We start from the raw sequence: 54,352 nt of genomic DNA, 5'->3' as shown, positions 1-54,352 counted from the left end.
AATTCAGCCGTTGCCAATTCCGGTTCAAACCCTGCCTTTGGTTTTCGGAACCAGCGGCGACGCTTGCAGGCCACCCAAAGCGCGTCAAACATTAGCGTACTGCCCGATCTGCCATTGCTGGCCACAATTATGCAGGGGTCATCTTTGCTGTTCAGGCCGAAAGTAAGTTTGGACATGTTGATAATCAGGGTTCCCACACGGGTTCGGGGTCTACCGGCACTAGATGTCTAACTTTCGGCAAAAGGTCCAGCGATTAGCCGAAGTCTCGTGCCGGCCTGTCAGTCCGCGTGTGACTTTAAAGCTGCTCGGAAACGCACCAAAGCGCCCTTAAGCCTGTCCGGTTTCGTGATCCAGCCTTTGCTGCGCGATCGCCTCGTTACGGAGGGCCTTCTGGTGGTCTTCCATACATTGCCGCACAAAGCTCAGGTGACGATGTACTGCTTCTCTGGCACCTTCCGGATCGCGGGCCTGAAGCGCGGCGTTGATGTCTCGGTGCTGATCTAGAATAGCCTCGCGCGTGGTGCGCTGGTTGAACATCATTTGGCGATTGTAGAAAACACCTTGCCGCAGCAAGTCAAACATGGATCGCATCATGTGCAGCATCACGACGTTATGGCTTGCGTCGATGATGGCCATATGAAACTGGGCGTCCAGATGCGCTTCGTCTTCCGGGGCATTGCGCGTGTGGGCGGCTTCCATTTTGTCAAAGATCGTCTGAACGACCTTCAAATCGCTTTCCGACCCCAGTCGCGCCGCGCGCTCGGCTGCCAACCCCTCCATATCCCGGCGGAAAGACAGATAGTCCGAAACCGCCTCATCATGGCTGCTGAACAGTCGGATCAGGGCGGGGGAAAAGGCCGATCCCAAAACCTCGGCCACATAGATGCCGGATCCGGCTTTTGCGGTCAGCAGGCCTTGGTCCTGCAGTTCGGATATTGCTTCGCGCAGGGATGGACGGGACACGCCCAGTCGTTCGGCCAGTTCACGCTCGGCCGGAAGGCGCTCGCCGGGGCGTAGGATGCCTCGCAGGATCAGCAATTCGATTTGCCGCACCACCGCTATTGAGAGCTTTTCGGTCTGAACTTTTTGAAAGGGCATGAGGATGTCGTTTTGAGAATTGGTCAAATCATATGACCACGGTTTGCGGGGCGGTTCAAGAAGAGCAGATCACAGGGTTCAAAACATTAGGTCAGCAATATTGACATTAATGTGTGAGTCACTAGTGTTCACCCATTCAAGAGCGGAGGAGGCTCATGACCAACCACGAGTTGTTTGCAACGCGGGCGTCGCGCATGAAGGCGTCGGAAATTCGCGAATTGCTGAAGCTGCTAGATCAGCCCGGAATCATTTCCTTTGCAGGCGGAATTCCGGACCCGGCCTTGTTTCCCGCAGACGCATTCTCGCAGGCTTTTCAGGTTGCGCTTGGTCCAGAAAAACAGGCGCAGGCCCTGCAGTATTCGGTCAGCGAAGGCTATGCCCCGTTACGTGAATGGCTTGTCGACCACATGCGCGAGATCGGCGTTGTCTGCGACATCGACAACATCCTGATCACATCCGGGTCACAGCAAGCGTTGGACTATTTGGGTAAGCTTTACCTGTCGCCCGGCGATACGGCGCTTGTTGGTTGGCCGACATATCTGGGCGCGCTGGCTGCGTTCAACGCCTATGAGCCAAGGTTCGACCGGCTAAACGTCAATGGCAACCGGGGTGTTGACGAATACGCCGCCGCTGCCGGGGCCGGCAGGGTCAAGTTTGCCTACCTGTCTCCGGATTTCGCCAACCCAACGGGCGAGACCATGGATTTGCGGGGCCGCGAGGCTTTGCTGGATCTTGCTGAGGACTTGACTTGCGCCGTGATCGAGGACGGGGCGTATCAGGCGCTGCGATACGAAGGGAAAGCGATCCCTCCTATTTTGGCACTGGAACTGGCGCGGAAAGGGTCGATCGAAGACTGTCGCACAATCTATTGCGGTAGTTTCTCCAAGACGCTGTCCCCGGGTCTTAGGGTCGGGTGGGTTGTTGCGGCCAAACCCGTGATCTCCCAACTGGTGCTGATGAAGCAGGCTGCTGATCTTCACTCGGCGACCATTAACCAAATGGCGATCGACCAAGCGGCTCGGGCGTGTTTCGACACGCATATCCCAATGCTGCGACAGACTTACGGCGCGCGTCGGGGAGCGATGCTGGATGCGTTGGAAGAATACATGCCGGATGGGGTGGAATGGACGAAGCCCGAAGGGGGGATGTTTGTCTGGCTGACGCTGCCTGTTGGTACTGATGGTGCCGCATTGCTGTCCCGCGCTTTGGAAATGGTCAAAGTGGCCTTTGTTCCGGGTCAGGCATTTTTCCCAGATGGCTCGGGTGCAAACACAATCCGTTTGAGCTTTTCAAATTCGGACGAGGCGACAATTCGTGAAGGTATACGTCGCTTGGGTGAGGTCTTGCAGGCCTGAATGCGCAATAAGGGTCTGTTAACCAATTCCGGCCATTGATCGGGGTATGAAACGGCTTCTGACTTTGCTGCTGATGTTGGCCGCTTGTTCGGCTGGCACACCGCAATTCCGCGATGTTCCGGCCACTCGTATTGCTGTCAACGGCAGCGTTTTTGACGTACGCGTGAGAGGAGAGTTGGCCGAGGCGGTGCGGATCAACACGCAATATGCCCCGCGCTTGGGCCCAATCCGCGATCGCGCAGCCCTTGCGATGGCACAGGTATCTGGCTGCCCGATTCTTGATGTTCTTGGCGATGCGGCTGTCACCGTCGGCGTTTTGGGGTGTGACCGTCAGGCTGGTGAACGCTTGTTATTGACCTCGATTTCGGTGCCAAACTACGAATGTATTGATTTTGGCACCTATGAAAGTTCAGGTGACGACGGTTATCAGGTTTTTGAGTGTACGCCCTATTGATACAGGCTGTGACCGGCGGAAATCAGCAAGATATTGTGGATAACTCATGCCGATATCCCATATCCTGCGCAACCTCGTTGACTCAGCCCCAATCTGTTGCGCAGACTTCCAGATATAGGAATCATGGGACCCGTCGCCTTTGCGCTTTAGCAAACTCAAACTCACCGGCTTCAAAAGCTTTGTTGATCCGACCGACCTGATCATCGCGGACGGGTTGACCGGAGTTGTGGGTCCAAATGGCTGCGGCAAGTCCAATCTCCTGGAAGCTTTGCGTTGGGTGATGGGGGAAAACCGCCCCAAATCCATGCGCGGTGGCGCGATGGAGGATGTGATTTTTGCGGGGGCGGCCACACGTCCCGCTCGCAACTTTGCCGAAGTTGTTTTGACCATGGACAACTCGGAACGACTGGCCCCGTCAGGGTTCAATGACACCGATCAGCTTGAGATCGTACGCCGTATCACCCGCGATGTGGGCAGCGCCTATAAGACCAATGGCAAGGACGTGCGGGCGCGTGATGTGCAGATGCTGTTCGCGGATGCCTCGACCGGCGCGCATTCACCCGCGCTTGTGGGTCAGAACCGCATCGCCGAATTGATCAACGCCAAACCTCGCGCGCGTCGGCGTATCCTGGAAGAGGCTGCGGGGATCTCCGGTCTGTACCAGCGTCGGCACGAGGCCGAGTTGAAGCTGAAAGGTACTGAATCCAATCTGACGCGCGTCGATGACGTGCTGGAACAGCTTGGAACGCAGCTTGCACAGTTGGCCCGACAAGCGCGCCAGGCTGCCCGGTATCGCGAGATTGGCGAACAGTTGCGGCAGGCCGAGGGGATGCTTCTGTATCGTCGCTGGAAAGAGGCTGACTTGGCCCGCCAGCAGGCAGAGGAAAAGCTGCGCGAGCGTATTACCGAGGCGTCCCGCGCCGAGGCCGAAGCGCGTGAAGCAGCGGCCAAGCGCGCCGAGATCGAGGAAACTCTGCCCCCTCTACGCGAGGAAGAGGCGATTGCCGCTGCCGTGTTGCAACGCCAGCAGGTGCAGCGCGATCAACTGGCCGACCAGGAAACACGCGCGCGGCAGACGATCGAAACCCTGACCAACCGCATTCAGCAGTTGGGTAACGATATTGAGCGTGAGGCCGGTCTGAACCGCGACGCAGGTCAGATGATCGAACGGTTGGAGTGGGAGGCGAGAGAGCTTGCCAAGGCCGCCGAAGGACATGACGAGAAAGTCGCCGAAGCCGCCGAGATTGCGCGCGAGGCGGCGTCTGTCCTGCAGGACCGCGAGGATCACCTCTCGCAGGAAACCGAGGATATGGCCCGTCTTGTCGCCCGGCACCAGTCGGCGCAGCGTTTGGTTGAGGACAGCCGCAAGACGCTGGCCCGGTCTGAGGGTGAAGAAGAAAAAGCCCGTGTCGCGGTGGACGAAGCCCGTGACGCACTAAGCCGCGCAACCGACGCGTTCGAGGCCGCTCATGAGAGTGAGGAAGAAGCCCGAGAATCTGCTGAGGCCGCCGAAGAAGCCCTGGCCGCTGCGGATGAGTTGCGCACCGAAACACAGGCCCGAGAGGCCGAGGCCCGTGCCCAACGGTCCGAAGCTGAAGGTGAGCTTGGCGCCATTCGCGCCGAAACCGCGGCCCTTGCGAAACTGGTCGAACGTGACACGGCCGAAGGCGGGCAGGTGCTTGACCTGCTGCGCGTGGCACCGGGTTACGAAAAGGCGCTGGGTGCGGCGCTGGCCGATGATCTGCGCGCGCCTCTAGTCGAAGGTGACGGACCGTCCGGCTGGGTTCAGGTTGCCGGATACGATGCCGATCAGCCCCTGCCAGACGGCGCAGAGCCGCTGGCGCTGCATGTCTCAGGGCCGGACCGTCTGAGCCGCCGGATTGCTCAGATCGGGTTGGTCGACGCAGAACAAGGTGCGCGGTTGCAGGCCTCGCTGCAACCAGGGCAACGTCTGGTGTCGCGCTCGGGCGATTTGTGGCGCTGGGACGGGTTCCGGGCCTGGGCCGAGGACGCGCCAAGCGCGGCTGCCCTTCGGTTGGAGCAACTGAACAAGCTGGAAGCGCTGAAACAGGAATTGGCCCGGACCGAAGCGCAAGCCGACGGTGCACGCGCGGCGCATGAGGCCCTGTCGCAGCAACTGGCCGATGTCACCGAAGCGGACCGCCGAGCGCGTGAAGCCCGCCGTGCTGCTGATCAGCGTATGGCGGAAACTGCTCGGCAACTCAGCCGGGCCGAGGCCGACCGCAATCTGGCACAGGGCAAGCTTGAGACTTTGACCCTTGCCGTCGACCGCCACAAGGAAGACGCCATGTCTGCCCGCGCCCAACTGCGCGAGGCCGAGGGTGCGCTGACCGGTTTGGGTGATCTGGACAGCGCCCGCGCGCAGGTTGAGGACATCAAACAGACAGTCGAGGCCGCGCGGATCACGATGCTGACCCACCGTTCGACCCATGATGAGCTGCGCCGCGAAGGAGAGGCCCGAACCCGGCGCACACAAGAGGTGACCAAAGACCTGAGCGGGTGGCGGCACCGTCTGGACAGTGCCGAGAAGCGAATTTCGGAACTGGCAGAGCGCAAGGAAAGCTCGGAAGACGAGCTGTCCGAAGCCATGGCCGCCCCCGGTGAAATTGCCGAGGCGCGCGAAGAACTCAACGAGTTGATTGAAACGGCCGAAGCGCGTCGGGCCGAGGCTTTGGATAAGCTGGCTCTGGCCGAAACCCAGCAGCGCGAAGTTGTCATGGCCGAGCGGGATGCAGAGCGCGTCGCGTCCGAAGCCCGCGAGACCCGAGCGGCTGCCGAGGCACGGTGTGATGCCGCCAAAGAAGGGGTGACCGCGGCGGCTGAACGCATTGCCGAAGATCAGCAACTGACCCCGAACCAGTTGTTGAATCAGTTGGACGTAAACCCCGACCAGATGCCCGCCGCCGACGCGCTTGAGGCCGAGGTCAACCGCCACAAACGTCAGCGCGACGCGATGGGCGCGGTGAACCTGCGCGCCGAAGAAGACAGCAAAGGGGTTCAGGAGGAATTCGACACGCTGAACGGTGAAAAGGCTGATCTGGAAGAGGCGATCAAGGCGCTGCGCAGCGGTATTGCCAGCCTCAACCGCGAAGGGCGCGAGCGTCTGCTGACCGCGTTTGAACAGGTGAATTCGAACTTCGCCATGCTATTCAAGCACCTGTTTGGCGGCGGCGAGGCCAATCTGGTCATGGTCGAAAGCGATGACCCGCTGGATGCCGGACTTGAGATCATGTGCCAGCCGCCGGGCAAGAAGCTCTCGACCCTCAGCCTGTTGTCGGGTGGGGAGCAAACTCTGACGGCGACCGCGCTGATCTTTGGCGTATTCCTCGCCAATCCGGCCCCGATCTGCGTGTTGGATGAGGTCGACGCGCCGCTGGACGACGCCAACGTGACACGCTTCTGCGACCTGCTGGACGAGATGTGCCGCCAGACCGACACGCGGTTCCTGATCATCACCCACCACGCGGTGACGATGGCAAGGATGGACCGGCTGTTCGGCGTGACCATGCAGGAACAAGGTGTCAGCCAACTAGTCTCGGTCGACCTGAAGAAGGCCGAACAGATGGTCGCCTGACAGCTCACTGCATCGTGACGCCTGTTGCGGGTCTTTCACGATAGGGTCGCGGTATGACCCGATATCTGATCCTCGCCCTGCTGATCGCTGGCCCCGCCAGCGCCGCCGACTGGCCCACCAAGCCCGGAGACATCCCCTTGTCGGTCGAAGAGCTGGACGCGTTGGCGGGTCAGACGTTCACTTTCTACGACGACGGTCAGGCTGCATTCTCGGCCGGAGGTGCCTACTCCTATACCTACGCCAGCGGCGACGCGGCCTTTGGCACCTATTCCATTGCCGAAGACGGCAGCGTCTGTATCGCCTATCGCAACGGATTCAGTCGCTGTGATCTGTACGTGCGCAGTGGAGAACGGTTGATCCTGATTGATGAGAAAGGCGATCGGTATCCGGTCAGGCCGGAGATGAACCCTTGAGCGCTTTTTTCAATGGATGCTATGCGGATGAAAGCCGACGTTTGAGTTTGTCAGGTGTGAATAGAAAAACTTGAAACCATGACAATTCGGTTCGGGTGCAACGAAGTAACCAGTTCATTCCGGCCTGTTAGTTTATTCGGACTCTCTTCATTTTCACATTTCGAAACTTCGCGACGATGCTGCCGTTGAAGGGTGTGAATGGCGTCGAATACCCCCAGCGCTGCCAATCTGGGCCGAATCCCTGCATCACCAAGCCCATTTCAAAGCCTATTTGTCCGGGATTGTTATTAAGCTTGGGGTTACATAGGTTTGTTATGTAGCAATGTGGCGTCGAAACCGTCGTAGGTTTCCCCGAGACGTGATAGATTACTTTTCCGTTGCATTTTACGGTCATGGTCCCGTCGTTCGTGCGCGACCATTTGACAGTCATTTCAAACGGAATCCACTTCCCGAAGTCGCTTGGGCTCGCGCATGTCTTGCCAACGAAGCGAACACCGTAGCGTTTGTCGAGTTTCAAAAGGTATAGGTAATTGTGCTTCCCGTCGCCCAGCCAGGCAGCAATTCGAAGGCGTGTATCCCAAGCTCCGGGCAAAAATCCCTTTGCATTCGAGTTTTTCCAACCTGCGTACGCTATGCTTGGGTCAACCCAAAAATCAAAGCTGTACCTAACTGTACTACCAACACGCACCCATTTCTTTTTTAGGCTTGAGCGTATATTACCGTTCTTGCAGTCGTTTTCGGTCCGATCTCCACTATACGATCTTGATGAGCATTCACCGTATCGAAGCCCGAAAGTCGTTTCACCGTTCTTAGTGGTTGGCTTGATGGATGCGTTACGTTCGTCGGGCCTCAGGCCAAGCGGGTTAGCGGAAACAGATTGGATGCTAGAAAGCAAAAAGAAAGCAAAAACGAATACTAATTTTAGAGCAGCTTGTAACATCTAAACGCCCTCAATCTGCCAGTTCCCGAAAATATCCTATCTTGATATCATGTTAGGTGCTTTGCTGGGATTTTCAAAATCGTGTGCCCGAGCGTATTCTATTAAGTCCCATTGGGGCTCAAACCAGACACCCTTTTACAACCGCCCCAACAACTCTGCCGTCGGCCACGCATCCGCAGGCAGACCCAGCCGTTGTTGCTCGGCCTGAACGGCCGCCCGTGTCCCGGCCCCCAGAATGCCGTCGATCTTGCCTACATCATGGCCGCGTGCCTGAAGTTTGGTTTGTAGCTGCTTCATCTGTGCGCCTGTCAAACCCTGTGTTGGATTCCCGGCGTCATAGATTTGGGCACCTTCCAGACGGGTGCCGAAATAGGCGGCGGTCAGGACGTAGACAAAGCTCTGGTTCCATTCGAAATAGACGTCGAAATTGGGATAGGCCAGAAACGCCGGTCCCTTGTGCCCCTGAGGCAGGATCAGTGATGCAGGCAGGTTGGCCAGCGAACCGCTTCGGGCCTGTACTCCCATCGCCTGCCAGTCCGAGACCGGGCGCGGCTTGCCCGGACCGGACAGAGACCAATCCATTTGGTCCGGAACCGCGACCTCCTGCAGCCACGGCTGACCTGGTTGCCACCCAAGACGCGACAGCATTTTTGCGCCGGACATTAGCGCATCCGGGGCCGAGGTTTTCAGCGAAACCGTCCCGTCTCCGTCGCCGTCCACGCCATTGTCCAGAATATCCTGCGGTAGCATTTGAACCATGCCGATCTCACCCGCCCACGCGCCGGTCGTTCGGGCGGGGTCGAAATTGCCCTGACTGTACAATTCCAGCGCCGCAAATATCTGAGGGCGGAACAGTTCGGGCCGGCGGCAATCATGGGCCAATGTCACCAGTGCGTTGCGGGTGTTGAAATCCCCCTGAACCGCTCCGTAGTCGGTTTCAAACGCCCAGAATGCCAGCAACACGCCGCGTGATACTCCATATTCCCGCTCAATCCGGTCAAAAACAGCGTCGTAATTGCGTGACATGGCCTGCCCGCGATCTATTCGGTTTTGCGAGATCAGGCGGCGAGAGAAATCAATGAATGGTTTCTGAAAGACGCCTTGCGCGCGGTCAGCTCTGAGAACGGCGCCATCCTGCTGAACACCTTTAAAGAAAGCGTCGATAGTAGATTTATCAAACCCTTTGCCGACCGCCTCAGTTTTTAGCCCATTCACAAAGGAATTGAACCCGCCGCCACATTGGGCAAAGGCGGGTGTGATGAATAGGGTGGTTGCAACAAGACCAGAAAGAAAACGCATGGGTGGCACCGTCAGAGAATAAAACTAAGCCCAGCCCACACCGACACGAGGCCCAGCGCAAGCCCCCAAACGGTCCACAGCATGTTACATGCGCGGAAAACCTCCGGTGCACCGATCTCACGCGGGGCGTCGCCGTTGACCCATGCCAAATCCCGAAGCTTTCCATCATAGCTGCGCGGCCCGGCAAGTGCGACGTTCAAGGCACGGGCCATGGCGGCCTCGGGCCAGCCTGCGTTTGGCGAGATATGGCGCCGCGCGTCTGAGGTGATTCCTTGCCACTGCGCCCATTGACCAGATTGCACGACGATCATGACGCTGGTCAGGCGGGCAGGGATCAGGTTCAGAACATCATCCAGACGGGCGGCGGCCCAACCAAACTCAAGATATTTTTCTGAGCGGTAGCCGATCATGCTGTCGGCCGTGTTGACCGCCTTGTAGATCAGCAGACCCGGCAGCCCGGCAACCAGAAACCAGAAGGCGGGCGCAATGACACCGTCGCTCAGGTTTTCGGCGGCACTTTCGATCGCTGACCGCGCGACTTGTGCCTCGGTCATGTCGCGTGTGTCCCGTGAGACAATCATGGCCACTTTCGCGCGCCCTTGGTCAAGCGAGGCGTTCAGCCCCTCGGCCACATCTCGCACATGCGTCACAAGGGATTTCTGCGCCAAGAGAATGGCGCAGATCACAAGCTCAACCAGGGGGCCAAGCATGGCCAGTGCGCCTCCGAGTATCATTGCGCCGATGACCAGTAGGATGACCACGGCGACCCCTTTCAGGCGCCGGTGCCCGCCATTGTTCAATCGTTTGTCCAGCAGGCCGATAAGGTTACCGATCATCACCGCGGGGTGCCTTACCCGGGACCACACCCAATCCGGCTCCCCCAGTGACGCGTCCAGACACATGGCGCAGACTAGCAGAAAAGCGGTGCTCACAGCGCGGTCTCCAGCCGTGCCCAGCCATTTGCAGGTGGAAGCCCCAGCCGCAGGTAGGTTTGCGAATAGGGGAAGATGCGGCTCCAGATATGCGCATGGGCCAGACGGTCTTGCCAATCGGCGGCCTTGTCGACCGCATAAAGACGGAACAGCGTGGTTCCCCCCACAAGCCGCGCACCCTTCCGCGTCAGAAGGGTATCCAGCCTGATTGTTTCCTCGGTCAGGCGTTGGCGTGTGGCGTCGGCCCAAGCTGTATCGCTCAGGGCTCGTTCTCCGATCCGCAGGGCGGGACCGGAAACGGCCCAAGGTCCGGTCAGGTCGTTCAGGCGGGCAATCAGGTTCGGGTCGCCGATTGCGAAGCCAAGGCGTAATCCCGCCAACCCCCAGAACTTGCCAAAGCTTTTCAGTACGATCACACCCGGTTTTGTCGCCAAATGGATCAGAGACGCTTCGGGGCTGACATCGCAAAAGCTTTCGTCAATCACGGTTAGTGGGGCATTTGCGTCGGCTTCGGTCCATATCCGCCCATCAGGGTTGTTTGGGTGTACGATAACGCGGGCTTCGGCCGGGCCGTCGGACTGAATTGACCATCCATGCGCTGAAAAAGCGGCTGCGTGTTCATTGTAGGTGGGCGGCGTGATGTGAACCCGCCCGCGCGGTGCAAGATCGGGTATGCGTGCAATCAGGGCGGAAGCGCCAGGTGCGGGTAAAATATCAGCCTCGTCAGGAACGGACCAAAAACGCTGCGCGGCACTGGTCAGGCGTTCAAACGCGCCGTGGTCGGGAAGCGCGCTCCAATCCGAGGGCGTCAAACCCGTGACATCATAAGGATGCGGATTGATCCCGGTCGAAAGATCCATCCAATGGCCGCGTGCCCCACCATAGGATTCGATTGCCCCGTCTAGCCCGCCGCCATGATCCCGTTTGGATCGGGGGTTCAAGATATCGTTATGGGTTGTCATCGTGAAGCTCGTTGGAATCCTTGATTTCGGTCCGTTTCAAGCGGATTTTCGCCGTCGGCACAAGCAAATCCACGCGATCCGGAAGCCCTGCAGATACCGTTAACAGTTTGTTAAGGAAATCGCGTGATCACAAATTACAGGGGCCAGCACTGTTTGTTCTACGTTGCCCCGAGGTTGTCGCTGATGAATGTTTTGATTTTAGAGAGTAACCCCGATCTTGGTCGGGTCTGGAAAAGGCATCTGGAGCGTCAGGGCGCTGAGGTCACGCTTGTGGCCGGGCAAGAGGCCGCGATCCTTGCGCTTTATGGCGCAGAGTTTGACATCATTGTGTTGGACCTTGTGCTGGAAACCGGCAGCGCTTTGGCTGTTGCCGACTTCGCCAGCTATCGCCGCCCCGAAGCGCGGGTGATATTTGTCACCAACACCACGTTTTTCTCGGACGGGTCGATTTTCGCGCATAGCCCAAATGCCTGCGCCTATGTCCAAAGTGAAACGCCGCCAGAGGATCTGGCGGCGATGGTTGAACATTACGCGGCGGGTCGCTGACCGCGACCGTGTGGTTCCATGTAGTCCAGCACGGGGTTCACCGGGATAATCCGGTGCGGATTTATACTGTCGTGACTATAGTGGTAGTGCCGCACGATATGGTTCATGTTCACGGTCTTAGCGACACCGGGCCATTGATAAAGCTCGCGGGTATAGGCCCACAGGTTCGGGTAATCGACCAGACGGTTTCGGTTGCACTTGAAATGCAGGTGATAGACGGGGTCGAACCTGATCAAGGTTGTGAACAGCCTCCAATCAGCTTCTGTAACGCGATCTCCCATAAGATAGCGATGGGTGCTCAGGCGGTTTTCCAGCCAGCCCAGTGTTTCAAATAGCGGCCCAACAGCCGCGTCATACGCTTGCTGACTGGTTGCGAACCCTGACTTGTACACGCCGTTGTTGACGTCAGAATAGATACGCGCGTTGACCTCTTCGATATCGTCACGCATAGCCTCGGGCCAGTAATCGTCGGTGTTTCCTGTGATCCCGTCGAAGGCCGAGTTGAACATGCGGATGATCTCGGAACTTTCATTCGAAACAATGGTTTCCTGGGTATTGTCCCATAGAATTGGCACCGTAACGCGGCCCGAATAGGCGGGATCGGCCTTGGTATAGACTTGATGGGCGAACTCCAACCCAAAGAGCCCGTCCCCTGTGGCGCCATGGTCGTCTGTTTCAAACGTCCAGCCTTTTTCCATCATGTCAGGATGTACCACTGAAACCGAGATAAGGTCAGTCAGCCCCTTCAATTCGCGAAAGATCAACGTGCGGTGTGCCCACGGGCAGGCGAGGCTGACATAGAGGTGATAGCGATCCGGTTCGGCCTTGAAACCCCCCTTGCCGGACGGACCTGCGCTGCCGTCTGCCGTTATCCAATTGCGAAACTGCGCTGCACTGCGTTTGAACGCCCCGCCTGTGGACTTGGTGTCATACCATGTGTCGTGCCACTTGCCGTCGACCAACAGGCCCATGCTCTGATCCTCCGAATTGAGATGTCAAAGAACATAGGCGGTCGCCTTAAAGGTTCCTATGCGAGGCGACGCGCATATTACCTGCGCCTGCGCACAAGTCCGGTTGGGATTTCCGTGCAACAAGTTGAAATCCAAACGCTCTTGGTGACCAGCTTTACTGGATTTTTACATTCCGACCCTCACAATAGGACTCTGCTGCGGGGGAAATTTGCAATGACGACCTATGTTTCAAAGGAAATGAGTGCCGAATTGGATGCGGCACGAATCGCGGGATTGAAAAAGACAAGCCGACTTCGTGTTCAATTTGGCGACAATACGTTCAAAATCCTGCGATTGTGGAAGGATGGCTTTACCGTCGAAGCTGAAACGACACCTCAGCTTCGTGGTCTGGTCGATATTTATGATGGCGCAAATCACCTCTACCAGTGCCTGATCATCGCGGATCAGGACGAAGCCGGTGAAATGCGGTATGAATTCAAGCGCAGCACTGCTGCCTCGGACAAGGCCCCGCTGGATTTCTACCGCGATCCCGATGCCCCGATAGCTTTGCTGGGGCACAAGGATTGATCCATTGCCCAACGGATGACGCGTTAGGCTTGGATTTACTGCAAGTCAGAAAAAGCGTGTTTCAGTCTGTTGCATGCCTCTTCCACGCGGCTGCGTTGGGTTGCCAGGTTGAACCGCTCGAATGTCTCGCCACCCGGACCAAATCCGGGGCCGGGCGAGGTCGCGATCTTGGCGTCCTCACGTAGGCGGCGGATAAATTCAGGGTGGTCCATTCCGGTTCCTGAAAAATCGACCCAAGCCAGAAAAGTCGCCTGAAGTGGCATGGACCACAGGCCGGGGATATCTGCGATGGCTGCGTCAAAAAGCTTTCGGTTACCGTCAAGATGCGCAACCTGTTCGTCGACCCATGCGGCGCCTTCGGGCGAATAGGCCGCCATGATCATCGCCACGCCCAAAGCGCTGGGCGCATAGTCAAGGGTGCCGAGGCGATGAACCATCGCCGCGCGCAGTTTTGGGTCGGGAATGATCATGTTGCCGGTGCGTTGACCCGCAATGTTGAACGTCTTGGAGGCCGCCGTCAGGGTCACCGTCCACGGCCGTGCATCGGGCGCGGCCACGTCCATGGGGACAAAGGTGCTGCCGGGGTAGACCAGGTCATGGTGAATCTCATCAGAGACCAACACAAGGCCATTGCGTTCAGCAAAGGCTGCCACAGCGCGCAACTCATCCGCAGTCCAAACCCGACCGGAGGGGTTCTGGGGTGAACACCACAGAAGCATCTTTTCTGTCCCGTCCAAGCGCGACTGCGCGTCGTCCAGATCAATCGTGTAACTGTCGCCCTGTCGTGCCAGCGGGCATTCTACCACGCGGCGGCCGGATTTGTTCACCTTGTGGGCGAACTCATGATAGACGGGCGTGAATATGACCACGCCGTCCCCGGGCTCGGTCCACACATCCAGACACAGCGCGATCGCGTTGCCCAGCCCTTGCGAGGTCAGGACCCAATCTGTGTCAATGTCCCATGCATGACGGTTTTTCATCCACCATTGGACCGAAGTCAGATAGTCAGGGTGCGCCCACGAATACCCGAAAACACCGTGATCCGCGGCCTTTCGAACGGCTTCGATAACGCAGGGTGCGCTGGGATAATCGGAATCTGCCGTCCACATCGCCAGCCCGTCCTGCGGTGAAATACCGTAAAGTTTCTCTAGCTTGTCCCATTTTGAACTATAAGTGCCCCGGCGGTCGATCAGGTCGTTGAACGTCATGTCTTCTCCATCTGTCGGCTGGAAAGCTAGCTACAATTTTGGCAGGTGCAAGGGGGGCGTTGCGGCGGGGCGTGTGATGGCCTAAATCAACCCCATGAAACGCTCAATTCTTATTCATCCCGACCCCCGACTGAAAAAGGTCTGCGCCCCGGTGACCGACCTGTCGGACGAGCTGCGTCAACTGGCCGATGACATGCTGGAAACCATGTATGACGCCCCCGGCATTGGGCTGGCCGCGCCGCAGATTGGCGTGCTGGATCGGCTGATCGTGATGGACTGCGTCAAGGAAGAGGGCGAGGAACCGCGCCCGCTGATCATGTTCAACCCCGAGATCATCGCATCGTCGGACGAAACCAACGTCTATGAGGAAGGTTGCCTGTCGATCCCCGAGCAATTTGCAGAGGTGACCCGACCCAAAGTCGTCGAGGTGGCGTGGATTGACCGCGACGGCAATGCGCAGCAGGAAACATTCGATGACCTCTGGGCGACCTGCGTGCAGCACGAGATTGACCATCTGAACGGCAAGCTGTTCATCGACTATCTAAAACCGCTGAAACGCCAGATGATCACGCGCAAGATGCAAAAGCTGAAACGTGAAAAGGCGCGCGCATGACCGTTCGTACCTGTCTGCCATGGCCCGACAAGCGCCTGCGTACCAAGGCAGAGGTTGTGAGCGAAATCACCGACGATATCCGCGCGATCTGGGATGACATGGTCGACACGATGAAGGCGATGCCCGGCGTGGGCCTTGCTGCGCCTCAGATCGGCGTGATGCTGCAGTTGGCGGTCGTGGATGGTTCGACCGAGCGGGGCCGGGCCGTGCGACTGGCGAATCCCGAGATTCTGCACAGCTCGATCGAGATGCGTGAACATGATGAGGCCAGCCCAAACCTGCCCGGCGTGTCGGCCGAAGTGAAACGACCTCGTGCGGTGACCGTCAAGTTTCTGAATGAACAAGGCATGATCGACCGCCGTGATTTTGTCGGGATCGAGGCGACAAGTGTGCAGCACCAGATCGACCATCTGAACGGCCGCATGTATTTCGACCGGCTCAGCAAGGTCAAACGCGACATGCTGCTGCGCAAAGCCAAGAAACTCGCGTAGGCCGGGCTTCAGCCCGGCACCGCCCAAGCCTCGGAGCCCTGTCATGCGCATCATCTTCATGGGAACGCCCGAATTCTCGGTGCCGGTGCTGGATGCGCTGGTTGAGGACGGGCATGAGATTGCCGCCGTGTATTGCCAGCCACCGCGCCCGGCGGGGCGAGGTAAGAAAGACCGCCCGACCCCGGTGCATGCGCGAGCCGAGGCGTTGGGCCTGACTGTACGCCATCCTGTTTCTTTGAAGTCCGAAGAAGAACAATCCGCTTTCGCTGCGCTGCAAGCTGACGTCGCCGTCGTTGTGGCATATGGCTTGCTGTTGCCTCAGCCTATTCTGGATGCGCCGCACCTTGGCTGCCTGAACATCCATGCCAGCCTTTTGCCCCGCTGGCGAGGGGCCGCGCCGATTCACCGTGCAATCATGGCGGGTGATGCACAGACCGGTATCTGCATCATGCAGATGGAGGCGGGGCTGGACACCGGCCCTGTCCTGCTGCGGCGGGCCACCGATATCCGAGATCAGGAAACAACCGACCAACTACATGATCGGCTTTCTGAGATGGGCGCGGGTCTGATCGTTCAGGCGTTGGCCACCTTGCCTGACCTGACGCCGGTGAACCAGCCCAACGACGGTGTGACCTACGCCGCCAAGATCGACAAATCCGAAGCGCGCATCGACTGGACACGCCCGGCGGTTGAGGTCGATCGCCAGATACGCGGATTGTCACCCTTCCCCGGTGCATGGACCCTGGTTGAAGGCGAGCGGATCAAACTTCTGGCCTGCTGTCTGACTGAGGGACAGGGCACCCCCGGTCAGGTTCTGGACGACGCGTTGTGTGTCGCTTGCGGAGAGGGGGCCGTGAAGCTCCTGCGCTTGCAAAGGGCGGGCAAAGGCGCGCAGGATACAGAAACGTTCCTGCGCGGTTGGCCAATCCCGGCCGGTACGCTGTTTCAATCGGAGTAACACCGCATGTTCATGATCCTGATGGGCACAATTGTGATCGCCGGGATCGTTGGATACCTGTCCGAAAAGACCGGTTTCACGCATAACGGATATGTGCCTTCGATCATCATATGCATTGGTGGAGCGTTTCTATTTTATTTCTTCCGTATCATGTTCGGCATCAGCTTTGGCGCGCCCGGTCTGAATGCCGTGATCTCATCCATTGGCGCGCTGATCATCGTGCCGACGCATTGGAGGAAATGACATGCCCGTAATCGCTCTGATCGTGATCGGCGCGGCCGCAGGGTTTCTGGCCACGCGTCTGATGCGGATCGAGGCTGACATTCCGACAACGATGCTCATTGGCATAGTCGGCGCGCTGGTCGGAGGGTTTCTGCTGCGCACATTGATAACGGTTGCAGGGTGGCTGTCCGGTTTTGTCGGAGCTGTTTTGGGCGCATTACTGGTGATCTGGATCTGGCAAAAATATCAGCGCCGCTGATCTGCGTGTCCTCTGTTCGCTTAACCTACAATACGTGACCCAAGCCTCGTTGCTAACGACGCGGTGGTCTGCTTTTGTAGACTGGCAATCGCCAGCCAAACAGCAGCGATCCAGCCCTGAGGGCCCAGCAGACAAGGGCACAGGTGGAAAGAGCGGCAAAGGTGTCCAGCCCTAAACGGGTTGCTAATACGGCCGTCAGAGCACCAGCAAAGGCGCAAGACACATAAAGCTCGCCCTGTTTCAGAACCAGCGGGACCTCATTGCAGACCACGTCGCGCATCAATCCGCCGAGGCAACCTGTAATGATCCCCATCAGAACAACGATGACGCCGGAATGACCCAGTGACAACGCAGCCGCCGTTCCTGCGGCGACGGCAATGGACAATGCAAAACTGTCCAGCCAGACCAGCCAGTTATACCGACTTTCCATCAGGTGCGCGGTGAAAAACACCAGCGCGGCGGCACCCGTTGCGATCAGGATGTAATTTGGCTGGCCAACCCAGAAAACAGGGTGCCGGTCCAGCAGGAGATCACGCACTGTTCCGCCGCCAACCGCAGTCAGGCAGGCAATGAACGCAAAGCCCACCAAATCCAACTGCGCCCGGCTTGCAACCAAGGCGCCCGTCAACGCGAACACAAAGACCGAGGCATAGTCCAGCAGTGCCAGACCGCTCACGCCTTTTCCTTTTTTGGCTTGAACGGAGCCATGCCCGCACGGGCCAGTTCGTCGGCCTTTTCGTTCTCGGGGTGTCCGGCATGTCCTTTGACCCACTCCCACGTCACGTCGTGGCGGGTCTGCGCTTCGTCCAGTCGTTGCCACAGATCGACATTCTTGACGGGCTTTTTGTTCGAGGTCTTCCAGCCATTGCGTTTCCAGCCGAAAATCCAGCCGGTCACTCCGTTCTTTACATAGGCGCTGTCTGTAACGACCGTGATCTTCGAGGCCCGCTCCAGTGTTTCCAACGCGCTGATCGCGGCCAGCAATTCCATGCGGTTATTGGTAGTTTCGGCCTCTCCGCCGTTCAGCTCGCGTTCTTTCAGAACGGTGTCGCCATCCATCGCGCGCAGCAACACACCCCATCCGCCGGGGCCGGGATTGCCGGAACAGGCCCCGTCTGTATAGGCGAACAGTTCAGGCATGGGCGAGCACCAGAATGAAGCCGTCGTATGACCCGGCCAGCCCCGCTCCGACGCCAGTGGTGATCTGGTCGATGGTAAATCCGGTGGTTGCAAGGGCCTCTTCGATCTCGGTCTGCGAGAAATAGGTATAGAACCGATCCAGGTCGTCGCGATGTTCCCCCGTGCCGAGTTTCAGGCCAAGGAAGAAAACGCCCTGAGGTTTCAAAGCGCGGTGGATCGCCGTCAAATGACGTGGGAAATCTTCGCGCGGGGCGTGCAAAAGTGAAAAGCTGGCATAGATGCCATCATACTTAGAAACCTCGGTCACGTCATCGAACGTGCCGAGATGTGCATCTATGCCATTTTCCAAGGCGTGATCGACAAAGGCCTGTGTTGCGTCCAGCGCGCGAACCCGCAAGCCTTCGCGCTGCAAGAACGCACTGTCTGAACCGGGACCAGAGCCGAGGTCCAGAACATAGCCACCATTCACGACGGCTTCGGCAAAGGCCATGCGGGCTTCGATCTGTTCGGGGGGCAGGGGGATACTCAGGTATTCTGCAACGCGGGTTGTGTAAGCATCGATCGTTCTTTTATCGGTCACAGGTATACTCCGACGGCAAGGCAGGCCAAGACAACGGCCGTCAGCAACATGCGCAACCGCATCCACCAGACCGGGGTCAGTCGCCAGTATGAAAACATTGCGTCCAATAAAAGCAACCCGGCAAATCCGTACATCAGGTTTGTTCCGGCGCTGACTGGGCCGCCGCCTGTCTTGAAGAACGCCCATAGCGCAGGCAGGACCGAGAGCGTGTAGCAGGTTGCTGCTTTGCTGGCCGACGTTTTGGTCGCGAAGCCCCACAAAACGCCTGACATGAAGCTCAGGATGACCGAACCGTAGAATAGCTGGATATACGGCCCAACAAACCGAGGCCCCAGCGCCTGTTTCCCCCAGTCGTTCAGATCACCGTTCAGGTAGGTCAGAGCACCCCAGATGAACGGGATGAGACCGGCTAGTCCAAGGAGCAGGGGGGCTTTTGGTATTCCGCTCATGCGGGTTCCCGCAGCACGCGCGGGACTTTGAATTCAACGTTTTCGACGGCCGTTTCCACCATCTCGACCGTCACGTCATAGTGATCGCGGAAGGCATCTATCACGTTGTTCACCAACACTTCGGGGGCCGATGCACCCGCCGTGATTGCAATGCTGGAGATTCCTTCCAGCGCACGCCAGTCGATATCGGTCGCGCGCTGCACGAGCTGGGCATAGTCACACCCAGCGCGCGAGGCAACTTCGACCAGACGCCGTGAATTGGACGAATTGGGTGCCCCCACCACCAACAGGGCGTCGGATTTTGGCGCAACGGCCTTGACCGCTTCCTGCCGGTTGGTCGTCGCATAGCAGATGTCTTCCTTATGCGGTCCGACAATCGCCGGGAACCGGGCCTGAAGCGCCGCGATAATGTCTTTTGTGTCGTCGACAGACAGGGTGGTCTGGGTCACAAAGGCCAGCTTTTCGGGGTTGCGAACCTGAACCGTAGCAACATCTTCGACCGTTTCGACCAACAGCACTTCGCCCGCTGGCAGCTGGCCCATGGTCCCAACCGTTTCCGGGTGCCCCTTGTGCCCGATCATGATCATCTGAAGACCCGCGTCCGAGTGGCGCTGGGCTTCGACATGGACCTTGGAGACCAAAGGACAGGTCGCGTCCACATAGATCATTTCGCGCCGTGTCGCCGTTTCCGGGACCGATTTCGGCACGCCATGGGCGGAAAAGATCACTGGCCGGTCATCAGGGCATTCGTCCAGTTCCTCGACAAACACCGCTCCTTTGTCGCGCAGCCCGTCGACGACAAATTTGTTATGCACGATCTCGTGGCGCACATAGACCGGCGCACCCCATTTTTGCAGTGCCATTTCAACGATCTTGATGGCCCGGTCGACACCGGCGCAGAACCCGCGCGGCGCGGCAAGGTACAAAGTCAGCGGGGGCTTGTTCATGTCACGGTCTCCTTAAGGCCACAGGTAAGTCTTTTCCCGGCCTTGGTCCAGACAGGACTGCGTCATTGATCTGACATGAATCAGTGCTAGCCAAGAGGTGTTTTAGCACCTGTCTTTAGTTAAAGAAGCGCGGTCAGGTGATAAACCTGACCGCGCCGTTTTCAACTCGGTTGTGAGTGACCGGGTGTTACTGCCCACCGGCCGCAACGCTGCGCGGTTCCATGGGCATCTCACGCGGAGGGCGGCCGATCACGTCGCGCAGGTCCTCCAACTCGATGAAGTTGTCCGCTTGGCGGCGCAGTTCGTCCGAGATCATCGGCGGCTGGCTGCGAATGGTCGAGACGACCGATACACGCACGCCCTGACGTTGCAGGCTGGCAATCAGCGGGCGGAAATCCCCATCGCCCGAAAACAGCACGATATGATCCACGCGTGGTGCCAGTTCCATGGCATCGACGGTCAGTTCAATGTCCATGTTTCCTTTGACTTTCCGACGCCCCATGCTGTCGGTGTATTCCTTTGCCGGTTTTGTCACCATGGTGAAGCCGTTGTAATGCAGCCAGTCAACCAAAGGACGGATCGGCGAATACTCGTCGTTTTCCAAGAGCGCTGTGTAGTAGAAAGCTCTGAGCATCTTACCGCGACGCATGAATTCCTGACGCAGCAGCTTGTAGTCGATATCAAACCCAAGCGCTTTGGCGGCCGCATAAAGATTCGAGCCGTCGATGAACAGCGCTAGCCGTTCGTCTTTATAAAACATAAATAGTTCCTTCCGGTACAAACCAGAACGCCGGGTGTTACGTGAGTGAGTCTAGGAAATAGGCGGCGCGCTGATACGCCTATAATTAGGGCATTTAATGTGTATCGCAAGTATGCAATTCACCGAATATAGGGAGTAGAATGCGCAAATTTTCGTCAAAAGTGGTGATCGCACTAGGTGCAAATCTCAATTTGAGGGATCAAGGACCCAAGGTGACACTGGAAAAGGCGCTTGACGCGATACCGCGTCAGGGGGTGCTGATTCGCGCGGTCAGCCGGTTTTTCGAGACGCCGTGTTTCCCAGCCGGAGCGGGGCCGGATTATGTCAACGCGGCCGCGCTGATCGAGACTGACAAGACCCCGGCAGAACTTTTGCATCTGTTGCATGAGGTCGAGCATGACCACGGCCGCCAACGGGTTCAGCGCTGGGGAATGCGCACACTGGATTTGGATCTGGTTTGCTATGACGATCAGGTGCTGCCCGATCGCGATGGGTATGAGCGGTGGAGAACCTTGTCCGCGGAAGACCAAAAACAACAGGCGCCGGATCAGTTGATCCTGCCGCATCCCCGTCTTCAGGATCGGCCTTTTGTATTGGTGCCCATGGCAGATGTCGCCCCGGATTGGCGTCATCCGGTGCTGGGTGGAACCGTGCAGGAAATGCTGGCAGACCTTCCTGCGGACGATGTCGCGGCAGTCACCCCAATGTGAACGGTGCATTTGCAGCATTTCCTGCTTGTCAAGGCGGGGATTCGCGCTTAGATAAACCTCTTCCTGACATGGATTCAGTAACGGAGAGCGCCCTATGGCCCGCGTGACGGTTGAAGACTGCGTAGACAAAGTGCCAAACCGGTTCGAGCTTGTGATGCTTGCCGCCCATCGTGCGCGCGAGATTTCCGCTGGTGGCCCGATCACCGTGGACCGCGACAACGACAAAAACCCTGTCGTTTCGCTGCGCGAGATCGCGGACGAAACCCAAAGCGCGGATGAGCTGCGCGAGCGCCTGATCGAAGCCAACCAGACCCAGATCGAGGTTGACGAGCCGGAAGAAGACCAGATGGCTCTGCTGATGGGTGCGGAAACCGATAAGCCTGCGGACGACGATATGTCCGAAGAAAAGCTTCTGCGCGCTCTGATGGAGGCTCAAGGCCAGGGGTAATCCCCTCGAACGAAGGTGCGGACCGGATGATTTCTGCAGACGATCTGATTGCGCTGGTCCGCAACTACAACCCTAAGACAAATGCAGACCGCATCGCCCGGGCTTATGAGTTCGGAAAGCAGATGCATGAAGGCCAGCTCCGCCACTCGGGAGAGCCTTATTTTACCCACCCCGTTGCCGTTGCCGCCATCCTGACCGAACAGCGTCTGGATGATGCAACGATCATCACGGCCCTTTTGCATGACACAATCGAGGACACCAAGGCCAATTACGGCAAGGTGTCTGATCTGTTCGGGGATGAGGTCGCCAAGCTGGTGGACGGTGTCACCAAGCTGACGAACCTGCAGCTTTCCAGTCGTGAAACCAAACAGGCCGAGAACTTTCGCAAACTGTTCATGGCGATGTCCAAGGACTTGCGGGTTATTCTGGTCAAGCTGGCCGACCGCCTGCACAACATGCGCACGATCAAGGCGATGCGCCCCGAAAAGCAGGTGCAAAAGGCGCGCGAGACGATGGATATCTACGCGCCGCTTGCAGGCCGAATGGGGATGCAATGGATGCGCGAGGAGCTGGAAGACCTCGCCTTCCGCGTTTTGAACCCCGAAGGCCGCCAGTCGATCATTCGCCGTTTCATCACATTGCAGCGTGAAACCGGTGACGTGATTCATCGCATCACGGGCGATATGCGGCGCGAGTTGGAAAAGGCCGGGATCGAAGCTGAGGTGTTTGGCCGCGCCAAGAAACCTTATTCGATTTGGCGCAAGATGCAGGAAAAGGATCAGGGCTTTTCGCGCCTGTCTGATATCTATGGGTTCCGCATCATTACGCAGACTGAGGAAGATTGCTACCGGACGCTGGGCGCAATTCACCAGCGGTGGCGTGCGGTGCCGGGGCGGTTCAAGGATTACATCAGCCAGCCGAAATCGAACGGGTACCGCTCGATCCATACAACCGTGTCGGGGCGGGACGGTAAACGGGTCGAGGTTCAGATTCGTACCCGTCAGATGCATGACGTTGCCGAAACAGGTGTGGCCGCGCATTGGTCTTATCGCGATGGTGTGCGTTCGGAAAACCCGTTCGCCGTCGATCCGGCCAAGTGGATTGCCAACCTGACCGAACAGTTCGACAGCGAAGAGGATCACGAAGATTTCCTCGAGGCGGTCAAGTTGGAGATGTATTCCGACCAGGTGTTCTGCTTCACGCCCAAGGGCGACGTGGTCAAGCTGCCGCGCGGGGCAACGCCGATTGACTTTGCGTATGCAATCCACACCCGGATCGGGTCCGCCTGTGTTGGCGCCAAAGTGGACGGCATCAGGGTTCCGTTGTGGACACGGATCAAGAATGGGCAATCGGTGGATATTATCACCGCCGACGGGCAAACTCCGCAGGTCACATGGCTTGAGATCGCAGTGACCGGGAAGGCCCGAACCGCCATTCGCCGTGCCTTGCGCGAAGTGGACCGTGAACGGTTCATCAAGCTGGGCAAAGAGTTGGCGCGGTCCGGCTTTGATCACGTCGGACGCAAAGCGACCGACAAAGCCTTGGATACGGCCGCCAAGCATCTTCGTTTGAAAGACCGCCACGAATTGCTGGCGCGGCTTGGCAGCGCGGAACTGACTGCCCATGATGTGGTCAGTGCGGTTTATCCGGAACTGACACAGGATGACGGCGACGCGATCCCGTTGCGCCGTGCTGTGATCGGTCTGGAGCCGGGGCAGAAATTCGACCGCGCGCCTTGCTGTCAGCCTCTGCCGGGTGAGCGGATCGTGGGCATTACCTATCGCGGGAAAGGCGTTGTGGTCCACGCCATTGATTGCGATCGCCTGACCGAGTTTGAGGGCGAGCCCGACCGTTGGGTCGATCTGCACTGGCATACCGGAACGCACCCGGCTGTTTATGGTGCAACCCTGGACCTGACCATTGGCAATGACGCCGGGGTACTGGGGCGTATTTGCACATTGATCGGCGAGAAAAAGGCCAATATTTCAAACTTGGAATTTGTCGACCGCAAACCGGATTTTTACCGTTTGTTGATCAATGTCGAACTTCGGGATCTGGAGCAATTGCATTCGCTGATGCTGATGCTTGAGGCCGAAAGCGACGTTGCCGCGGTCGAACGCTACCGGGACAGGACCAAAACCGCCGTGGCGGCTGGCTAGGAAGGGGTGATCAGGAGTGGTTTTCAAGCGCCGAGATCGACGCTCGCCTGTCCAGATCGCATCCGAATTCGTCTATCCCCGAGGCGGATGGACGCGCGCTTTTCACTACGTCAAACATCGGGTCCGCCGCCTACCGGATTCGCCTGAACGTATTGCGCGCGGGATTGGGGCAGGGGTCTTTGCAGCGTTCACCCCTTTTTATGGACTGCACTTTGTCGTGGCCGCGGTGTGCGCGCGTTTGATCAACGGCAACATTCTGGCTGCGCTCAGCGGGACATTCTTTGGCAACCCGTTGACTTATGTACCTATCGGAGTGGTTTGCCTGCAGACGGGCCATTTCCTGCTTGGGACCGAGTTTCAGGAAGGCGACACGCAGGGACTGATGGGAAAATTCGCCAATGCCCTGCGCGATCTGAAAGACAACCTGATCGCCATGTTCACCGACCGGGTCGCGGATTGGCACGGGCTTGGCATCTTCTATCGTGAGGTGTTCTACCCCTATCTGATTGGCGGAATTCTTCCGGGTCTTTTGGCCGCTGCGATTTGTTATTACCTCAGCCTGCCTTTGATCCGCACCTATCAGCAGCGCCGCCGCGACAAGATCAAGGCAAAGTTTGATGAAATCAAACGGCTGGCCGAAACCAAGACTGCCGTTCCAGTTTCAAACGCACTAGGCTCGGCCAAAAGTTCGGAAAAGGAATCAGGCGATGTCTGACAATCATTTGCGTCTGGGCGTGAACATCGACCACGTGGCGACCATTAGAAATGCGCGGGGCGGGGCCTATCCCGATCCAATGCGCGCCGCAAAACTGGCAGAAGAGGCTGGCGCAGACGGTATCACCGCTCATCTGCGCGAGGATCGCCGGCACATCGTTGATGCCGATATTGAAGCGTTGATGGATGCGCTGACCGTTCCGCTAAATTTTGAGATGGCCGCCACGCCCGAGATGCAGAAGATCGCCCTGCGCCACAAACCGCACGCTGTTTGTATCGTCCCCGAAAAGCGAGAGGAACGCACCACCGAGGGCGGACTTGAGGTTGCGCGCGAGGAAAACAAGCTGGCGCATTTCATCGCTCCGCTACGGGACGTCGGCTGCCGTGTGTCCATCTTTATCGCCGCCGACCAACGCCAGATCGAGGCCGCCCATCGCATCGGTGCCGAAGTGATCGAACTGCACACCGGTGCATATTGCGACGCCTTTGCCGAGGGCCACATGGACGAGGCCAATCGTGAACTGGAAAGCCTGCGCGAGATGTCGGCTTTCGCCCATTCGCTGGGCCTTGAGGTCCACGCAGGCCACGGCCTGACCTATGACACAGTTCAACCTATTGCCGCCTTCCCCGAGGTGCGCGAGCTGAACATCGGTCATTTCCTGATCGGCGAAGCCATCTTTCGCGGCCTCACCCCCGCCATTGCCGAGATGCGCAGGTTGATGGATGAGGCGCGGAGCACAAGCTGAAACGGTGCCTCTACCGAGTGGCGGGAAGTTCGATGAACCATTGCGCCACTTGGTCCGCCCAATCGGCCTGTCGACCATGGCCGTGTGGCCCTAACGCCAACGTGACCGACCCCCCTTTACACTTGGTCCATCTTTTTTCCCAAGTTGATGAATTTGTATCCACCGCATTTGCCATTTGGCCGCATTCGTTGGTGCGGGTCAGCAGTTCGACAGACTTGAGAACACTTCCTTGTTCAAATTCATACCCGCCGAAAACCACGAACCTGCCTTCCAGCGGTACAGTGCGATCCGCAAATCCATGTGAGTGATGCATGTGCACCGGGCCGCTGCACCGTCGCCACATCGGTTCCCAAAACGCGCCGGATGCGGATGCGTAGGCAGATGCAAAGTCGTGCGAATAACAGGCCTTGTCCCAGACCATTGAGCCGCCACGGGAATACCCGGCAAGTAAAATTCTATTAGCGTCCAGGCCAAAACGATTTACGGCGTCTGCTTTTATGTCTTCCAGTGCCTTCAAATCATCTCTGGGCCAGCGATGGCCATCGTGAACACCCCAGTCCAGAACTTTGGGGTTTCCGACATCTGCTTGTCCATTTGGAACGATGACCGCAATTCCCCTTTCAATAAAGGGGGTTGTGAGGTTGGATCGTTTGACTGCCGAGTCGGCGGTGGCGGCATATCCGTGCAGGTAGATTACGCTTGGGGCATTTTGCGGTACCTCTGGCAAGACGACCCTGTAGGTAAGCTGCCCAACCTGACATGGATTATCCTCTTCACCGCAGTCCTGATTTTGCGCCGTGGCGATGCTGGCCAACGGTAAGATGGCCGCCACAATTCCCCAGAATAGTCTGTTGAACATCTCCAAAGCCCTCTGCTGGGACAATTTGGTCAATGCTTATCACAAAATAGCGCTGACCCACCATCTGCTTGCCAAGCCAGTCAAATTACCGTTGATTGTCGCCATTGCTAAATTGAGAAACCAATGATCCTCGGCATCGGCACAGACCTCGCGAATATCGAACGTATCCAGGGCACGCTTGACCGGTTCGGCGACCGGTTCCGCAACCGCGTCTTCACTCAGATTGAGCAGCGCAAGGCCGAGAACCGTGCCGACACAGCTGGAACCTATGCCAAACGCTGGGCAGCGAAAGAAGCGTGCTCCAAGGCGCTGGGCACCGGTCTGCGTATGGGGATCGCGTGGAAGGATATGTCAGTCACCAATCTGAAAACCGGTCAACCGGTCATGCATGTGACGGGTTGGGCGGCAGAACGGCTGCGTGAGATGACCCCCGAGGGCCATGAGGCAATCGTCCACGTCACGCTGACCGATGATCACCCCTGGGCCCAGGCCTTCGTAGTGATCGAGGCGCGCCCGCTTCAATAACGCAGCGCTCAGCCTTGACTAACCTTGCCGCGCCACGCATGTAGCACCCCAACAAACCAAGGACCGGAGAGCAGTATGGCCGAGGACGTCAAAACCGGAAATCCCGTGTGGGAGACGATCAAAACCATCGTCTACGCGCTGTTGATCGCAGGTGTTTTCCGCACGCTGTTCTTTCAGCCCTTCTGGATTCCGTCCGGCTCGATGAAACAGACCCTGTTGATCGGGGACTTCCTGTTCGTCAACAAGATGGCCTATGGGTATTCTTATGCGTCCTGCCCCAGCCTGATTATTCCCAGCGTTGGCCTGAATATCGACGCCGAAGAAATCTGTGGATGGATGCAGGGCGAGGATAACACGCGTATTTGGGGCACTGAGCCAGAGCGCGGCGATGTGATCGTGTTCCGCCATCCGGTCAACGGGCGCGACTATATCAAGCGCCTGATCGGTTTGCCGGGCGATCGTATTCAGATCCGTGAAGGGCAGATCATTCTGAACGGCACCCCGGTCCCGCAGAAGCCCGACGGGGTATTCACCGAAATCTCTGAACCTCAGGGATCGCAGGGATTGAGACCACGTTGCGAAAACGGTCCGGTTGGCTTTGGCGGTCTTTGCGAAAAATCCCGAGTGATTGAGACGTTGCCCAATGGCGTGTCTTACGATGTGCTTAATATCGGCAATCAGGGATCGGACAATACCGGCATCTATACCGTGCCCGAGGGTGAATATTTCTTTATGGGCGACAACCGTGACAACTCTAGCGACAGCCGCCTGCCGGTATCGGCCGGGGGTGTTGGGTATGTCCCCTACGAAGACCTGATCGGTCGGGCCGACCGTATCATGTTCTCGTCCGCTGGCCGGTCTATGCTGTTCTTCTGGACTTGGCGGGGCGACCGGTTCTTCAAGGCGGTCAATTGAAGCTATCGGCTGAAATAAAAGCTTTTCAAAAGCGGTTGGGGTACGAGTTCTCGAACCCCGAACTGCTGGTACGCGCGCTGACCCATGGATCAGTCTCGTCGCCGACACGACCAGATAATCAGCGGTTGGAGTTTCTGGGCGACCGGGTTTTGGGTCTGGTGATGGCAACGGCGCTTCTGGAAAGCGACAAGAAAGCGTCCGAAGGGCAGCTTGCCCCGCGGTTCAACGCCCTTGTCCGAAAAGAGGCCTGTGCGGACGTGGCGCGGCAGATTGATCTGGGCGCGGTGTTGAAACTGGGCCGGTCCGAGATGCTGTCCGGCGGTCGTCGCAAACAGGCCCTGCTGGGGGATGCGATGGAAGCGGTTATTGCCGCGGTCTACCGCGATGCCGGATTTGAAACAGCGGCCGAGGTTATCCTCAGGCTGTGGGGTGACCGGATTCACAATGTCGAAGAGGATGCGCGCGACGCGAAAACCTCTTTGCAGGAATGGGCGCAGGCGCGGGGCCAGAAACCCCCGTCCTATGTCGAAATCAAGCGCAGCGGCCCGGATCATGCGCCGGTTTTCACCATCGCAGCCCGCCTTCAGGACGGAACCGAGGCGCAGTCAACGGCTGGATCAAAGCGTCAGGCAGAGCAGGCAGCCGCAAAAGCGCTGTTGGACAGGCTGACCTGATCGCTAAGGTGCGGGCGGCAGTTTTCCCTGCTCTTGCAGAACCTTCAATATGCTCAGGATCGTATCTGGGCTGACATCGAAAGACCCATCCAGCGCAACGCCAATCCCCCCGTCGCCAATTTCCACCGTGCCACCGGCGTCATAGCGCGGGTCAATGGATGAAAGTTCTGGCGGAAGCGTTGGACAGATTGAGTTGCGCTTTAGCAGGGCGTCAGCGGCCTTTTCGGTGATGCTGCGGGCATCGCTCAAAAACCCCTGCTTTGTGTTGGGATCAAGGATCGGGGTTTCAAGGGTCAACTCCAAACCGGTCAAATCAAAATACACGCACTGGTTTTGCACCTGAGCAGACGCGGTTCCGGTAAATGTGATCGTATTCGCGGCTATGCTGTCCTGCCGTTTGGGAGGCTGCCCGAGTTGATGATCGCAGCGGAAGGCCTCCATCTTGACGCGGCCTTCCACATTCACATCGCGCCCGAAGGCAGACAGATCAAGGCTGTCCAATGTTACGTCGGCATTACACAAGTCGGATAATTCAGTGTTTCTTAGGCCCTGTATCAACGCGGCTTGGATATCCCGCAAATCCAGAAGGGCATCCACCGAGATACGGGTTGGTGATACCTCTTTCAACGTCAGGTTCAACTGGTACGGAATTTCAGTGCCATCCGATCCCAAGGTCCGCTCAAACTCGAGCTGCACGTCACGGGCATCCGCTGGGTGGAAGCCCAGACAGAAGCCAAGGGCAAGGGCAAAGTACCGCTTCATTCCACCACCCCGAACCCTTGCTTTTCCTGTAGCGCCGCGATTAGGTCCAACAGCGTTCCTGCACTGGTATCAACCGAACCGCTAAGTGCAGCACCCACGCCGCCGCTGCCGATTTCTCTGATCCCGCCAGAGGTAAAGCGCGGCTCCAACCCTTTCAATTCACTTGGAAGCTCTGGGCAAACGGGGTTTTCCGCCAATAATTCGGCGCCTTTTTCAAGGATCAAGAGGCGGGCTTTTGCCGTCAGCCCGATCATGTCAGAGACAGTTCCGACAAACCCCTGTAAGTCCAATTCAACATCTTCCAGACGTAATTGAAGACAGTTCCGTTCAACTGCGGCAGAAGCTTTGATCATGACGTCCACATTCTGCCCGAACAGCAAAACACCTCGGTAGTGCGTTTTGGGATCATCGGTGTCGCAGGCATAGAATTTGGCCTGAACCTGTCCATCCGCCACCAAGGCATCTGCCTGGGCTGACACTTGTGAAACGGCCAAAGCGAATTTTTGCTGGCAGGTTTCCTTCAGAACGCTTGAAAACAGCCACGGCGCGAGGTCCTGCAGTGAACGAAGATCCAAAAACGCGTCCATACCCAACCGGGTTTCGCCAGCGTCTTTGAGGGACACAAAAAGAGTATAAGGAAGGTCCTTGCCTTTGACCTGCACGGTTTCGGCGATGCGAAACTTCACGGTCTCGGCATGTGCCGGTCTAACGGCCGTAGATACTGAGCAAACCAGAACAGTGAACATTCCGGCAAACATGCTGCCCGTCCAATGCCTGATGCCGACGAAAGCTGAAAACACGTAGTCCACCTGTAATATGCAACTTTAGGCTAGCAGAGAATTTTACACGCCGCTGGCCTTTTTTCGGGGAATGTAGATCGCAAGGGATCGCGGGGCGGTTGCGCATGGCTGTCTTGCAACAAATGCCTCTGGCCCATCGGCTCTTTCTGATATAGGGGTGCGCACTTGCAAACAGGATCGCAGCACACATGACCACACGCGCCGGATTTATCGCTCTGATCGGAGAGCCTAACGCAGGCAAATCCACCCTTCTGAACCGGATGGTCGGGGCCAAGGTTTCGATCGTGACGCATAAGGTTCAGACTACGCGCGCCCGTATTCGTGGCGTCGCGATGGAAGGGGATGCGCAGCTTGTGTTTGTGGACACACCCGGCCTGTTCAAACCACGTCGCCGACTGGATCGCGCGATGGTTGCCGCAGCGTGGGGCGGGGCGGCGGATGCTGATGTCGTTGTTCTGATGGTCGAGGCGCATCGCGGCATCACCGAAGGGGTCGAACGTATCCTGGAAGGGCTGGAAGAGATCGGGCAGGGCCGTACCATCGCATTGGCGATCAACAAGATCGACAAGGTGCCCAGTGAAAAGCTGCTGGCGCTGACCAGCGACCTGAACGCGCGCTATCCATTTGCTGATACCTTCATGATTTCGGCCGAGAAAGGCCACGGTGTCGATGACCTTCGCAAATGGTTGGCGGCTGAATTGCCCGAGGGCCCGTGGCTCTATCCCGAAGACCAAATTGCCGATCTGCCGCTGCGGATGATCGCAGCCGAAATGACGCGCGAGAAACTGACCCTGCGGCTGCATCAGGAATTGCCCTATCAGCTCACGGTCGAGACCGAGAATTGGGAAGAGCGCAAGGATGGCTCGGCCAAGATAGATCAGGTCATCTATGTCATGCGCGATGGCCACAAAGGGATCGTTTTGGGCAAGCGCGGCGAAACAATCAAAGCCGTCAGCCAAGCGGCCCGCGCCGAACTGGAAGAGTTTCTGGACCGTAAAATCCACCTGTTCCTGCAGGTAAAGGTCCGACCTAACTGGCTGGAAGAGTCCGAGCGCTATTCGGAAATGGGGCTGGATTTCAAAGACGGAAACGCATGACCCGTCTGACCGCAGATTTCTGGGTTCACGCCTATATCGCGCGGTTGCGGCTTCAGGATATCCCTGCATTTGTCGTGTCGCATGGCGACGATACGGCCGGTGCCGTCTTGGTCAAAATGAACACGCTGGATGGTCAGGCGGTGGCATACCAACGCAGCTTTGACTTGATGAGCGGTGAGCGTAAATGGGTGGAGCTGTCCGGTGGCGCGGAGGCAGACGTGGACCAAGCCATTCAACGCCAACGCAGTTTTGACCCTGATCTTTGGGTGATCGAGGTTGAAGATCGGCAAGGGCGGCACCTTTTGGGTGAGGACGGGCTGGAGTGATGGTCCGGCTCGGCGCGTAACAACTTGAGCCCAAACCATGGCGCAAAACGCCAAGACTTTGTGGCGCCTCGCATTTGATACCCTTGCACACTGCGCTGGCTTGGGATTTGCTGCGCTCAGTACAATCTGTCACGGGATCAAAACTTGGACTGGCGCGATCATGGCATCCTTCTGACCTCCCGCAGACATGGTGAGACCTCGGCGATCATCGAGGTCTTTACCGAAGCCCACGGCCGTCACGCCGGGGTTGTTCGGGGTGGGGCCAGCCGCAAGATTTCTCCGATCCTGCAACCGGGTGCGCAGTTGGATGTGCTTTGGCGGGCTCGGCTGGAAGAGCATCTTGGCACGTTTCAGGTTGAACCGTTGCGGTCCCGCGCAGCGGCGGCGTTTTCCGGTCGGTTGGCGCTGTCCGGGCTGAACGCGGTGGTGGCGTTGCTGTCCTTCAGCCTGCCCGAGCGTGAACCGCATCCGGGGGTTTACAAGCAAACCGAACAGTTGATGGACCTGCTGGGCCAAGATGAGATTTGGCCACTGGCTTATCTGCGGTGGGAACTGGCGTTGCTTGAGGAATTGGGCTTTGGCCTCGACTTTTCAGCCTGTGCTGTGACCGGCGCGACCGAGGGGTTGATTTTTGTCTCGCCGAAAACCGGACGAGCGGTCAGCAAGCAGGGCGCGGGGGAATGGGCGGACAGGCTGTTGCCTTTGCCCCTCTGCCTGAAGGGCGAAGGCACAGCCCCGGATTCAGAAATCGCGCAGGGTCTGCGGACCACTGGCTACTTTCTGGAGCATCATCTGGCCCCATCGCTTGGTCACAACCCACTGCCCGAGGCCCGAGCCCGTTTCATTGATCAGTTCACTCGGCGGCTTTGAACACCATTTCGTGCCCGTCGTCATTGCGCAGGATCAGGACATCGCCGGATACTTCGGACTGGGTCATGGCCAGTAGCGCCGCAAAGTAGAACCCTTCGGCTTCAAGACCGGCGCAGGCCGCGCGTGTGGCCGTCAGGTCGGCGATTTCGAACCAAGGGTAGGGCGCGTTCAGCGTACCGCTGTAGCTGTTGCAGGGGGCATTGCCTGCGATCTTGCCTTCTTCGGGGAAACTCAGCAGGGCGCTTGCCGGAAAGCGTTCACCATCGATTTCCTGCAGTACCCAGGTCTGATCCGCCGCGCCATAGGCGGCCACGGTTTCGTCCTTGTCGCATTGCAGTAGCGCCAGCAGAGGAAAAGCAAAGACGAGGCGTATCATGCTGGTATCCTTATCAATACGGTATCGCGCCGTTCAGCAGTTCTTCCCGAACCTCGCTACGAGGCCGCCAGTTATAACGAGTGTCTTCGCGCACAGGGGCCCAGAAAAGCGCCCCACTGTTCCGCCAAGGGTCGAGAATGACACCGTCATACATCGAGGCACCTTTGGCGCTGATCAGGGCCGAGTGATGGATGATGCGAAACGATGTTGGTGGTGACGTGGCCCAATGCACGTCCAGTGTCCGAAAATTTTCCTGCCGTAGGCGTGTGGACATGGCTTCGGCCCAGTCATTGCACAACCCTCGTTCCCGAAACCCGTTAATGACCTTTGCATTGTGAATGATCGCCGGGTCCGTAACATTCCAGTCCCGCGCTAATTGCTGCGAATATGTGTATGAAATGCGGGCAGCCCTTTGCGCCTCGGCAGGGTCGACACGCGGGTCGAGGTCCGTGATAGCCGCGGCAAGCGCGTCAATGTCGTCTTGACCAGCGCTAGGTTGCGTGGTCGTGCAGCCGCCAAGCGCAAGGGTCAGGACGGTCGCGCAAAGTACCAATAAAGATCGGATCATTCTGATTTTCGCATTTGGAACTGTTTGTATGTTTTGGCTGCTCTATCGTCGTTTTGAGTGAATTCATAGAACGAACTGACAGATCAGCCAAAAGCGCACGCACCTGCTGACAAAAAAGACCCGGCGCGAACGCCGGGTCAAGTTGGGGAAACGGGGTTGCCGTAATCAGGTTAGCCCAGCAGACGCCGAGCGATCACTTGTGCCTGAATTTCAGCAGCCCCCTCAAAAATGTTTAGAATGCGTGCGTCACACAGAACGCGACTGATCTTGTATTCCAGTGCAAAACCGTTGCCGCCATGAATCTGCAAACCGTTATCAGCGGCGGCCCAAGCAACACGAGCCCCCAACAGCTTGGCCATGCCAGCCTCAAGGTCGCATCGCTGGCCGTGGTCTTTTTCCCATGCGCTGAAATAGGTCAACTGACGCGCGATCATGATTTCGACCGCCATCATCGCCAGCTTGCCCGAGACACGCGGGAAATTAATCAGCGATTTGCCAAATTGCTTGCGTTCCTGCGCATATTGCATGGCGATATCCAGCGCGCTTTGCGCCACGCCAATGGCCCGTGCGGCGGTTTGGATGCGGGCGGATTCGAAAGTCTCCATCAGTTGTTTGAAGCCTTTACCCTCTTCGCCGCCAAGCAGGTTTTCACCTTTAACTTTGAAGCCGTCAAAACCCAGCTCGTATTCTTTCATGCCGCGATAACCCAGAACCTCGATCTCACCGCCGGTCATGCCTTCGGTGGGGAAGGGGTTCTCATCCGTGCCCGGCGTTTTTTCCGCCAGGAACATCGACAGGCCACGGTGGTCGGTGGTGTCAGGGTTGGTGCGGGCCAGCAGGGTCATCACATGGGTGCGTGCGGCATGGGTGATCCATGTCTTGTTTCCGGTGACCTCGTAATCGCCATCCCCGGTCTTGGTTGCGCGGGTGCGTAGGCTACCAAGATCCGAGCCGGTGTTGGGTTCGGTGAAAACAGCCGTGGGCAGGATCTCGGCGCTGGCGATTTTGGGAAGCCATTGGGCCTTTTGCTCGTCCGTGCCGCCTGCGATGATCAACTCAGCCGCAATCTCGGACCGCGTGCCCAGTGAACCGACGCCAATATAACCGCGCGACAGTTCCTCGGACACCACGCACATCGAGGCTTTGGACAGGCCAAATCCGCCGAATTCTTCGGGGATGGTCAGGCCAAAGACGCCCATCTCGGCCAGTTCCTCGATGATCTCGATCGGGATCAGTTCATCCTTGAGATGCCAGTCATGAGCGTTCGGTTCGACTTTTTCCTGTGCGTAACGGCGGAACTGGTCGCGGATCATTTCCAGTTCTTCTTCCAAACCCGAAGCGCCAAACATGGTCGCACCGGCCTGATCTTCCATCAGGGCCACCAGACGTGTGCGGGCGGCCTGAGAGTTCGCCTGCGCCATCAGCGTCTGCACTTCGGAGCTTTGGAAGCCCGACAGCGCGTCCCAGCCAAGGCCCATATCCTGCAGGCGCACGACCTCACCCTGGTTCATCGGAATGCCGCCGGCGACCTGATGCAGATATTCGCCAAAGGCGATCTGGTGCAGCAATTGTTCGATTTCGCCAAATTTGCCATCGGCGTCCAACGCCTCGGCCCAGCGTTGCATTTGTTGCAGGGATTGCTGGTACGTCGCAAGCCATGCCAGCCCATGTGCTGCGGTTTGGTTGGCTTCGATCAACGCACCAGATACACGACCGTCCTTGGTTACCATTGCCCGGACCGACTCGCGCGCGCGTTCAAACACTGCTTCGACAGCGGGCACCGCAACGCGGGTCAAAGTCAGAAGGTCGGGCAAAATCGCGGATGTTGTCATCTGGGTCATATCCTGTCCGTCATGGGCCATGAATCACGTCCTTTTCTGGGTCGTATGGTCTTACCATGCTGCACGTGCAGCGCAACAAAAATACGAATTACGCTGCGAAAAAGTTCAAAAATTGCTTGATCATTTTTGCAATGCAGAGAATTTCAGGGATGCTATCACAGTGCCATGACGTTGTTTTCCGCTTTCACTTCGCAGGAGTTGCTGCTTGCCTTCGGCGTCGCTTTCTTGGCCGGTTGGATCAAAGGCATGGTTGGGTTTGCGATGCCAATGGTGTTGGTATCCGGGCTAAGTATGATCCTGTCGCCTAATCTTGCCATTGCCGGTCTGATATTGCCGACAATTGTGACGAATGGCTTTCAGGCGCTTCGAGAGGGGGTACCCGCAGCCATTGACGCCATCCGGAAATTTCGGGTTTTTCTAAGCGTCGGATTGGTGTTCCTGCTTCTGGGCGCGCAACTGGTCAGCATTGTCCCGGAAAAGACGTTTGTGTTGATTATCGGCATTCCGGTGACGTTCTTCGCCTTGATTCAGATGTTGGGCTTGAAGCTGACGCTTGAAAAATCCTCAGCCCGGATCGAGGCCAGTATCGGATCAATCGCCGGGTTTGTCGGCGGTTTGTCAGGGGTCTGGGGGCCGCCCACCGTTCTCTACCTGACTGCGCTGAACACGCCGAAGGCTGTACAGATGCGGGTTCAAGGCGTGATCTATAGCCTGGGTGCCGTGGCTTTGTTGGTGGCGCATCTGGGTTCGGGCATCTTCAATGCCCAGACTGCTCCGTTCTCGGCAGTTTTGATTTTGCCTGCGCTGATCGGCATGTGGGTTGGGCTGCAGTTGCAATCACGTATTGATCAGGCGCGGTTCCGAAAGGTCACGTTGCTGGTCTTGCTGATTGCCGGACTGAATCTGCTGCGGCGCGGCATTCTGGGTTAGGGGCGGCTATCCGCAATGCGGAATGCGAAATACAGTCCCAGCATAAGGAAGAACAGGCCCGAGATATCACCGATAAGATAAGCGACGTATTCAACGCGCGCGCTGCCGAAGGCCAAGTTGGTCAGCCCGGCGACAAGGAATGAGGTAATGACGCCGACCCCCATGATGCAGGACCAGCAGGGTTTGCGGTCGGCGCGCGGGAACAAATCCCAGCCCACCCATTTCAAAAGGTAGAATACTGCCGGAACAGTGGTTACGGCAATTGCGATAGCCATGAGGCGGCTGGGCAGGAATACGTCAGAGCCACCAAGAAACGCGAACACAATAAAGACGCCCGGAAGTAAGGCGTAGATCGAACGCCAGCCAAGCAACCACGCTGCCAGAACGCGCACACCGTGCGGCAGAAACAAAAGGCTGGCGCGGCTGGGGTATTCCGGAAAGAAAACATTCTGCAGCGGCATCAGAACCTCAAACGTAAGGAAAGATGCCACCACATAAGCCAGCGAAGCGTAGAAAGTGTCAGAGGCCCATTTGTGCACGGCGATCAACCACCATCGTGCAGGCAGAAGCCATCATCTGGGTGCATGAACGATATACCGACCCCGGTTCGCGCTGCCACTTTGCGAAAGATAGCCCTTCTGCACCAGCGATTTCAGCGCGCGGAAAAATGTGGGGCGTGAAACACTTTGAACCAGTATATGTTCGATCAGACCAAATGTGCGAACTTCCTGATCGGCCTTCGAAAGTTCTTCCGCAGCGTAATAGATATCGCGTTCCACCGGAGACAGTTGTTCAAGCCCCAGCGTGCGTTCCATGCTTTGCATCAGCTTACGTAGTTCGGTCAGTTTCGAGATTTCCGTCATGGTCTTACCTGTTCCTTGCCTGTGTCATCCGCCGTGCAATTTCAGCGGGTGGAAACGAGCCGATTATTCAGCAAGTCTCGTATTGACACTCATCCCCTAATTTCTAAACTTACTTTCGATTGGGTTGCTCAGTTCGCGTGTTGTGAGTGCACGCTTGAGCCACCGCTAGGTTTTTTCACTTTCCGCCCGGTGCCAAAGCGCCGGGCTTTTTCGTCACAATGACACTTAGCGATACCGTAATCCTCGAATCCGGGCAACGAATTTGTATGCGCTTTTGGCGTTATTCAACCCTGACGAGATGACGATTTAGTGAGTCGCGCAAAAAGAAAAGGGGGCGAAAATCGCCCCCTGTCTGATTATCCGATTGCGACGGCTTTTATGTCCTCGTCGATGAACGGTAAGTACTGTTCAAAATTCTCGGCGAACATTTGCACCAGTTTCTCGGCCTGTTTGTCAAAGGCGGCCTGATCGTCCCAGGTGCGGCGCGGATCCAGCAGAACCTCGGCCACGCCGGGAACGGAAACTGGCACATCAAAGCCGAAATTGGCGTCCTTACGGAACTCGGCATCGCGCAGCGACCCGTCCAGAGCAGCGGTCAGCAAGGCACGGGTGGCACGGATGGGCATCCGGCTACCAACGCCATAGGCACCGCCGGTCCAGCCGGTGTTGACCAGCCAGCAGGTCGCGCCGTGCTGGGCGATCTTGTCCCGCAACAGGTTGCCGTACTCTTCCGGGCGGCGCGGCATGAACGGTGCGCCGAAACAGGTCGAGAAGGTCGGCTGAGGCTCGGTGATGCCGCGCTCTGTCCCGGCAACCTTTGACGTGAAGCCAGACAGGAAGTGATACATCGCCTGCGCTGGGGTCAGCCGCGCAATCGGAGGCAGCACGCCAAACGCATCACAGGTCAGCATGATGATGTTCTTGGGATGGCCACCCAGCGCGCTGCTGGATGCGTTCGAGATGTACTCCAACGGATAGGCGCAGCGCATGTTTGCGGTCAGCGAGTCATCCTCGAAGTCCAGTTCCTTGGTTTCGGGGTCGAATACCATGTTCTCGATCACGGTACCGAACTTGCTGGTGGTCGCGTAGATTTCCGGCTCGGCCTCGGGGTTCAGGCTGATCGTCTTAGCATAGCAGCCACCTTCGAAGTTAAAGGTGCCGCGATCCGACCAGCCATGTTCGTCATCCCCGATCAGGGTGCGGGCCGGGTCAGCGGACAGGGTGGTCTTACCGGTGCCCGACAGGCCAAAGAAAACCGCGGTGTCGACCGGGTTACCAACAGCATGGTTGGCCGAGCAATGCATCGGCATGACGCCTTTTTCCGGCAGCATATAGTTCAACAGGGTAAAGACAGACTTCTTGTTCTCGCCCGCATATTCAGTGCCGCCGATCAGGATCAGCTTGCGGTCGAAGTTCATCGCGATCACGGTCTCGGACCGGCAGCCATGCTTGGTCGGGTCGGCTTGGAAGCTGGGGCAGTTGATGACAGTGAAATCTGCGGTGAACTCGTCCAGATCCTCACGATCGGGACGGCGCAGCAGGTGACGGATGAACAGGTTGTGCCAGGCCAACTCGGTGACCATGCGCACATTGATCGAATAGGCCGGGTCTGCCCCGCCGACGAGGTCCTGCACGAAATAGTCGCGGCCTTTCATGTGGGCCAGCATGTCTTCGTACAGTGCGTCGAACCCTTCGGGGCTCATTTCCGCGTTGTTTTCCCACCAGATTGAATCGGCAACGCTGTCGGTCTTGACGACATGCTTGTCCTTGGGCGACCGGCCGGTGAACTTGCCGGTGGTGACCAGAAAGGCACCGCCATTGCCCAAAGTGCCTTCTTCACGCTTCAGAGCCTCTTCGATCAGCGCCGGTTCCATGAAGTTATAATAGACATTGCCCAGACCCTCGATGCCCTGATCTTCGAGGCGGAATTGCGGGTTAACCCGTCCAGATGTCATGTGTGTCTTCTCCTGTGGCGGCGCGAAGGCTTTGGCCAGGTGCGCTCTTGGGGCAAATTGCCGGATCGTTCCGGCGGACAGGCGCGTCTTATCACGGTCATTTGGGGCATGAACAGGACGGTTTGGCGCAGTTAGCGCAACCAAGGTCAGGTTTAGCGCCATCACAAATTTCCTGTCGGAAATCATGGCGCTTTTCCGGCAACATTAACGGCTTTTTTGCCGCAACTGTGTGACAACAAACGCACGATTCGCAGATACGGATTGATTCGCGGCCTTAAAAACGCCAGAAATACCTTACTAATAACGATATAAAGCATGAGTGAGCAGGAATAGGGGCAAACCCGATGTCAAAGATTGCACTGGTGGACGACGACAGAAACATTCTGACGTCCGTGTCCATGACGCTTGAGGCCGAAGGCTTCGAGGTCGAAACGTACAACGACGGACAGGCTGCGTTGGACGCATTTAACAAGAAACTGCCGGACATGGCCGTTCTGGATATCAAGATGCCGCGCATGGACGGCATGGATTTGTTGCAGCGCCTGCGGCAGAAAACCCAGATGCCGGTGATCTTTCTGACCTCGAAAGATGACGAAATCGACGAAGTGCTCGGCCTGCGCATGGGGGCTGACGACTACGTCAAGAAACCCTTCTCGCAGCGTCTGTTGGTCGAACGTATTCGCGCGCTGCTGCGGCGGCAGGAAGCGACTTCGGGTGATGTTGCAACGGCCAGCACGGGCGATGCCAAGGTCATGGAACGGGGTGAGCTGCGGATGGACCCGCTGCGTCACGCGGTCAGTTGGAAAGGTACGGACGTATCCCTGACGGTGACTGAATTCTTGTTGTTGCAAGCCCTTGCGCAACGCCCCGGTTTTGTCAAAAGCCGTGATCAACTGATGGACGTCGCTTACGACGATCAGGTGTATGTAGACGACCGTACGATTGACAGCCATATCAAGCGTCTGCGCAAGAAAATGCGCGCCGCTGATTCAGAGTTTTCGGCCATCGAAACTCTGTACGGGATAGGCTACCGGTACAACGAAGAATAAGATTGACCGCTTAACAAAGGGTAGTTGGGCCTCGTGCGCGATACGGAACAAGCCAGCGAATTGCGGGACGGTGATGTGGTTCTGGGCGATGACTGGGTCATCCCTCAGGATCCTGACTCGGCCGAACTGGGGGCATCGCGCCGCAGTCGGAACCTATTTTCGCTGCGCGGGTCGCCGCTGGCCCGCAAAATCATCACCTTTAACCTGATTGCTCTGGTTATTCTGGTCACCGGACTGCTCTATCTGGATGACTCACGGGACGAACAGGTAAAGCAGACCGCGAGCAATCTGATGGGCGACGCCCAGTTGGTCAGCAACGTGTTCGAGGCGCAGTTGCGCCAGAATTCTGCCGCTCATTCTCTTAGCACGGCCGAGCTTGATGTTAAGGACACTCTTGCCGGATTGAGCCTTCCGGTCGGCGGCGAAGTTTTTGTTTACGATGCGGCGGGAACTCTGATCGGCTGGACCCGGGGGGGGGCAACAAGCGCTCCCATGCCCATTCTTCTAAGGTCAGAAGCCGAAGTTCAGACCGGCAGCACCCTGATCAGCGATGCGCTGAACGCCGTCTGGAAAGGCCTGTCCAAGATATTCACCAACGCCAACCCGGATGAGGCACCGACGCTTGCACAGCGCGTGCAGTCCCTGATCCCAACCGCGCTGCAAGGACAGATGCAGGTGCAGGCCGTAAAAGATGCAGCAGGCGAAACAGTAATCGTTGCCGCCTCGCCCATTTCATTAGAGGGGTCGCCTGTCGGCGCTGTTGCGATGGCCGGACCTGCCGGTGAAATCGACGCGTTGGCCCGGCGCGAGCAAGAGCGCATTTTGCAGATGTTCGTGGTTGCGCTTTTGGTTTCAATCGGCCTGAGCCTTGTTCTGGCGTCGACAATTGCGAACCCTTTGGCGGACTTGGCCGCCGCCGCCGAGTCGGGCAAAGACCGCGGCGCGGGGGTAAATCCGGGACGAATTCGCATTCCCGACCTGAGTGCACGCCCCGATGAAATCGGTCGCCTCAGTCGGGCGCTGCGGGGCATGGTGAACGCGCTATACAACCGGATCGATTCGAACGAACAGTTCGCCGCCGATGTTTCGCATGAAATCAAGAACCCCTTGGCCAGCCTGCAATCCGCCGTTGGTACGCTGCGCATGGTCAAACGGGAAGATCAGCGTGAAAAACTGTTGAGCGTGATTGAACATGATGTCCGTCGGTTGGACCGTCTGGTCAGCGATATATCGAACGCGTCACGCCTGGATGCGGAACTGGTCAAAGAAGAAGAACAGCTCTTCGATCTGCTGAAACTGCTAGGCAATATCAGCCAGTATCTGGGAGAAGAGGCGCGGAGCAAAGGCGTGGATTACATCACCGATCTGCCGTCTCAGCCGATCGAAATAAACGGGCTTGAGGCGCGCTTGGCGCAGGTGTTCGTCAACCTGATCACAAATGCGATCTCGTTCTGCGAAAGCGGTGATGCCATTCGCGTTTGGGTGCGTCGCCGTGAAAACCGCGTTCTGATCGTCGTCGAAGACACCGGGCCCGGCATCCCGGAACAGGCGCTGACCAAGGTTTTCAAACGCTTCTATTCACAGCGCCCGGTGGAACATTTCGGCAATAACTCGGGCCTTGGGCTTGCGATCTCAAAACAGATCGTCGAGGCGCATGGCGGCGTGATCTGGGCCGAAAACATTCGCCCGACAGAGGCCGACGTCACGTCCGATCCACTTGGTGCGCGCTTTGTCGTGGGTCTGCCCGTGTAGTCATGAGCGGTCGGGCCCTCGCAGACGTCGCGCATCAGAACACTGCCATTATACATGCCACATGTGTTGCCCTCGACGGGCGGGGTCTGTTGATCCTTGGTACCGCTGGGGCAGGAAAATCGGCCCTTGCGCTGCGGATGATGGCTTTGGGGGCAGAGTTGGTTGCAGATGACAGGGTCGTTTTGACCATGGAAGCTGAAAAAGTCCTAGTCGATGCTCCCCTAGCGATCCGCGGGTTGATTGAGGCGCGCGGCGTCGGCTTGTTGCGTGCGCAATCGGTCGGGCCAGTAAACCTGAGCTATGTTGTTGATCTGGACCAAACAGAGACAGCCCGCTTGCCAGACGTAACGGAAATCCGTGCCCTGAGGCAAACTGTTCCCTTGCTACGCGGCGCGGGTGTCCCCAATTTGGCATCAGCTTTGATGCAATTACTTAAAATGGGGCGTGTAGACCCTGAATGGCCCAGCACATGACAACTCAGCGGCGCATCGTTATGGTAACGGGACCTTCGGGCGCTGGCAGATCAACGGCGATCCGCGTTCTCGAAGACCTTGGTTTTGAGGCTATCGACAACCTTCCGATGGGGCTCTTGCTGCGCCTGCTTGAAGGACCCGCAACCGACCGTCCCATGGCGTTGGGAATAGACGCGCGGAACCGCGATTTCTCGACGATCGGGTTCATTGAACTGATCGCCAAAGTTCAACGCATGGACCATTTCGACATTTCAACCCTGTATCTCGACTGCGACGACGAAGTCTTGGTGCGCCGCTTTTCCGAAACCCGACGACGCCACCCTGTCGCGTCAGATTCAAGTCCCGAAACCGGCGTTCGCCAGGAAAAAGAACTACTCGCCCCGATCCGTGAGATTGCGGACACGTTGATCGACACCAGCCCGCTGAACGTTCACCAGTTGCGCGAAGAGGTCGAGCGCTGGTTCGCGCCGCAAGGTGGACGCCATCTGGCGGTATCTATCGAGTCTTTTTCGTATAAGCGCGGTTTGCCGCGTGGATTGGATATGGTGTTTGACTGCCGGTTTCTCGCCAATCCGTACTGGCGCCCGGAACTTCGCGCCGAAGATGGTCGAAACCCGGATGTGGCGCGCTATGTTCAGTCTGACGCGAATTATGCACCGTTTTTTGACCGTGTTGTCGATTTGCTTGAACTCCTGTTGCCGGCCTATCGCGCCGAAGGCAAAGCGCACCTTTCGGTGGCCTTTGGGTGCACCGGAGGACAGCACAGATCCGTTGCTACCGCCGAGGCGGTCGCAAAGGCCCTTGCAGAGCAGGGGCAGCAAGTGGCAATTAGGCACCGCGAAATGGAACGTCGATCGTTGAATGTGAGGTCGGATTGATCGGGATCGTACTTGTTGCACATGGTGGGTTGGCTCAGGAGTACCTGGCCGCAATGCAGCATGTGGTCGGAAAACAGCCCGGCTTGGCCGCGATCTCGATCGAAGCGGATCACGATCGCGATGCCAAGCAGAATGAAATCTGTGTCGCCGCAGACAGTGTAGATGTGGGTGACGGTGTTGTCGTTGTAACCGATCTGTTTGGTGGCAGCCCATCGAACCTAAGCTTGCGCGCCTGCGCCCCGCAGGATCGACGTATCCTTTACGGTGCAAATCTGCCTATGTTGATTAAACTGGCCAAATCCCGCCACTTGCCAATCGGCGACGCCGTGCGGCAGGCGATGGAGGCTGGACGCAAGTATATCAATACGCAAAATGTGACGTTGGACGAAGACCGGATTGATTAAGAATGACGAACCGAAGCTTGAAAATAATCAATGAAAAGGGCTTACACGCCCGTGCCTCGGCAAAGCTGGTTGAGGTGGTCGAAGGTTTCGACGCCCAGGCCGAAGTGTCAAAAGACGGGCTTTCTGCGTCAGGTGACAGCATAATGGGTCTTTTGATGTTGGCAGCATCGCGCGGAACGACTATTGACGTCGAGACGTCCGGACCGGATGCTGAGGCGTTGGCTGATGCGCTGGAAACCTTGGTGAACGACAAGTTCGGGGAAGGGTTCTGACGGCGCCTGCTGCGACATCAAGAACGGGAAGACCAGGAATTGGCGGAAACGACGCACGAGACCAAGACAGGCCCGGTTGTGGATGGGACCGAGGACCAGGGCGAAATCTACGATCGTAGAACCCTGACCTACGCAAACTCTTTCGACGATGCCTGGACTTCAACAGCTATCCGCGCCATCGAATGGTGTACGGGCAAGCTGACCATTTTGCGTATGGTCAACAAATTCGAGAAGAAGAACGAATACTATCGCGGCCAACGGTTCTGGGGCGGCGCGCTTGAGGTTATGGGTATCAACCTGACCACGCCTCAGGAACAGATTGCCCGCATCCCGAAAACCGGCCCGGTTGTCGTGGTTGCCAATCACCCCCACGGAATGGTCGACGGCATGATTCTGGCCGAACTGATCGGGCAGGTACGCAGTGACTATCGTATCCTGACCCGCTCTGTTCTGACTGGTCTGGACGAGGCCGCGACGTCGTTCATGATCCCTGTCCCCTTCCCACATGATCCGGAAGCACAGGCCAAAATGCTTGAAATGCGCGGCAAGGCGATGGAGCACCTGAAAAATGGCGGAGTGGTCGCCTTGTTTCCGTCTGGCGTGGTGATGTCGTCTGATGACTGGTTCGGCCCCGCGATCGAGCGCGAGTGGAACGTGTTTACGGCCAAGATGATTCGCCGATCGGGCGCGCAAGTCGTTCCTATCTTCTTTCCCGGCAGAAACTCGCGGGCATACCAGATCGCCAACAAAATGTCCGCGATTCTGCGCCAAGGCCTGCTGCTGCACGAGATCGTTCGGTCCTGCAACAAACCTCAGTCACCGGTAATCGGTGATCCGATCTCAGAAGAAGACATGCAACTGCTCGAGCGCGACCCACGCGGCTTCATGGCTTGGCTCCGCAAGCACACATTGGGACTTGGTGAGTCGCTTAAACCCTGATCCGTCTCTTCATCTGGCCAAAAATATCCCGGGGGTGAGGCCGGATGAAATCCGGGCGAGGGGGCTGGCCCCCTCTACCGGGTCGGGACAGGCACTTCGCCTCTATAGTCATAAAAACCGCGCTGTGTCTTTCGCCCTAACCACCCGGCCTCGACATATTTAGTCAACAAAGGGCACGGGCGGTATTTGGTGTCGGCCAATCCGTCATGAAGGACATTCATGATCGCCAGGCACGTGTCCAAACCGATGAAATCCGCCAGCTCAAGCGGACCCATCGGATGGTTTGCGCCCAGTTTCATTGATTGGTCGATGGATTGAACATTCCCGACGCCCTCATACAGGGTATAAACAGCTTCGTTTATCATCGGCATCAGAATGCGGTTCACGATAAAGGCCGGGAAGTCCTCGGCGCTGGCTGCAGTTTTACCAAGCCGGTCCACGACGGTTTTGCAGGCGCTGAATGTCTCTTCGTCGGTGGCAATTCCTCGAATCAACTCAACCAACTGCATGACCGGAACCGGGTTCATGAAGTGGAACCCCATAAAGCGTTCGGGTCGGTCTGTTCGACTTGCCAGCCGCGTAATGGAAATCGACGACGTGTTTGATGTCAGGATCGTATGTGGCTGCAAATGGGGCTGAAGATCTTCGAAGATCGCCTGTTTGATCGCCTCGCGTTCTGTGGCGGCCTCGATCACAAGGTCGGTCTGGCCCAGCTCGGGCAATTCAAGCGTGGTCTTGATGCGCTTCAGCGCGGCCTGCATTGCGTCGTCCGAGATTTTTCCACGCGATGCTTGTCGCGCCATATTCCCTTCGATCGTTGTTATTGCGCTGTTAAGTGCGTCTTCGCTGACGTCATTCAGCAAAACGTCGTAATCGGCCAGGGCAAGAACATGGGCAATGCCGTTCCCCATCTGACCTGCGCCAATCACTCCGACCGATTTTACATCCATATTCAGGTGCCTTTGTGCCACGGGTTATGGCGACAGTATCGGCAGTTTGGGGCAGGCGGCAAGAGGATCAAGCATCTGGATTTTGCTTCAAATGCGCACATTAGGAAATTCTCAAGATTTGCGGCTGCATGATGGCACCCGGGTGAAAAATGGGTGAGTGGTACGAGCTATCATCAAACAGGCTCGGGGGGACCCGAGGATGCCGTGTGCCAATATGATGGATCGCGGTTATGGTTTCGTGGGCCGCAGCGATCTTTGGATACGCCTTACATGGCATGTGTCGGCGGGACCGAAACCTTTGGGCGCTTTGTCGAACGTCCTTTTCCCTCGATTCTCGAGGGAAAACTAGACCGCAGGTGCCTGAACTTGGGCAGCCTTTTCTGTGGCGTGGACGCACTGTTGCGGGACACTGGCCTGCGATCTTTGCTAAGCGGTGCAGAGATGTGTGTCCTGCAGGCTCCGGACATTCTGGGGCAATCAAACCGTTTTTACAAAGTGCATCCCCGGCGAAATGACCGGTTCCTTGCACCTACCGATGATTTGTGTTCGCTTTACCCTGAGATCGACTTCACGGACGTGCATTTCGTGCATCACCTTGTGTCGCTGTTGAAGGGACATCAGGACGCGCGGTTTGAGGTGGTTGCTGAAGACCTGCGTAAGAATTGGGTCGGGTTGCTGCGAGAACTGTTTAACTCTCTGAAAGCACCTGTGATCCTCTTGAACCTGGATGTCCGGCGGCAGTCCGATGAATGTGAATTTGGTACAGATGCCCAGGTTCCTGTTTCAGCAGAAATGCTAGGGGCTGTCCGCCCCTATTGTCTTGATGTTGTGGACCTGTTCGTTAACGTTTCTGGCCAATCTGAAGAATTGGAAGATATGTTGTTTGGAACATTGCAGCAGCCGATGGCCGAGCACATGATCGGCCCGGCTGCACATAGGAAAATTGCCGAGACCCTTTCGCGTCGTATTTGGGACCTACAATGAAAAAAGGCCCGCCGTTTGGCGGGCCTTTTATTCAAAGCGAAGCGTGGGCTTAGCCGAGTTTCTCGGTCAGTTCCGGCACCGCTTGGAACAGGTCGGCAACCAGACCAAAGTCAGCAACCTGGAAGATCGGCGCTTCTTCGTCTTTGTTGATCGCAACGATGACCTTCGAGTCCTTCATGCCCGCCAAGTGCTGGATCGCGCCCGAGATGCCGACAGCGACATACAGGTCCGGTGCAACAACCTTACCGGTCTGACCCACCTGCCAGTCGTTCGGAGCATAGCCCGAGTCCACGGCGGCGCGCGACGCGCCAACAGCGGCGCCCAGCTTGTCGGCCAGGGTTTCGATCAGTTTGAAGTCCTCTTCCGAGCCGACACCACGGCCGCCCGAAACAACAACGCCAGCCGAGGTCAGCTCGGGGCGATCGCTTTCGGCAACCTTGTCTTCAACCCACGAGGACAGACCAGCGTCAGCACCGACCGAGATGGTCTCAACCGCAGCCGAACCGCCTTCGCCCGCCGCGTCAAAGGACGCGGTGCGGAAGGTGACGACTTTCTTAGCGTCGTTCGACTTGACGGTCTGGATCGCGTTGCCCGCATAGATAGGACGCTCGAAGGTCGAGCCGTCAACCACGCCGGACGCATCCGAGATCACCATCACGTCCAGCAGCGCCGCAACGCGCGGCATCACGTTCTTGGCATCGGTGGTGGCGGGGGCAACGATATGCTCGTATCCGTCGGCCAGACCAGCAATCAGGGCCGCAGTCGACTCCGCCAGGCGGTGACCCAGCGACTCGTCTTCAGCGACCAGAACCTTGGAAACGCCGTCGATCTTCGCAGCGGCTTCACCAGCAGCAGCGGCAGAGCCACCTGCGGCCAGAACGGTCACGTCGCCCAGTGCCTTCGCGGCATTGACGGCTTTGGCGGTGGCGTCCAGCGCCAGTTCACCATTGTTGACTTCGGCGAGAAGAAGAACAGCCATTACACAGCCCCCGCTTCTTTGAGTTTCGCAACCAGCTCGTCAACCGAGCCTACGACGATACCAGCGGCACGTGCCGGCGGCTCTTCGGTTTTGACGATTTCCAGACGGGGCGAGACGTCGACGCCGTAATCGGCGGCAGATTTCTCGTCCAGCGGCTTTTTCTTCGCCTTCATGATGTTGGGCAGCGACGCATAGCGCGGCTCGTTCAGGCGCAGGTCAACGGTCACGATGGTCGGCATCTTGACGCTGATGGTCTGCAGGCCGCCGTCAACCTCACGGGTGATCTTGGCGGTGTCGCCTTCGATGTCTACTTCGGACGCGAAGGTGCCTTGGCTCCAGCCCAGCAGGGCCGACAGCATCTGACCGGTGGCGTTCATGTCGTTGTCGATCGACTGTTTGCCCGCCAGAACCAGACCGGGCTGCTCTTCCTCGACCACTTTGGCCAGGATTTTCGCAACGGCCAGAGGCTCGATATCCTGATGAACGTCATCGGCTGCTACAACCAGAATGGCGCGGTCAGCGCCCATGGCCAGAGCGGTGCGCAGCGTTTCCTGCGCCTGCTTGACGCCGATCGAAACGGCAACGACTTCGTCGGCCTTGCCCGCTTCTTTCAGGCGGATCGCCTCTTCCACGGCAATCTCGTCGAACGGGTTCATCGACATTTTGACATTGGCGAGATCGACACCGCTACCGTCCGCTTTCACGCGGACCTTCACATTATAGTCAATCACGCGTTTGACAGGCACGAGTACCTTCATTTTGCGCTTTCTCCTTACAAATCCGGTAAGCCGCGAAGCGACTCCACCAATGCTCTCGGGGGTCTGAATAGCGTTTCAATTCGAATGGCAACAGAGCAAAATCGTCACGTCATGGTCTTGGGACGTCGCGTTTCGTATTTTTTGACGCTACGGCGCGCAATATTATTGCTGCGTCATTAAGGGGTTCAGTGGCTGGGCCCTCTCTTCTGGCCCGGCCATTGTCACCAAGACACTGTGCCGCATTCAGCGGTTCGCGCCCGGAACCCACAACACGTCCCGCGTACCGTTTTCATTGGCGCAGCGGGCAGCAACGAAGAACCAGTCGCTGAGACGGTTGAGGTATTTCACCGCGACCTCGTTGACGGGCTCCATATTCGTCAGCTCAACCGCCAGTCGTTCAGCCCTGCGGGACACGGTGCGGCAGACATGCAGATGAGCCGCCAGGCGTGAGCCACCCGGCAGGATGAAACTGCGCAACGGCTCAAGTGTTTCGTTCATCACGTCAATTTCAGCCTCGAGGCGGTCAATTTGAGCGGGTACGACTCGCAGGGGGGGATAATCCGCCTCGGCGTCTTTTTCCATTTCGGGGCGGCAGAAATCAGCGCCCAGATCGAACAGGTCGTTCTGGATACGCGACAGCGCAGCCTCAACTTCGCCCTCGGCCTCGGTGCGGGCGACGCCGACAAAGGAATTCAGCTCATCCACTGTGCCATAGGCGGCCACGCGGCCCGAATATTTCGCGACGCGTTCGCCATTACCCAACGCGGTTTTTCCGTCATCGCCGGTGCGCGTGTAGATTTTGTTGAGAACGACCATCTATTGAACCCCCTGTCCACGGAGCCAGACGTAGAGCACGATCAAAACCACGGCAATGAATTGAAACAGGATGCGAAGTCGCATCATCTTGTTGCTTTTCATTGCGGCTTCCTTGCCGCTTTTGCCGAAATTCGAGATGCCGATCGCCAGCACCACAACAACAGCAGCCATGGCCAACAGTAGAACGACCATCAGAAGGTCCATGAGTACACCGTCCGCGTTACTTGTTTCGTTGGGCTATCATCTAGCCTCTGACGTGCAAAAAGCGAACGGGTAATTTCGCCTCAGACGTCCGACAGGATGCGGTCGATTGTGCGCGTGGGCAGGATCCGTCGCAGCCACCCGGCGATATAGGTCGGCGTGGTGACATAGTAGCGGGCGCGCGGGCGTTTGGATTCCACGGCATGTGCCAGCTTGTCGGTCACCGCCGATGCCGGCAGCTCGAACCGGTCGGGCCCTGAGGATTCGTACAGTCTTTTCAACAACGAGGCTTCGTATCGGTCGCGCAGGGCCGAGTCTTGCCAATTGATGAAACGCTCGAAAACCGGGATCGAGTTTTCGCGGATTTTGGAGGTGATAGGGCCGGGTTCGATCAGGATAACCTTGATGTCTGTGTCGGCTAGCTCCAACCGCAATGTGTCGGTCAATCCTTCGACCGCATATTTGGTTGCCACATAAGCGCCCCGCCAAGGATATGCGACCAGACCGAGAACAGACGAGTTTTGAACGATTCGCCCGTGCCCCTGCGCGCGCATGACGGGGATGACCTGCCGCGTGAGGTCGTGCCAGCCAAAGAAATTGGCCTCGAAGATCGCGCGCAGGCCATCTGTTGGCAGGTCTTCCACCGCACCGGGAAGACCATGCGCGCCATTATTGAACAATGCGTCGAGCGTGCCGCCTGTCTTATCCAGAACATCCTGCAGGCCGGACGTGATGCTGTCACTGTCGGTATAGTCGATACGGGGGCTTTCGAAACCCTGCGCCCTCAGACGGTCGCAGTCACGTTGCTGCCGACATGAGGCAAATACGCGCCAGCCGCGCGCCCGCATACCATGCGCCGCGTCCAGCCCAATCCCCGAAGAGCAGCCGGTGATAAGAATTGTCTTCTGCATGGCCTTCCTGCCTCTCGCCTTGCACCAAAGCTATGGCGGGGCAGGGGGCAGGACAATGTCAGCGCCGCGTCAATCTGCGGTTTTTCTGACCAGAGATGCGGAAATCCATCCGACCTGTTGCTCGGGCAACACGCGCAACCTTAGCCAGCCGGTGCCTGAATCGCTGAGGACTTCAACCTTTTGGCCGATGGATGCTTTGCCGATGACAGGATAGATCGTCCCCGGACCGTCGCGCATGTTTACCCGCGTTCCCCAGATCTCGCGGATGTCCTTTTGTGGTTCTTCGTAAGCTGATGGTTCCAACACCTCTTCGGGCTGGGTTTCAGCGATCTGGCGCAACCCGGTTATGCCGTCTTCGAGGGACGCCAAGGTGATGTTGGCGCTTTGATCGGCAAAAGCCGACAGGCCCGAGAATGTCTCAAGGCTGGCGGGTTCCGGCAGGATTTCCACGATCTCTTCTTTCGCCAAGATCGGCTTCACCCGTACGGTTGGCGTACGCAGGGCGACATTGGTCACCAATTGCTCGGCGCGAGTGTGTTGCAATGGCACAGGTTCGGGCGCAACGGCCACGCGCTCGGGTTGGGCGGTGCGCAGTCCGCGCGGCTCAAAATCAGGGCCGCCGCTCATGACGTAAAAACACCATCCGAGCGCGGCAAAAGTAACAAGAACAAGGCGCGACATGGCGCATCCCCCGGTAATCGAAAAAGGTAAAATAGGCAGCAGTTCAATTAAAGAGAGCCTACCATAATTCACGATCGGAGTCGAAAGATTGGGGGAAATCCTAAGCTTGCCTCCCCCTGTTGCAAAAAGCGCCACTTGTCCCCAGCAAAATGCGCGCTGGTTGCTTTACCGCGGCGCGCTTGCGTCGTATCACATCATATATGAACGACACGATCGACGACCCCAACATGGAGGCCCCCGATGGCGGGGGCGAGGTAGCTGAACCGCTGCGCCGAGCGATTGGCGAACGCTATCTGACTTATGCTTTGTCGACCATCATGCACCGGGCCTTACCGGATGCGCGCGATGGTCTGAAGCCGGTTCACCGGCGAATCCTTTATGCCATGCGTGAGCTGCGACTCAGCGCGACGGGGGGATTCCGTAAGTCGGCCAAGATTTCCGGCGACGTGATGGGCAACTATCACCCCCATGGCGATGCCGCGATTTATGACGCGATGGCGCGTCTGGCGCAGGACTTCAACGTACGCTACCCACTTGTCGACGGGCAGGGGAATTTCGGCAATATCGATGGCGATAACCCGGCCGCCTCGCGGTACACCGAGGCGCGGATGACTATCGTGGCCGAGGCGCTGCTTGAGGGGCTGAACGAAGACGCTGTCGATTTCCGCGACAACTATGACGGTACGCTGACTGAACCCGTCGTGCTGCCCGCACAGTTCCCGAACCTGCTGGCCAATGGCGCTAGCGGTATTGCGGTGGGGATGGCGACGAACATTCCTCCGCACAATATCTCAGAGCTGTGCGATGCCTGCCTGCATCTGATCAAAACGCCGGATGCGCGTGACGACACATTGTTGAACTACGTGCCCGGCCCCGACTTTCCGACAGGTGGCGTGATCGTCGAACCACCTGAGAACATCGCGCAGGCCTATCGCACCGGGCGCGGGTCGTTCCGCCTGCGCTGTAAGTTCGAGGTTGAAGATCTGGGCCGTGGCCAGTGGCAGATCGTTGTCACCGAGATTCCCTATCAGGTTCAGAAATCCAAGCTGATCGAGAAGATCGCGGAACTGATCCAGACCAAGAAAATCCCGATCCTCGGCGATGTACGCGACGAATCTGCCGATGACATCCGCCTGATCCTTGAGCCGCGTTCCAAGAACGTGGACCCTGAGGTGTTGATGGGAATGCTTTATCGCAATTCGGACCTTGAGGTGCGGTTTAGCCTTAACATGAACGTGTTGATCGACGGCGTGACGCCCAAGGTCTGCTCGATGAAAGAGGTGCTGCGCGCTTTCCTCGATCACCGGCAAGAAGTTCTGCTGCGTCGTTCGCGTCACCGCATGGCGAAGATCGACCACCGTTTGGAGGTCTTGGAGGGCTTTATCGTTGCCTTCCTGAACCTTGATCGTGTGATTGACATCATCCGCTACGACGACGACCCCAAAGCCGCGCTGATGCGCGAGGATTGGGGCATCGACCATGTCCGGGCTACTGATGAGTCCGACTATGTCTCGCCCAAACCGGGCGAGGGCGAGTTGTCCGAGGTTCAGGTCGACGCGATCCTCAACATGCGTTTGCGCAGCTTGCGCCGTCTGGAAGAGATGGAGCTGGTCCGCGAGCGCGATGAACTGATGTTGGAACGCGCCAACCTCGAAGACCTGCTGGCCGATCCCGCCCTGCAATGGGCCAAGATCGCCGAGCAGTTGAAAGAGACCAAAAAGACCTTCGGCAAAGACTACGAAGGCGGTGCGCGCCGCACCCAATTTGCCGAAGCCGGGAATGTCGAAGAAGTACCGCTTGAGGCGATGATCGACAAGGAACCGATCACGGTTGTGTGCTCTCAGATGGGGTGGATTCGCGCCATGACGGGTCACATTGACCTGAAGCGTGAGCTCAAGTTCAAGGATGGCGACGGCCCGCGCTTTATCTTCCATGCTGAAACCACCGACCGTCTGCTGGTTTTTGCATCGAACGGGCGTTTCTACACGGTCAGTGCGGCCAACCTGCCCGGCGGGCGGGGTATGGGCGAGCCGCTGCGCCTGATGGTGGACTTGCCGAACGAGGCGCAGATTATCGACATCATGATCCATAAGCCGGGGCGCAAGCTGCTGGTGGCCTCGGATGCTGGCAACGGTTTCATGGTGCCAGAGGATGATGTTCTAGCCCAGACCCGCAACGGCAAACAGGTGCTGAACGTCAAGGGCGACGAAACCGCGATGATCTGCAAGCCAGTTGAGGGCGACCATGTGGCTGTGGTGTCCCAGAACGGTAAGTTTCTTGTGTTTCCCGTCGAAGAGCTGCCCGAAATGGGGCGCGGCAAAGGTGTACGTTTGCAAAAATACAATATGGCGCGCGGACGGCAGGGAACACTTGAGCTGGATGGGGGGCTGTCGGACCTCACGACCTTTGATTGGGCAGAGGGGCTCAAATGGTCCATGGGCGGGGACAAAACACGGCATGAGGCCGATATGTCCCAGTGGCTTGCGAAACGCGCCAGCGTTGGGAAAAAGCCGCCATATGGCTTCCCGCGCGACTATAAATTCTCGTGATCGCGCCGCCGCGACAGTCAAATTCCGTCGATGTAGCTTGGCACAAGCCCGGTTGGTGCGCTAAGTCAAAGAAAAACAGGCCTATCGAGACGAGATCATGTTACGCATTCTAACCTTGATAACCGGATTGACCCTGCTGGGCGCATGCGCGCAAACGCAGCTATACGAAGAGCCCGAGTCGCTGGGGGAATTCAAGCTTCGCGTGAACTACGCCTTTGCTGAAAAGGCTGTGCAGGGTCCCGTTTCCCGCGATGCCACGCCGGATGAATGGACAGCAGCGATTCAGAACGCCGTGGATGTCCGCCTAGGCCGGTATGAGGGCGCGCAGGAATACGACATCGGTATCAGTCTCGAAGGATACATGCTGGCCCCGCCGGGTATTCCGGTCATCTACAACCCCAAAAGCACGGCGATTGTTTTGGTCAACGTCTACGACGTGAAGAACAAGGAATTCCTGGCCAAGGGAAAACAGTTTCAGGTTCTGGAAGATACGACCGGTGAAAGTGCCCTGACCGGGTCAGGAAATACACGCACCAGAGAAGAACAGATGAGCGGTCTGGCCCTGAAGGTTGCGGACCGAGTCGAAGAGTGGTTGGCCGAAGAACATGAAGAGAACGGCTGGTTCCAGCGCCGCCCTGACCTGATACAACCTCTCGATTCCGGCGAGCTGACGCAAAATCCGGCATCATGAACGGGTTTTAACGCAGGATGTGCTTGATTTTCCCCTGCGAACCAAATATCTCGCGCGCGCAGATGTAACCACGGGACCAAGGGTCCCCCAAATCGCAAAAGGGCGCCTGAGGAATGGCAAAGGAAAAGTTTGAGCGTACAAAACCGCACGTCAACATCGGCACGATTG

At 57.7% G+C, this 54,352-nt stretch carries 63 protein-coding genes (1 of these 63 cut by a window edge); 33 read left to right on the top strand and 30 right to left on the bottom strand.

Annotation, left to right across the window (positions count from 1 at the left end; genetic code table 11):
• Both GOV87_RS17505 and GOV87_RS17500 read right to left on the bottom strand, forming a co-directional pair.
• Positions 1-176: the beginning of a hypothetical protein gene (locus tag GOV87_RS17505; protein WP_171126876.1), read on the bottom strand. Its footprint begins 499 nt before the window's first position; 176 of the gene's 675 nt are visible here — the first part of the coding sequence; its start codon is at positions 174-176; the stop codon falls past the left edge of the window.
• 151 nt (positions 177-327) lie between these two features.
• The gene (locus tag GOV87_RS17500) at positions 328-1,098 is read right to left on the bottom strand and encodes an FCD domain-containing protein (protein WP_171126875.1); all 771 of its coding nucleotides are present in this window, start codon (positions 1,096-1,098) and stop codon (positions 328-330) included.
• 155 nt (positions 1,099-1,253) lie between these two features.
• Here GOV87_RS17500 and GOV87_RS17495 point away from each other — a divergent pair, with 155 nt between their 5' ends.
• The 4 genes from GOV87_RS17495 (at position 1,254) to GOV87_RS17480 (ending at position 6,915) form a co-directional block, all read left to right on the top strand.
• Positions 1,254-2,453: a PLP-dependent aminotransferase family protein gene (locus GOV87_RS17495; protein ID WP_171212632.1), complete on the top strand. Its 1,200-nt coding sequence runs from the start codon at positions 1,254-1,256 to the stop codon at positions 2,451-2,453.
• A 46-nt stretch (positions 2,454-2,499) separates the two neighbouring features.
• On the top strand, positions 2,500-2,907 hold the full coding sequence (locus GOV87_RS17490) for a hypothetical protein (RefSeq protein ID WP_171212631.1): 408 nt from the start codon (positions 2,500-2,502) through the stop codon (positions 2,905-2,907).
• A 139-nt stretch (positions 2,908-3,046) separates the two neighbouring features.
• Complete coding sequence (locus GOV87_RS17485) at positions 3,047-6,502, top strand: chromosome segregation SMC family protein (protein ID WP_171212630.1); 3,456 nt, start codon at positions 3,047-3,049, stop codon at positions 6,500-6,502.
• A 53-nt stretch (positions 6,503-6,555) separates the two neighbouring features.
• The gene (locus GOV87_RS17480; protein ID WP_171212629.1) at positions 6,556-6,915 is read left to right on the top strand and encodes a hypothetical protein; all 360 of its coding nucleotides are present in this window, start codon (positions 6,556-6,558) and stop codon (positions 6,913-6,915) included.
• 127 nt (positions 6,916-7,042) lie between these two features.
• On the opposite strand, the gene GOV87_RS17475 is transcribed toward GOV87_RS17480, so the two are convergent.
• The 4 genes from GOV87_RS17475 to GOV87_RS17460 all read right to left on the bottom strand — a co-directional run bounded on the left by GOV87_RS17475 (position 7,043) and on the right by GOV87_RS17460 (position 11,048).
• Positions 7,043-7,855, bottom strand: a complete 813-nt coding sequence (locus GOV87_RS17475) for a hypothetical protein (protein WP_171212628.1) — start codon at positions 7,853-7,855, stop codon at positions 7,043-7,045.
• A 135-nt stretch (positions 7,856-7,990) separates the two neighbouring features.
• Positions 7,991-9,154 carry a lytic murein transglycosylase gene (locus GOV87_RS17470; RefSeq protein WP_171212627.1) on the bottom strand — a complete coding sequence of 388 codons (1,164 nt, stop codon included), beginning with the start codon at positions 9,152-9,154 and terminating at the stop codon, positions 7,991-7,993.
• Between the two features lie 11 nt (positions 9,155-9,165).
• Entirely contained in the window at positions 9,166-10,086 is a 921-nt protein-coding gene (gene cbiB, locus GOV87_RS17465; RefSeq protein WP_171212626.1) for an adenosylcobinamide-phosphate synthase CbiB, read from the bottom strand.
• Positions 10,083-11,048 (bottom strand): threonine-phosphate decarboxylase, encoded by a 966-nt coding sequence (locus GOV87_RS17460; protein WP_171212625.1) that lies wholly within the window; start codon positions 11,046-11,048, stop codon positions 10,083-10,085. Before GOV87_RS17460 ends, cbiB begins: the two co-directional genes overlap by 4 nt.
• 183 nt (positions 11,049-11,231) lie before the next feature.
• On the opposite strand from GOV87_RS17460, the gene GOV87_RS17455 reads away from it, so the two are divergent.
• The gene (locus tag GOV87_RS17455; RefSeq protein WP_171212624.1) at positions 11,232-11,594 is read left to right on the top strand and encodes a response regulator transcription factor; all 363 of its coding nucleotides are present in this window, start codon (positions 11,232-11,234) and stop codon (positions 11,592-11,594) included.
• On the opposite strand, the gene GOV87_RS17450 is transcribed toward GOV87_RS17455, so the two are convergent.
• Positions 11,576-12,565: a glutathione S-transferase family protein gene (locus GOV87_RS17450; RefSeq protein WP_171125301.1), complete on the bottom strand. Its 990-nt coding sequence runs from the start codon at positions 12,563-12,565 to the stop codon at positions 11,576-11,578. The two genes, GOV87_RS17455 and GOV87_RS17450, sit on opposite strands and share 19 nt — an antisense overlap.
• A 213-nt stretch (positions 12,566-12,778) precedes the next feature.
• On the opposite strand from GOV87_RS17450, the gene GOV87_RS17445 reads away from it, so the two are divergent.
• Positions 12,779-13,132, top strand: coding sequence for a hypothetical protein (locus GOV87_RS17445; RefSeq protein WP_171125300.1), 354 nt, complete (start codon positions 12,779-12,781; stop codon positions 13,130-13,132).
• Positions 13,133-13,167: 35 nt separating this feature from the next.
• Here the strand turns inward: GOV87_RS17445 and GOV87_RS17440 are convergent, their stop codons facing one another.
• Positions 13,168-14,340 (bottom strand): MalY/PatB family protein, encoded by a 1,173-nt coding sequence (locus tag GOV87_RS17440; protein ID WP_171212623.1) that lies wholly within the window; start codon positions 14,338-14,340, stop codon positions 13,168-13,170.
• A gap of 94 nt (positions 14,341-14,434) precedes the next feature.
• Between GOV87_RS17440 and def (GOV87_RS17435) the strand changes: the two genes are divergently transcribed.
• The 5 genes from def (GOV87_RS17435) to GOV87_RS17415 are packed head-to-tail and all read left to right on the top strand — an operon-like array spanning position 14,435 to position 16,883.
• Positions 14,435-14,953, top strand: a complete 519-nt coding sequence (gene def / locus GOV87_RS17435) for a peptide deformylase (protein WP_171125297.1) — start codon at positions 14,435-14,437, stop codon at positions 14,951-14,953.
• Positions 14,950-15,444, top strand: coding sequence for a peptide deformylase (def, locus tag GOV87_RS17430; RefSeq protein WP_171212622.1), 495 nt, complete (start codon positions 14,950-14,952; stop codon positions 15,442-15,444). The genes def (GOV87_RS17435) and def (GOV87_RS17430) overlap by 4 nt, the downstream gene beginning before the upstream one ends.
• A gap of 43 nt (positions 15,445-15,487) precedes the next feature.
• Positions 15,488-16,402: a methionyl-tRNA formyltransferase gene (gene fmt, locus GOV87_RS17425; RefSeq protein WP_171212621.1), complete on the top strand. Its 915-nt coding sequence runs from the start codon at positions 15,488-15,490 to the stop codon at positions 16,400-16,402.
• Between the two features lie 6 nt (positions 16,403-16,408).
• The gene (locus GOV87_RS17420; RefSeq protein WP_171126860.1) at positions 16,409-16,645 is read left to right on the top strand and encodes a hypothetical protein; all 237 of its coding nucleotides are present in this window, start codon (positions 16,409-16,411) and stop codon (positions 16,643-16,645) included.
• A 1-nt stretch (position 16,646) separates the two neighbouring features.
• Positions 16,647-16,883 carry a GlsB/YeaQ/YmgE family stress response membrane protein gene (locus GOV87_RS17415; RefSeq protein WP_171212620.1) on the top strand — a complete coding sequence of 79 codons (237 nt, stop codon included), beginning with the start codon at positions 16,647-16,649 and terminating at the stop codon, positions 16,881-16,883.
• Between the two features lie 52 nt (positions 16,884-16,935).
• Here GOV87_RS17415 and GOV87_RS17410 read toward each other — a convergent pair whose 3' ends face one another.
• The 6 genes from GOV87_RS17410 to GOV87_RS17385 all read right to left on the bottom strand — a co-directional run bounded on the left by GOV87_RS17410 (position 16,936) and on the right by GOV87_RS17385 (position 20,759).
• Positions 16,936-17,559, bottom strand: coding sequence for a trimeric intracellular cation channel family protein (locus GOV87_RS17410; RefSeq protein ID WP_171212619.1), 624 nt, complete (start codon positions 17,557-17,559; stop codon positions 16,936-16,938).
• On the bottom strand, positions 17,556-18,023 hold the full coding sequence (gene rnhA, locus GOV87_RS17405) for a ribonuclease HI (protein WP_171125287.1): 468 nt from the start codon (positions 18,021-18,023) through the stop codon (positions 17,556-17,558). The genes GOV87_RS17410 and rnhA overlap by 4 nt, the downstream gene beginning before the upstream one ends.
• Positions 18,016-18,603 (bottom strand): class I SAM-dependent methyltransferase, encoded by a 588-nt coding sequence (locus tag GOV87_RS17400; RefSeq protein ID WP_371808138.1) that lies wholly within the window; start codon positions 18,601-18,603, stop codon positions 18,016-18,018. The genes rnhA and GOV87_RS17400 overlap by 8 nt, the downstream gene beginning before the upstream one ends.
• A complete protein-coding gene (locus GOV87_RS17395) occupies positions 18,600-19,052 on the bottom strand; it encodes a DUF3429 domain-containing protein (protein ID WP_171212618.1) in 453 nt (150 codons plus the stop codon). The genes GOV87_RS17400 and GOV87_RS17395 overlap by 4 nt, the downstream gene beginning before the upstream one ends.
• Positions 19,049-19,999 (bottom strand): 4-hydroxy-3-methylbut-2-enyl diphosphate reductase, encoded by a 951-nt coding sequence (gene ispH / locus GOV87_RS17390; protein ID WP_171212617.1) that lies wholly within the window; start codon positions 19,997-19,999, stop codon positions 19,049-19,051. Before ispH ends, GOV87_RS17395 begins: the two co-directional genes overlap by 4 nt.
• Before the next feature lie 187 nt (positions 20,000-20,186).
• Positions 20,187-20,759 (bottom strand): NYN domain-containing protein, encoded by a 573-nt coding sequence (locus GOV87_RS17385; RefSeq protein ID WP_058278950.1) that lies wholly within the window; start codon positions 20,757-20,759, stop codon positions 20,187-20,189.
• A gap of 140 nt (positions 20,760-20,899) precedes the next feature.
• On the opposite strand from GOV87_RS17385, the gene folK reads away from it, so the two are divergent.
• The 5 genes from folK (at position 20,900) to GOV87_RS17360 (ending at position 25,536) form a co-directional block, all read left to right on the top strand.
• Positions 20,900-21,469, top strand: coding sequence for a 2-amino-4-hydroxy-6-hydroxymethyldihydropteridine diphosphokinase (gene folK, locus GOV87_RS17380; RefSeq protein WP_171212616.1), 570 nt, complete (start codon positions 20,900-20,902; stop codon positions 21,467-21,469).
• A 94-nt stretch (positions 21,470-21,563) separates the two neighbouring features.
• Complete coding sequence (gene rpoZ, locus GOV87_RS17375) at positions 21,564-21,917, top strand: DNA-directed RNA polymerase subunit omega (RefSeq protein ID WP_142639234.1); 354 nt, start codon at positions 21,564-21,566, stop codon at positions 21,915-21,917.
• 26 nt (positions 21,918-21,943) lie between these two features.
• Positions 21,944-24,076, top strand: a complete 2,133-nt coding sequence (locus GOV87_RS17370; RefSeq protein ID WP_171212615.1) for a bifunctional (p)ppGpp synthetase/guanosine-3',5'-bis(diphosphate) 3'-pyrophosphohydrolase — start codon at positions 21,944-21,946, stop codon at positions 24,074-24,076.
• Positions 24,077-24,092: 16 nt separating this feature from the next.
• Positions 24,093-24,791: a DUF2062 domain-containing protein gene (locus tag GOV87_RS17365; RefSeq protein ID WP_171125277.1), complete on the top strand. Its 699-nt coding sequence runs from the start codon at positions 24,093-24,095 to the stop codon at positions 24,789-24,791.
• Entirely contained in the window at positions 24,784-25,536 is a 753-nt protein-coding gene (locus GOV87_RS17360; protein ID WP_171212614.1) for a pyridoxine 5'-phosphate synthase, read from the top strand. Before GOV87_RS17365 ends, GOV87_RS17360 begins: the two co-directional genes overlap by 8 nt.
• A 10-nt stretch (positions 25,537-25,546) precedes the next feature.
• Here GOV87_RS17360 and GOV87_RS17355 read toward each other — a convergent pair whose 3' ends face one another.
• A complete protein-coding gene (locus GOV87_RS17355) occupies positions 25,547-26,395 on the bottom strand; it encodes a PHB depolymerase family esterase (RefSeq protein ID WP_171212613.1) in 849 nt (282 codons plus the stop codon).
• A gap of 123 nt (positions 26,396-26,518) precedes the next feature.
• Here GOV87_RS17355 and acpS point away from each other — a divergent pair, with 123 nt between their 5' ends.
• The 3 genes from acpS to rnc all read left to right on the top strand — a co-directional run bounded on the left by acpS (position 26,519) and on the right by rnc (position 28,509).
• Positions 26,519-26,920, top strand: a complete 402-nt coding sequence (gene acpS / locus GOV87_RS17350) for a holo-ACP synthase (protein ID WP_171212612.1) — start codon at positions 26,519-26,521, stop codon at positions 26,918-26,920.
• A gap of 75 nt (positions 26,921-26,995) precedes the next feature.
• Positions 26,996-27,835 (top strand): signal peptidase I, encoded by an 840-nt coding sequence (gene lepB, locus GOV87_RS17345; protein ID WP_171125269.1) that lies wholly within the window; start codon positions 26,996-26,998, stop codon positions 27,833-27,835.
• Complete coding sequence (gene rnc / locus GOV87_RS17340) at positions 27,832-28,509, top strand: ribonuclease III (RefSeq protein ID WP_171125267.1); 678 nt, start codon at positions 27,832-27,834, stop codon at positions 28,507-28,509. Before lepB ends, rnc begins: the two co-directional genes overlap by 4 nt.
• Positions 28,510-28,512: 3 nt before the next feature.
• On the opposite strand, the gene GOV87_RS17335 is transcribed toward rnc, so the two are convergent.
• Both GOV87_RS17335 and GOV87_RS17330 read right to left on the bottom strand, forming a co-directional pair.
• Positions 28,513-29,271 (bottom strand): hypothetical protein, encoded by a 759-nt coding sequence (locus GOV87_RS17335; protein ID WP_171126850.1) that lies wholly within the window; start codon positions 29,269-29,271, stop codon positions 28,513-28,515.
• Positions 29,268-30,029, bottom strand: coding sequence for a hypothetical protein (locus GOV87_RS17330; RefSeq protein ID WP_171212611.1), 762 nt, complete (start codon positions 30,027-30,029; stop codon positions 29,268-29,270). Before GOV87_RS17330 ends, GOV87_RS17335 begins: the two co-directional genes overlap by 4 nt.
• A gap of 230 nt (positions 30,030-30,259) precedes the next feature.
• Between GOV87_RS17330 and era the strand changes: the two genes are divergently transcribed.
• The 3 genes from era (at position 30,260) to recO (ending at position 32,364) form a co-directional block, all read left to right on the top strand.
• Positions 30,260-31,168: a GTPase Era gene (gene era / locus GOV87_RS17325; RefSeq protein WP_171126846.1), complete on the top strand. Its 909-nt coding sequence runs from the start codon at positions 30,260-30,262 to the stop codon at positions 31,166-31,168.
• Positions 31,165-31,494: a DUF1491 family protein gene (locus GOV87_RS17320; RefSeq protein WP_171125259.1), complete on the top strand. Its 330-nt coding sequence runs from the start codon at positions 31,165-31,167 to the stop codon at positions 31,492-31,494. The genes era and GOV87_RS17320 overlap by 4 nt, the downstream gene beginning before the upstream one ends.
• A gap of 144 nt (positions 31,495-31,638) precedes the next feature.
• On the top strand, positions 31,639-32,364 hold the full coding sequence (recO, locus tag GOV87_RS17315) for a DNA repair protein RecO (RefSeq protein WP_171126844.1): 726 nt from the start codon (positions 31,639-31,641) through the stop codon (positions 32,362-32,364).
• On the opposite strand, the gene GOV87_RS17310 is transcribed toward recO, so the two are convergent.
• The 3 genes from GOV87_RS17310 to GOV87_RS17300 form a co-directional block, all read right to left on the bottom strand.
• Positions 32,348-32,740 carry an META domain-containing protein gene (locus GOV87_RS17310; RefSeq protein ID WP_171126842.1) on the bottom strand — a complete coding sequence of 131 codons (393 nt, stop codon included), beginning with the start codon at positions 32,738-32,740 and terminating at the stop codon, positions 32,348-32,350. The genes recO and GOV87_RS17310 overlap by 17 nt on opposite strands.
• A 13-nt stretch (positions 32,741-32,753) precedes the next feature.
• Positions 32,754-33,308 carry a hypothetical protein gene (locus GOV87_RS17305; RefSeq protein ID WP_171212610.1) on the bottom strand — a complete coding sequence of 185 codons (555 nt, stop codon included), beginning with the start codon at positions 33,306-33,308 and terminating at the stop codon, positions 32,754-32,756.
• A gap of 170 nt (positions 33,309-33,478) precedes the next feature.
• Complete coding sequence (locus tag GOV87_RS17300) at positions 33,479-35,170, bottom strand: acyl-CoA dehydrogenase family protein (RefSeq protein WP_171126839.1); 1,692 nt, start codon at positions 35,168-35,170, stop codon at positions 33,479-33,481.
• Positions 35,171-35,314: 144 nt separating this feature from the next.
• Between GOV87_RS17300 and GOV87_RS17295 the strand changes: the two genes are divergently transcribed.
• A complete protein-coding gene (locus GOV87_RS17295) occupies positions 35,315-36,079 on the top strand; it encodes a sulfite exporter TauE/SafE family protein (protein ID WP_171125250.1) in 765 nt (254 codons plus the stop codon).
• Here GOV87_RS17295 and GOV87_RS17290 read toward each other — a convergent pair.
• The 3 genes from GOV87_RS17290 to GOV87_RS17280 all read right to left on the bottom strand — a co-directional run bounded on the left by GOV87_RS17290 (position 36,076) and on the right by GOV87_RS17280 (position 38,897).
• Positions 36,076-36,618, bottom strand: a complete 543-nt coding sequence (locus GOV87_RS17290) for a hypothetical protein (protein WP_371808268.1) — start codon at positions 36,616-36,618, stop codon at positions 36,076-36,078. The two genes, GOV87_RS17295 and GOV87_RS17290, sit on opposite strands and share 4 nt — an antisense overlap.
• Before the next feature lie 33 nt (positions 36,619-36,651).
• Positions 36,652-36,942, bottom strand: a complete 291-nt coding sequence (locus GOV87_RS17285) for a hypothetical protein (protein WP_171212609.1) — start codon at positions 36,940-36,942, stop codon at positions 36,652-36,654.
• A gap of 356 nt (positions 36,943-37,298) precedes the next feature.
• Complete coding sequence (locus GOV87_RS17280) at positions 37,299-38,897, bottom strand: phosphoenolpyruvate carboxykinase (protein WP_171125246.1); 1,599 nt, start codon at positions 38,895-38,897, stop codon at positions 37,299-37,301.
• Between the two features lie 344 nt (positions 38,898-39,241).
• Here GOV87_RS17280 and GOV87_RS17275 point away from each other — a divergent pair, with 344 nt between their 5' ends.
• The 7 genes from GOV87_RS17275 to GOV87_RS17245 are packed head-to-tail and all read left to right on the top strand — an operon-like array spanning position 39,242 to position 44,664.
• Entirely contained in the window at positions 39,242-39,946 is a 705-nt protein-coding gene (locus GOV87_RS17275; protein WP_171126837.1) for a response regulator transcription factor, read from the top strand.
• A gap of 33 nt (positions 39,947-39,979) precedes the next feature.
• On the top strand, positions 39,980-41,698 hold the full coding sequence (locus GOV87_RS17270; RefSeq protein ID WP_171125240.1) for a sensor histidine kinase: 1,719 nt from the start codon (positions 39,980-39,982) through the stop codon (positions 41,696-41,698).
• A 2-nt stretch (positions 41,699-41,700) separates the two neighbouring features.
• Positions 41,701-42,171 (top strand): HPr kinase/phosphorylase, encoded by a 471-nt coding sequence (locus GOV87_RS17265; RefSeq protein WP_171212608.1) that lies wholly within the window; start codon positions 41,701-41,703, stop codon positions 42,169-42,171.
• Positions 42,168-43,049 carry an RNase adapter RapZ gene (rapZ, locus tag GOV87_RS17260; RefSeq protein ID WP_171212607.1) on the top strand — a complete coding sequence of 294 codons (882 nt, stop codon included), beginning with the start codon at positions 42,168-42,170 and terminating at the stop codon, positions 43,047-43,049. The genes GOV87_RS17265 and rapZ overlap by 4 nt, the downstream gene beginning before the upstream one ends.
• On the top strand, positions 43,046-43,453 hold the full coding sequence (locus GOV87_RS17255) for a PTS sugar transporter subunit IIA (RefSeq protein WP_171212606.1): 408 nt from the start codon (positions 43,046-43,048) through the stop codon (positions 43,451-43,453). The genes rapZ and GOV87_RS17255 overlap by 4 nt, the downstream gene beginning before the upstream one ends.
• A gap of 2 nt (positions 43,454-43,455) precedes the next feature.
• Positions 43,456-43,725, top strand: coding sequence for an HPr family phosphocarrier protein (locus GOV87_RS17250; protein ID WP_170428736.1), 270 nt, complete (start codon positions 43,456-43,458; stop codon positions 43,723-43,725).
• 39 nt (positions 43,726-43,764) lie between these two features.
• Entirely contained in the window at positions 43,765-44,664 is a 900-nt protein-coding gene (locus GOV87_RS17245; RefSeq protein ID WP_171125232.1) for a lysophospholipid acyltransferase family protein, read from the top strand.
• Positions 44,665-44,738: 74 nt separating this feature from the next.
• On the opposite strand, the gene GOV87_RS17240 is transcribed toward GOV87_RS17245, so the two are convergent.
• Positions 44,739-45,614 carry a 3-hydroxybutyryl-CoA dehydrogenase gene (locus GOV87_RS17240; protein WP_171212605.1) on the bottom strand — a complete coding sequence of 292 codons (876 nt, stop codon included), beginning with the start codon at positions 45,612-45,614 and terminating at the stop codon, positions 44,739-44,741.
• A gap of 153 nt (positions 45,615-45,767) precedes the next feature.
• On the opposite strand from GOV87_RS17240, the gene GOV87_RS17235 reads away from it, so the two are divergent.
• Positions 45,768-46,598 (top strand): DUF6473 family protein, encoded by an 831-nt coding sequence (locus tag GOV87_RS17235; RefSeq protein WP_371813537.1) that lies wholly within the window; start codon positions 45,768-45,770, stop codon positions 46,596-46,598.
• Positions 46,599-46,647: 49 nt separating this feature from the next.
• On the opposite strand, the gene GOV87_RS17230 is transcribed toward GOV87_RS17235, so the two are convergent.
• The 6 genes from GOV87_RS17230 to GOV87_RS17205 all read right to left on the bottom strand — a co-directional run bounded on the left by GOV87_RS17230 (position 46,648) and on the right by GOV87_RS17205 (position 50,944).
• Positions 46,648-47,577 carry an electron transfer flavoprotein subunit alpha/FixB family protein gene (locus GOV87_RS17230; RefSeq protein ID WP_171126828.1) on the bottom strand — a complete coding sequence of 310 codons (930 nt, stop codon included), beginning with the start codon at positions 47,575-47,577 and terminating at the stop codon, positions 46,648-46,650.
• Entirely contained in the window at positions 47,577-48,335 is a 759-nt protein-coding gene (locus tag GOV87_RS17225; RefSeq protein ID WP_171212603.1) for an electron transfer flavoprotein subunit beta/FixA family protein, read from the bottom strand. Before GOV87_RS17225 ends, GOV87_RS17230 begins: the two co-directional genes overlap by 1 nt.
• 243 nt (positions 48,336-48,578) lie before the next feature.
• Complete coding sequence (locus GOV87_RS17220) at positions 48,579-49,151, bottom strand: cob(I)yrinic acid a,c-diamide adenosyltransferase (RefSeq protein ID WP_171212602.1); 573 nt, start codon at positions 49,149-49,151, stop codon at positions 48,579-48,581.
• Positions 49,152-49,355 (bottom strand): twin transmembrane helix small protein, encoded by a 204-nt coding sequence (locus GOV87_RS17215; RefSeq protein WP_171125224.1) that lies wholly within the window; start codon positions 49,353-49,355, stop codon positions 49,152-49,154.
• 80 nt (positions 49,356-49,435) lie between these two features.
• Complete coding sequence (locus GOV87_RS17210) at positions 49,436-50,263, bottom strand: SDR family NAD(P)-dependent oxidoreductase (RefSeq protein WP_171125222.1); 828 nt, start codon at positions 50,261-50,263, stop codon at positions 49,436-49,438.
• A gap of 69 nt (positions 50,264-50,332) precedes the next feature.
• Positions 50,333-50,944 carry an SH3 domain-containing protein gene (locus GOV87_RS17205; protein WP_254447406.1) on the bottom strand — a complete coding sequence of 204 codons (612 nt, stop codon included), beginning with the start codon at positions 50,942-50,944 and terminating at the stop codon, positions 50,333-50,335.
• Between the two features lie 200 nt (positions 50,945-51,144).
• On the opposite strand from GOV87_RS17205, the gene parC reads away from it, so the two are divergent.
• Both parC and GOV87_RS17195 read left to right on the top strand, forming a co-directional pair.
• Complete coding sequence (gene parC / locus GOV87_RS17200) at positions 51,145-53,493, top strand: DNA topoisomerase IV subunit A (RefSeq protein WP_171135052.1); 2,349 nt, start codon at positions 51,145-51,147, stop codon at positions 53,491-53,493.
• A gap of 97 nt (positions 53,494-53,590) precedes the next feature.
• Entirely contained in the window at positions 53,591-54,184 is a 594-nt protein-coding gene (locus tag GOV87_RS17195) for a hypothetical protein (RefSeq protein ID WP_171126825.1), read from the top strand.
• Positions 54,185-54,352: the final 168 nt, after the last annotated feature.

The organism is Ruegeria sp. HKCCA5426 (assembly GCF_013034585.1).
Classification (GTDB): Bacteria; Pseudomonadota; Alphaproteobacteria; order Rhodobacterales; family Rhodobacteraceae; genus Ruegeria.
Note: the sequence above shows the minus strand (reverse complement) of the source record. Positions and strands in the feature narration are given on the sequence as shown.

Bases quoted from the DNA above. Each gene is read 5' to 3' on its own strand.
- GOV87_RS17500 (WP_171126875.1), bottom strand. From the start codon at position 1,098: ATGCCCTTTCAAAAAGTTCAGACCGAAAAGCTCTCAATAGCGGTGGTG.
- GOV87_RS17495 (WP_171212632.1), top strand. From the start codon at position 1,254: ATGACCAACCACGAGTTGTTTGCAACGCGGGCGTCGCGCATGAAGGCG.
- GOV87_RS17490 (WP_171212631.1), top strand. From the start codon at position 2,500: ATGAAACGGCTTCTGACTTTGCTGCTGATGTTGGCCGCTTGTTCGGCT.
- GOV87_RS17480 (WP_171212629.1), top strand. From the start codon at position 6,556: ATGACCCGATATCTGATCCTCGCCCTGCTGATCGCTGGCCCCGCCAGC.
- GOV87_RS17475 (WP_171212628.1), bottom strand. From the start codon at position 7,855: ATGTTACAAGCTGCTCTAAAATTAGTATTCGTTTTTGCTTTCTTTTTG.
- GOV87_RS17470 (WP_171212627.1), bottom strand. From the start codon at position 9,154: ATGCGTTTTCTTTCTGGTCTTGTTGCAACCACCCTATTCATCACACCC.
- GOV87_RS17460 (WP_171212625.1), bottom strand. From the start codon at position 11,048: ATGACAACCCATAACGATATCTTGAACCCCCGATCCAAACGGGATCAT.
- GOV87_RS17455 (WP_171212624.1), top strand. From the start codon at position 11,232: ATGAATGTTTTGATTTTAGAGAGTAACCCCGATCTTGGTCGGGTCTGG.
- GOV87_RS17450 (WP_171125301.1), bottom strand. From the start codon at position 12,565: ATGGGCCTGTTGGTCGACGGCAAGTGGCACGACACATGGTATGACACC.
- GOV87_RS17445 (WP_171125300.1), top strand. From the start codon at position 12,779: ATGACGACCTATGTTTCAAAGGAAATGAGTGCCGAATTGGATGCGGCA.
- GOV87_RS17440 (WP_171212623.1), bottom strand. From the start codon at position 14,340: ATGACGTTCAACGACCTGATCGACCGCCGGGGCACTTATAGTTCAAAA.
- def (WP_171125297.1), top strand. From the start codon at position 14,435: ATGAAACGCTCAATTCTTATTCATCCCGACCCCCGACTGAAAAAGGTC.
- def (WP_171212622.1), top strand. From the start codon at position 14,950: ATGACCGTTCGTACCTGTCTGCCATGGCCCGACAAGCGCCTGCGTACC.
- fmt (WP_171212621.1), top strand. From the start codon at position 15,488: ATGCGCATCATCTTCATGGGAACGCCCGAATTCTCGGTGCCGGTGCTG.
- GOV87_RS17420 (WP_171126860.1), top strand. From the start codon at position 16,409: ATGTTCATGATCCTGATGGGCACAATTGTGATCGCCGGGATCGTTGGA.
- GOV87_RS17415 (WP_171212620.1), top strand. From the start codon at position 16,647: ATGCCCGTAATCGCTCTGATCGTGATCGGCGCGGCCGCAGGGTTTCTG.
- rnhA (WP_171125287.1), bottom strand. From the start codon at position 18,023: ATGCCTGAACTGTTCGCCTATACAGACGGGGCCTGTTCCGGCAATCCC.
- GOV87_RS17395 (WP_171212618.1), bottom strand. From the start codon at position 19,052: ATGAGCGGAATACCAAAAGCCCCCCTGCTCCTTGGACTAGCCGGTCTC.
- ispH (WP_171212617.1), bottom strand. From the start codon at position 19,999: ATGAACAAGCCCCCGCTGACTTTGTACCTTGCCGCGCCGCGCGGGTTC.
- GOV87_RS17385 (WP_058278950.1), bottom strand. From the start codon at position 20,759: ATGTTTTATAAAGACGAACGGCTAGCGCTGTTCATCGACGGCTCGAAT.
- folK (WP_171212616.1), top strand. From the start codon at position 20,900: ATGCGCAAATTTTCGTCAAAAGTGGTGATCGCACTAGGTGCAAATCTC.
- rpoZ (WP_142639234.1), top strand. From the start codon at position 21,564: ATGGCCCGCGTGACGGTTGAAGACTGCGTAGACAAAGTGCCAAACCGG.
- GOV87_RS17370 (WP_171212615.1), top strand. From the start codon at position 21,944: ATGATTTCTGCAGACGATCTGATTGCGCTGGTCCGCAACTACAACCCT.
- GOV87_RS17360 (WP_171212614.1), top strand. From the start codon at position 24,784: ATGTCTGACAATCATTTGCGTCTGGGCGTGAACATCGACCACGTGGCG.
- GOV87_RS17355 (WP_171212613.1), bottom strand. From the start codon at position 26,395: ATGTTCAACAGACTATTCTGGGGAATTGTGGCGGCCATCTTACCGTTG.
- acpS (WP_171212612.1), top strand. From the start codon at position 26,519: ATGATCCTCGGCATCGGCACAGACCTCGCGAATATCGAACGTATCCAG.
- lepB (WP_171125269.1), top strand. From the start codon at position 26,996: ATGGCCGAGGACGTCAAAACCGGAAATCCCGTGTGGGAGACGATCAAA.
- GOV87_RS17335 (WP_171126850.1), bottom strand. From the start codon at position 29,271: ATGAAGCGGTACTTTGCCCTTGCCCTTGGCTTCTGTCTGGGCTTCCAC.
- GOV87_RS17330 (WP_171212611.1), bottom strand. From the start codon at position 30,029: ATGTTTGCCGGAATGTTCACTGTTCTGGTTTGCTCAGTATCTACGGCC.
- era (WP_171126846.1), top strand. From the start codon at position 30,260: ATGACCACACGCGCCGGATTTATCGCTCTGATCGGAGAGCCTAACGCA.
- GOV87_RS17320 (WP_171125259.1), top strand. From the start codon at position 31,165: ATGACCCGTCTGACCGCAGATTTCTGGGTTCACGCCTATATCGCGCGG.
- GOV87_RS17310 (WP_171126842.1), bottom strand. From the start codon at position 32,740: ATGATACGCCTCGTCTTTGCTTTTCCTCTGCTGGCGCTACTGCAATGC.
- GOV87_RS17305 (WP_171212610.1), bottom strand. From the start codon at position 33,308: ATGATCCGATCTTTATTGGTACTTTGCGCGACCGTCCTGACCCTTGCG.
- GOV87_RS17300 (WP_171126839.1), bottom strand. From the start codon at position 35,170: ATGGCCCATGACGGACAGGATATGACCCAGATGACAACATCCGCGATT.
- GOV87_RS17295 (WP_171125250.1), top strand. From the start codon at position 35,315: ATGACGTTGTTTTCCGCTTTCACTTCGCAGGAGTTGCTGCTTGCCTTC.
- GOV87_RS17285 (WP_171212609.1), bottom strand. From the start codon at position 36,942: ATGACGGAAATCTCGAAACTGACCGAACTACGTAAGCTGATGCAAAGC.
- GOV87_RS17280 (WP_171125246.1), bottom strand. From the start codon at position 38,897: ATGACATCTGGACGGGTTAACCCGCAATTCCGCCTCGAAGATCAGGGC.
- GOV87_RS17275 (WP_171126837.1), top strand. From the start codon at position 39,242: ATGTCAAAGATTGCACTGGTGGACGACGACAGAAACATTCTGACGTCC.
- GOV87_RS17265 (WP_171212608.1), top strand. From the start codon at position 41,701: ATGAGCGGTCGGGCCCTCGCAGACGTCGCGCATCAGAACACTGCCATT.
- rapZ (WP_171212607.1), top strand. From the start codon at position 42,168: ATGACAACTCAGCGGCGCATCGTTATGGTAACGGGACCTTCGGGCGCT.
- GOV87_RS17250 (WP_170428736.1), top strand. From the start codon at position 43,456: ATGACGAACCGAAGCTTGAAAATAATCAATGAAAAGGGCTTACACGCC.
- GOV87_RS17240 (WP_171212605.1), bottom strand. From the start codon at position 45,614: ATGGATGTAAAATCGGTCGGAGTGATTGGCGCAGGTCAGATGGGGAAC.
- GOV87_RS17230 (WP_171126828.1), bottom strand. From the start codon at position 47,577: ATGGCTGTTCTTCTTCTCGCCGAAGTCAACAATGGTGAACTGGCGCTG.
- GOV87_RS17225 (WP_171212603.1), bottom strand. From the start codon at position 48,335: ATGAAGGTACTCGTGCCTGTCAAACGCGTGATTGACTATAATGTGAAG.
- GOV87_RS17220 (WP_171212602.1), bottom strand. From the start codon at position 49,151: ATGGTCGTTCTCAACAAAATCTACACGCGCACCGGCGATGACGGAAAA.
- GOV87_RS17215 (WP_171125224.1), bottom strand. From the start codon at position 49,355: ATGGACCTTCTGATGGTCGTTCTACTGTTGGCCATGGCTGCTGTTGTT.
- GOV87_RS17210 (WP_171125222.1), bottom strand. From the start codon at position 50,263: ATGCAGAAGACAATTCTTATCACCGGCTGCTCTTCGGGGATTGGGCTG.
- GOV87_RS17205 (WP_254447406.1), bottom strand. From the start codon at position 50,944: ATGTCGCGCCTTGTTCTTGTTACTTTTGCCGCGCTCGGATGGTGTTTT.
- parC (WP_171135052.1), top strand. From the start codon at position 51,145: ATGAACGACACGATCGACGACCCCAACATGGAGGCCCCCGATGGCGGG.
- GOV87_RS17195 (WP_171126825.1), top strand. From the start codon at position 53,591: ATGTTACGCATTCTAACCTTGATAACCGGATTGACCCTGCTGGGCGCA.